Raw genomic sequence first — 53,717 nt, 5'->3', positions numbered from 1 at the left:
CGGGGCCCCGTCGGCCTGTCCAACTGCGGTAGCAAACGCGGCATATGACAGGGGCGAGGGTCCGCAGGACGTGCCCCGCGCCATTCCGCTGCGGCGCCGGCACCCGCTATGGTCCCCGTCGGTGGATCGAGGACCCTCGTTCTGCCTGCCCTCGGGGGGAGGGAAGGAACTCACGACAATGCCCGTACCCGTACCGCGGCAGAGAGCGATCCCGGCCGTGGAGACAGGTCAGGCGCAGGCCGCTTCCCCAGGCGGCGGCACCTTCACGGACGAGGCCCCGCGTAAGGAACAGACGGTCGAGAACGCCCCGCACACCAATCTGACGCTGCTGCTGATCGAGGACGATCCCGGCGGCTCGACGGTCGTGCCCGAGATGCTCGACTCGGCCGGCAAGCCCATCCGGGTGCGCACCGCCCGCAACCTCACCGAGGCCGCGCGGCTGCTCACCGACGACGTCCACTGCATCCTGCTGGACCTGGCGCTGCCCGCGCCCGCCCGGTCGGGCGAGGACGACGACGAGCTCGGCGTGCTCAAGCACGTCCTGGAGCTCGCGCCCCGGCACGCCGTGCTGGCCCTCACCGCCTCCGGTGACGCCGAGCGCGGCGCCGAGGCCGTGCGCGTCGGCGCGCAGGACTATCTGTTCCGGGACGAGCTGGACGGCCGGCTGCTGAGCCGGGCGATCCGCTACGCCGTGGAGAGGAAACGTTCCGACACGGCCGAGCGGCGGCTCGCCGAGGGACGGCTGCGGGCGCAGGAGAACCGGCGCCTGGAGCGCGGCCTGCTGCCGACCCCGCTGCTGGAGGGCTCCTCGCTGCGGTTCGCCGCCCGCTACCGCCCGGGACGCTCGCGCGCCCTGCTCGGCGGTGACTTCTACGACGTCGTGCGCACCGCGGACGGCACCGTGCACGCCATGATCGGCGATGTGTGCGGGCACGGGCCCGACGAGGCCGCGCTCGGCGTGGAGCTGCGCATCGCGTGGCGGGCGCTGACGCTGGCCGGGCTCTGCGGCGACCAGCTGCTGGACACGCTCCAGCAGGTGCTGGAGCACGAGCGGAGCGACGACGAGATCTTCGCGACGCTGTGCACCGTCGACATAGCGCCGGACGGGCGCCGCGCCGGGCTCTGCCTGGCCGGGCATCCGTCCCCGCTGCTGGCCCGCCCCGGCCGGGCAGCACGGCTGCTGCCGTACGACAACAACGGCCCGGCGCTCGGGCTGGTGCCCGGCGCGCGCTGGCCGCGGATGCAGGTGGAGCTCGGGGCCGAGTGGAGCATGATGCTCTACACCGACGGCCTGATCGAGGGCCGTGTCGGCGAGGGCCGCGAGCGGCTGGGCCAGGACGGCATGGTCGACATGGTCCGCCGGCAGCTCGGCGAGGGACTGCGCGGCGAGGAACTGCTGAGGGCGGCCGTCAACGAGGTCCGGGACCTCAACGGCGGTGAGCTGACGGACGACGTGGCGGTACTGCTGCTCGACCGGTCGGCGTAAGGGCGACCGGTCCGGGCCGGCGCCCTCCGCTCGTCGTCACCGGTCAGCGGCCCCCGTTGTACGGCCCGTAGGGGCCGTCGCTGCTGGAGCCGCCTCTGCGCGGACGGCCGCCGCCCGACAGGCCCCGCAGGGCGGGGCGGACGTCGACCATGTAGACGATCGTCGCGATGAGGCCGATGATCGGCAGGAACGACAGGATGTTGAAGATCAGGTTCACCACGAAGGCGAGCCCGAGGACGATCAGCCAGAAGGCCTTGCTCTGCTTGTCGACCGCCCGGTAGGCGTCCTCCCGGCGGACGGCCGCGTCGATCAGCGCGAAGCCGCTGAAGAGGATCAGGGCCACGCTCAGCAGCCACATGAACCCCGCGAAGCCCTGCATCAGCACAACGTCCACCACCTGAATCAGCTTGTGTCTACGCGGTCACCGTACCCGCATCCGCAGGACCGTTACCCGGAGAACGGGCCGCGCACTCGGTAAGTGCCCGGCCCGCTCTCCGTGCTCGTTCTTCACCCGCCCGGGTGACCCGGCGGGCGCGGTCGGCGCTACTTGGCCGGCGGGGTCGTCTTCTTGGCGGTGGCCTTGCGCACCGGTGCCTTCTTGGCCGGGGCCTTCTTCGCCTGCGCGGCGGCCGGCTCGGTCTTCACGGGCGCGGGCCTGGCCGGGGCGGCGGGCTTGGCCGCGGCGGGCGCGGGCTTGGCCTCCTTGACCTCGACCGGCTTGGCGTCCGGCTCGACGGCGATCGCGAACTCCTCGATCTCCTCGGCCGCCTCGCCACGCCAGGTCCGCACGGCCTGCTCGCCGTGCTCGGCGACCTTCTCGTAGGTCTCGCGGGCCCGCACGGCGTACTCGGCGGCGACGCCGATGGTGCGCAGCGCCAGGTCCTGAGCGCTCTCGCCGAACTTCTTCAGGTCGGCGTCGAGGTTGCTGCCGAACTTCTTGAAGTCGGCGTCCAGGCTGCTGCCCAGCTTCTTGAGGTCGGTGTCCAGGCCGCCGACGAACTCGGTGACCTTGGCCTGCAGGGCCTCCTGGGCCTCCTTGGCCTTGGCACCGGCCTCCTTGGCGCGGGCGGCGGCCTTCTCCTGGACGACCTTCGGGTCGGTGCTGCGCACGGCCTCGAACCGCGACGGCGCCTCGGTGCGCAGCTGCTCCACCAGTCCCGGCACCTTCTTGGCCTGCTGGAGGGCGAGGTCGGCGGTGCCGGCGGCGAAGTAGAGCGGGGTCGGGTCGCTGAGGGTCTTGCGCAGGTCGTCGGTGATGGCCATGGTGAGGGTCCTCCCGGGTCGCTATCAGATGAGGGTTCTGGGTACCCGCGGCCGGCCGGACGGCTGGCACCCGAGGAGCGGCCGACGCACGGGGCGCGTGCGGCGGTCCACGGTCAGCCGGCCGACCGCTGCGGGCCGGTCGGGTTCTCCGGGCCGGCGTCGCTGCCGTCGGACGTACGGGTCGTGCGGGGTGTGCGGGTGGCTCGGGGGCGGCGCGCGGTGTCCTCGCGGCCACCGTCATCGTCGGCCTCGGCGTCGGGGTCTTCGCCGCCGTCCTGCGAGCCGCCGGCCAGATCCTCCACGGCGTCGGCGATGCGCTCGGCCGCCGTCTCCGCGTCCGCCTCCGCTTCCGTGGTCTCGGGGGATATCCCGAAGCCGTTCTCCTTACGGAAGGACTCGTAGATCTGGAGCAGCACCTGCTTCTGGCGCTCGTTCAGGGTCGGGTCGGCCAGGATGACGGCGCGCGTCTCCACCTCGTCCCGGTCCCGCTCGGCGTCGAGGATGCCGGCGCGGACGTACAGCGTCTCCGCGGAGATCCGCAGGGCCTTGGCGACCTGCTGCAGCACCTCCGCGGACGGCTTGCGCAGCCCGCGCTCGATCTGGCTCAGGTACGGATTGGACACCCCGGCGGCATCGGCGAGCTGCCGCAGCGACAGCTGCGCGGTGCGCCGCTGCTCGCGCAGGTACTCGCCGAGATTGCCGACGTTGAGGGATGCCATGCCCCCACTGTGCCGCACCGTCGCTAACTTTTGCAAGCACCCGCTTGCAAAAGTGCGCCACACCACCCGTGCAGCGTCTCCACCCGAGTCCCCTGGAACCCATGCCCAGTTCGAGGCCGAACCCGCCGCAGACCGGTGGATCTTCCACCGCGAAGGCGACGACGTCCGGATCCGCGTGCTGGAACTGCGCCACGGCAGCGATCATGCTCGAAGCGCTCAGGCGCCTTCGAAGTGGAGGCCGGGGCGGGTCCAGAGGGTGAGGTCGCCGCTGGTCGCGACCGCCAGGGTGAGGCCCGACGGGGAGAACCCGGCCGCGCGGAGTTCCGAGTACTCGGAGTGGAAGAGTCGAGGATCTCTCGCGCAGTGGTCCACGTCGACCGACTTTCCTGGCGGGTGATCTCGGCGACCTCCGCCGGCGGCGCCGCGGTCAGCGGCCGGGATTCCCTGGCGTCGTGCCCCGGCTTCCACCGCCGCCCGCGATCCACTCCTCCAGCACCGTGAAGTCCCGGTCGGTGAGGCCCTGGCGGTGGTCGACGCGGTGGAGGAGGGCCGGGGAGGGGTGGTGGGCGGCGACATAGGCGCGGTCCACGTCGGTGATCTCGTCGTCGACCCAGACGAACGCCCGGCCCGCCGCCCAGGCCACCAGGGGCCGGGTCTTCCAGTGCGGGGTGCGGGTGCCGAGCCACGGTTCGGCGTCCTCGTCGGGCCAGTCGACCAGCCGCAGCGGAGGCAGGCCGAGCCAGGGCGCGAGGGCGGCGTTCGCGTCGTCCAGCCAGGTCGTCGCCCACACCAGCTCGCACCCGAGCCGCGCGAGCCGCCGCAGCCGGGCGCCGAGGGTGGGGTCCACCCGGGAGAGGAGAGGGTGGGCGGGAGGTCCGGGCGAGGTGTGGGGCGCTTCGAACAGGGGGTAGGGCCGCTGCGACCCGAAGGGGATGAGCGTGCCGTCGACGTCGAGGAACAGGAGCATCGAAAACAGCATCGCCCTTGGGCGGGCCCTGCGCTACCGTCGACCGCATGACTGCCGGGTCGGCCTTGTGCCGTGAGCGAGTTGGGTGTTGCCCGGCCTCTGAGTGAGGCCATGGGCGCGGGCCAGAGGCCCGCCTCTTTCTCTCCGCTTCCCTCCCAAAGGACACCGCGAAGAGAAAGAGACCAGACACCCCGACATGCCCCACGACTTCAATCAGCAGGTCATCGAGGAGTTCCGCGCCAACAAGGGCCGCGTCGGCGGCCCCTTCGAAGGCGGCCGGCTGCTCCTCCTCACCACCACCGGCGCCCGCACCGGGCGCCCCCACACCACCCCGGTGGCCTATCTGCCGGACGGCGGCGACCGCGTCCTGGTCATCGCCTCGGCCGCCGGCTCCCCGAGGCACCCGGCGTGGTACCACAACCTCGTCGCCCACCCCGAGGTCACCGTGGAGGCCGGGGCGTTCACCTACCCGGCGCGCGCGGTCGTCCTGGAGGGCGAGGAACGGGACCGGGCGTTCGCGCGGGCCGTCGAGGCCGATCCCGGCTGGGCCGCCTACCAGGAGCGGACGCGGCGGGTGATCCCGGTGATCGCCCTGTACGAGATCACACAGGGCCCGCCGCACATCAACGCCTCCTCCATGGGCGAGGCCATCAAGGTCGTGCACGACGCCTTCCGCCGCGAACTGGCCCTCATCCGGGATGAGATGGCGAAGGGCGGCTCCACCCTGGGCGCCCAGCTGCGCGTCAACTGCCTCACGTTCTGCCAGGGCCTGCACAACCATCACACCGGTGAGGACACCGCGCTGTTCCCGTTCCTCGCCGACCGCCACCCGGGCCACGCGCCCGTGCTGGCCCGCCTGCGCGAGGAGCACGAGCGCATCGCCGACCTCGTCGAGCGGCTGCGCCGGGCCGTCGGGGAGGACGGGGTGGCGGGCGAGCCGGACGCCGCGCGCGAGGAGGTGGCCCGGCTGACGGCGGAACTGGAGGCCCATCTGACGTACGAGGAGGAGCAGTTGATCCCCCTCCTGGACGCCGCCGGCTGACGGGCCACCCGCGGGGAGGCCGCCGCTCAGAAGGGCAGCGGCCTCCCGTGCACGACCTGCTCAGAAGGGCAGCGGCCTCCCGTGCACGACCTCCAGCCCCGCCACCGCCCGCGTCAGCACCACGTACAGCCGGTGCAGCCCGCGCTCCTCCGCCTCCGCGATCGCCGCCGGCTCCACGGCGACGACATGGTCGTACTCCAGTCCCTTCACCACACTCGCCGGCACGAGGACGACCCGCTCCCCGGGCTCGTCGGCCCGCCCCGCCGCGATCCCGGCGGCCGCCAGCGCCTCGCGCACCCGGGCCACGTCCGCGTCGGCCGTGATCACCCCCACGGACCCCTCACGCCCCAGCGTGTCCCGGACCGCCCCGACGACGGCACCCGGCAGGTCGTCCCCGGCCGCCCGGAACCGCACCTCCCCGTCCCCACGCAGCGAACGGGCCGGCGGCACCGCCACCGCCAGCCGCGCCAGCAGACCGTCGGCCAGCTCCAGGACCGCGCGCGGCACCCGGAACCCGGTGGTCAGCGCGACGACCGCCGCGTCCGGCTTGCCCAGGTGCGCCATCGCCGACGCCCAGTCCCGCGCGGCCCACGGCGTCGTCCCCTGCGCCAGGTCCCCCAGGACGGTCAGCGAGCCGAACGGGCAGCGGCGCGCGATCGCCCGGCACTCCATCGGCGACAGGTCCTGCGCCTCGTCGACGACGACATGGCCGTACCCCTGCGGGCGCTCGATCAGCCCGGCGACCTCGTCCAGGAGGACCAGGTCGGCGGCCGACCAGCGGGCCGACTTCCACGAGCGCGGCGGTCTCGCCCAGAGCAGCGCCTTCCGCTCGTCGTCGTCGAGCACCCCCGCGGAGGCGGCCGCCAGCACCTCCGGGTCCGTGAACAGTCCGGCGACGACCTCCTCCGGCCGCACCTTCGGCCAGACCGCCTCCACGTACGCGCCGACCGCCCGCCCCCGCGACACCCGCTGCACCCAGCCGGCGGTCTGCGGTCCGGCGCGCCGCTCGGCCTGCTCCCGCAGCAGCCGCACGGCCCGGGACCGCACCCGCTCCCGCCCCACCGCGTACGGCGGCTCCTCGGCCCGGACCTCCTCGACGATCCGCCGCAGCGCCTCCACCGGGACCCGCCACCGGTAGGAGCCGTCGGCCAGCACGAGCGGGGCCAGGCCCCCGGCGCGCGCCACGCGCGCGTACAGCGCCCGACGCAGCACCTCCGCCATCCGGACGTCGTGCTTCAGCCGGGCGGCCCGGTCGTCGTCGGTCCCGCGGACCGGATGCCGGGCGATCTCGCCGGCCAGCGTGGACTGGCGCACCCCGGTCTCGCCCAGCGCGGGCAGCACCTCGGAGATGTACGACAGGAAGGTCGGGTTCGGCCCGAGGATCAGCAGGCCGCCGCGCCGGATGCGCTGCGGGTGGGTGTAGAGCAGGTAGGCGGCGCGGTGCAGGCCGACGGCGGTCTTGCCGGTGCCCGGTGCGCCCTGCACGCACAGGGAGACGGCGAGGTCGCCGCGTACGAGGTCGTCCTGCTCGGGCTGGATGGTGGCGGCGATGTCCCGCATCGGCCCGACGCGCGGCCGCTCGATCTCCCGGGCGACGATCTCGCTGACCCGGCTCTCCCCACGGTCCAGGTGCTCGTCCTCCAGCCCGGTGAGGTCGCCGGAGTCGCCCCGGCTGCCCGGCGCCCACCCGAACCGGCGCCGTACGGCCACGCCCTGCGGGTCGCGGGCGGACGCCTGGTAGAAGGCGCGGGCCACGGGGGCACGCCAGTCGACCACGAGGGGCGGGTCGGCGGGGTGCTCGCTGATCCGCAGCCGGCCGATGTGCAGGGCGGCCTGCCGGTCGCCGCCCGTGAAGTCCAGCCGTCCGAAGAACAGCGGCCCCTCGGGCAGTTCGCGCAGCGCCTTGGCCTGGCTGCGCAGCCGGCGTCCCAGCACCTCGGCGTCGGCTCCGGAGGCGGAGGCGTTGACGCCGATGACCACCTGGTGGTCCGCGCCGTCCACCATGGCGGCGAGCGCGCGGCGGCAGCGGTCGTGATGGGCGCGCTCGTCCAGGAGCGCGGTGCGCAGGTCGGCGGAGGGGTCGGCAGGCGTCATGCCCGCAAGCCTAACCCGAAAAGGCAACTCGGTTAAATTATTTACCGTGACTCAGCGAGCCGCCTGCTCGGTGGCCAGTTCCGGCAACCCGGCCGCCAGCCGCCCGAACGCCCGCTCCGCCGCCGCGATCGCGTCCCTCCTGACCTCCGTCAGCGGCTCCCCGGCCTTGATCCGGCGCCAGTTCTCCTCCGCGAGGATCCGCCGGACGGCCACGATCTGCCCGGCCGCGAGCCGCGCGTCCAGCCCTCCGCCCAGCGCCTCGGCGAGCGCGGCCTCGGACCGCTCGAGATAGCCGTACATCCGAGCGACGAGGGCCGGAGTGCCGTAGACGAGCGAGTGGAAGGCGAGCACCTGGGGGTGGTCGTTGAGCCCGGTGATGGGGTCGCCGCGCTCGATCGCGTCGAGGAAGTCCCGCCGCAGCGCCTCGACGGGCGACCCCTCAGCCGCGGCCACGACGCGCGCGGCCTCCTCCTCGTGATCGGCGATCCGGTACAGCACGAGGTCCTCCTTGGCCGGGAAGTACCGGAAGAGGGTCGGCTTGGAGATCTCGGCGGCGGCGGCCACCTCGGCGACGGACACGGCGTCGAAGCCCTTCTCCAGGAAGAGCCGGATGGCCGTCTCGGAGACGGTCTCGTACATACGCCGCTTCTTGCGTTCCCGCAGGCCGGGGGCGGGGGTGCCGTCGTCGCTCATGGACGCGAGCCTACGCGCCGGGCGGGGGCGGGCCGCAGCCGTCCGGCGGGCGTCAGCCGCGGTGCCGCCGGTGCCAGTCGCGCAGCGAGCGGGCCACCGTCGTCAGGGTCGGCACGTCGTCCAGGCCCAGCGGGACGGCGGCCCGCTCCAGCACGCGCTGCACCCTGACCGACCCGGTGAGCCAGCGCCGCCAGTGGAAGGAGCCGCCCTCGCCGAGGACCTGGGTCGCCCGGATCACGTCGGTGAAGACGCTCTGCGCCCGCTTGAAGTCCCGCAGCCGGGGCAGGTCGTCCCGCCAGCCCTCGGTGCTGCCCGGGGCGGAGCGTTCCGCCACCGCGCTCCAGCGTTCGACCACCCGGGTCTCCTGCGCGGCCGGGTAGCCCATGAGGTGCAGGTGCGTGGCCAGGTCGTACAGCGGGTCGCCCAGCATGGCCAGTTCCCAGTCGATGGTCCACAGCCGGCCCGCGGGGTCGAGGACGAAGTTCTCCCGGTGCAGGTCGGCGTGGAGGAGGGTGAAGGGCCGCCGTGTCAGACCGGGGACGAGGACGTGCTTGCGCAGGGACCGGAACGAGTCGTCGTCCACCCCGAGCGCGGCGAAGAGCCCTTCGAAGGCGTCCCGGTTGGCCTGGTACACCCGCTCCTCCGCGAACCGGATCAGCCCGTCGAGGAACCCGGCGGAGTCCCGGTCCTCGGCCCGGTCCGCGGGCGAGCACCGGCGTCCGGCCCCGACCGTGCCGGGGGCGACGGCGGTCAACTCGCCGAACAGGTGCAGGATCTGGTCGAGAACGTGGTCCGGGACCGCCCGGCCGGGGCCGTGCACGGACCCGAGCGTGCGTCCCTCGATGAACTCCTGGAGCCGGATGCCCCCCGCGTCGACGAGGCGTGGGATCCGGGAGATACGTCCCTGCAACGTCTCCAGCAGCTGCTCCTCCGAGACGAAGCACCGCCGGTCGAACCACAGCAGCCGCTCACGCGGGGCGCGGCACTTGACCCGGCCTGGTTCGGCCTCCTCGTCGTCCTCGCTGTCACCGGCGGTCCCGGGCAGGGAGATCACATACGTCTCATGGTGGTAGCCCTTGAGCGGACCCTCGACCGCGCGCGCGTCACCGCCGCTCAACTCGACGACCTTCTCCCGCATCGGGGACACCTGCTCGGCTGACATCGCACACGCTCTCTCGACTGACCCCGCACCGGTGGCGGGAATGGCACGGCATCCCCCTGTGAGGGGGCATGGTGCCAGAAGAGAGAGGCGCGTTCGGGGAGAACCTTCGGAGAAAGGTGGACGGGTTCCGCCTCGGCTATCCCGGCGACCCGGCGGCGCGGACCGCCCGCAGCACCTCGTCGAGGTCCATGACGACGTGGTCCGCGCCCGCCCGGCGCAGCAGCTTCCCCTTGTGCTCGTCGCGCGCGTAGCCCAGGAACGGCACGCCCGCTTCCGCGGCCGCCTGCCAGTCGGTGGGTGTGTCGCCGATGAACAGGGCGCTGCCGGGTGCCGCGCCCATCGCGTTCAGGGCCCGGTTCAGATAGTGCGGGTGGGGCTTGAGGTACTGGAGGTCCTGGGTGCGGCCGTATATGTGCGGCTGGAACCGGTGGAGGAGTCTGCGGTCGGTGAGGTAGGAGCGGACGACGCGCGGGGCGTTGTTCGTCGCCACGGCGAGGCGGGCGCCGACCTCCGCCCAGGTGTGGATGAGTACGTCCGCGTACGCGGTGGGCATCGCCGAGGCGGCGGCGCGCAGTTCCTCCTGGGTGAGACGTTCCTCCAGCTCGGCGACCAGGTCGCTGCCCGGGTGGCGGCGGTTCACGGCGCGCAGGACGACGTGCGGATCGAGGGACTCCCGTTCGGCCTCGTCCAGCAGGCTGTGCAGTCCGCGTCCCTCGAGCCAGCTCACCAGGTCGCGTGCGACTCCCTCCGCCTTGTGCCCGGCGAAGAGCCGGCAGATCGGGCCGTCGAAGTCCCACACCACCACGCGTGCGCGCTCGACCAGGGCCGTCAGGTCGTCGGTCTCGCCGTCCGGGTGTGCTGCCACCGCTTCAGTGTGCGTCGTATCAGGAGTCACTAGGAGAGTGTCAGGTCAGTCGTGATGGTTTCCCAGAGGGCGTCGAACCACTTCTGCGATTCCTGCACGAACGCGGCGTCCCGCTGTCCGGCCTGCTCCACGAAGGAGAACAGCAGGGACGTCGAGCCGAGGGCGTCGTACATCTCCAGAGTGCGGCTCTCGTACTCCTCCTGCCGTTCGGTGAGGACGTAGTAGCCGATCAGCGCCTCCTGGCCGTTGAGGAGATACAGCTTCACCGGAGGGGTGAACGGCAGCGCCCGGAAGGTGACGCGGACGTCGACGCCGACCGTGGAGCGCAGGGCCCGGAGGTTGTGCATCAGCACGCGCGCCTGGGCGTTGCGCATCTCCAGCCACCGTTTGTGGACCGGGTCGTCGCCCTCGCCGCCGTTCACGGAGACCGGGAAGGCGAGGTGGATCGTGCGGGACGGCAGGAGGACGCGGACGTCGACGGACTCGGGGCGTATCGAGCCCTCGTGGATCAGGCGGAGTGGTTCGCCGAGGGCGAGCATCAGGGTCTCGGAGGTGTGGCAGACGACGTCCACGCGCACGTGGGGTGCGGAGAACGCCTCGGCCAGGCGGGGGGCGAGGCCGACCATCGTCGGCTGCGGCGCACCGCGCGTGGGCGACGGCAGGGCGATCCGCGGCGGGCTGCCCTTGCTGACGTTGGTGAGGAGTCCGTCCTCCTGGAGGGCGCGCAGGGCCTGCCGCACGGTGCCGCGCTCGACACCGAACTCCTCGGCGAGCTCGGCCTGGGTGGGCAGGCGGTCGCCGGCCTTGAGTTCTCCGACGCGGATGCGTTCCCGCAGGATGTCGGCGATCTCCTGCGGCGAGAGTCTCCTGCTGCCGTTCACGGCCACGTTCTCCTGAGTCACGACCAAACGCTACAACTTGTGCCCATCTGGCGGCAGTTGTTTGTAGCTTGTTTCAAACTAGGGACCAAGTGGGGACAACCTCTTCAGAGTTGGCACCAAGTTGGTTGAGTTGGCGGAAGTAATCCTTCCATCCCCGGAAGATCGAAGGGGGAAACACCGATGCCCGTCCTCGCACTCCTCTCCGCCGTCTTCGTCGTCGGCGTCGAGCAGCTCCTCCAGTGGAAGTACGGCGCCACCGGCCTCATCGGCCTGCTCCTCCTCACCATAGGCATCAAGGCCAGGAACCCGGCCGTCAGCTCCATCGGTGCCGCCGTCCTCGCCGTCCTCTTCTCGGGCCCGGCCCTGTGAGTCGTACGCGCGAGGGACCGTCGAATAGCGCAGGCCGAACGCCGTGGGAGACCGTCAGGTCGTGAGCGTCAGCTCCGAACTGATCGTCTCCCACAGTGCGTTGAACCACACGTGCGACTGTTCCACGAACGTCGTGTCCCGCAGTCCGGCCCCCTGCTCGAAGGCGAACAGCGTCGACTGGATGCCCGGGGCGTCGTACAGCTCCAGGCGCTGCTGCCCGATCTCCACCTCGCGGCGGGTCAGCGTGTAGTAGGCGAACAGCGCCTCCGTGCCGTTGAGCAGGTACAGCTTCACCGGCGGGGTGAACGGCAGCGCGCGGAAGGTGACCTGGACGTCGATGCCGTGCGTGGAGCGCAGCGCCAGCAGGTTGTGCCGGAGCACCTGGCCCTGGGCGTTGCGCTGGTCGAGCCAGCGCCGGCGCAGCTGGACGTCGAGGTCGTCGGACGCGTCCTCCACCGGTGTCGGGAAGGCGAGCGGGATGTCCCGGCTGGGCAGCAGCACCCGCACGACGACCTTGGCCGGTTTCATACGCCCCGCGTGGATCTGCCGGAGCGGTTCGCCGATGGCGAGGGTGAGGGAGACCGAGGTGAGGCACAGCGCGTCGATCTCGACGTGCGGGGCGGCGAAGGCGGCCGCGACGCGCGGGCCGAGGGTCACCATCGTGGGCTGCGGGACGGCTTCGGGGCCGGTGGCGGCCCTGCCGGGCTCGGGGGCGACGGTGGCCGGGGCGCCCTTGGAGGCGTTGGTGAGCAGGTGCTCGGACTGCAGGATGCGCAGGGCCTGGCGTACGGCCCCGCGCTCGACGCCGAACTCGTCGGCCAGCTTGGCCTGGGTGGGCATGCGCTGGCCCGGCTGCAGTGCTGCAGTTCGCCCGAGGCGATCCGGGCGCGCAGCGCGGCGGCCACCTCCCGGTGTGAAGTCTGTGGCCGCTGCGACCTCTTCCGCCCAGTGGCGGGGGCGTGTTTCGGCTCCACGACCGAACATTACAACTTCGCGCCATCTTTGGGCAGTTCACCGCATGGTGGTTATAGGACGCGTCCAGGCGGTCATAACTACCGTGAAGTTGGTCGCCAACTTCAACGACATGGTCAACCTTCAAGGAGTTGGCCACGAGTCGCCGCAGGTTCAGCCGACCGGGCTCCCTTCCGGAGGGGAGCCGGGAGCCCGGACGGCCGGCGCACAGCCACAACTCCACATCGACAACCGAACACCGACAGCACAGCCACAACCGCATACGGACGCACAGCCACAACTGAAGAAGGGCGCACTCCGCCCGCACAACTGAACAGCTCGCTACGGATGAGCGGACCCGTCACCTCGGAGCAAGGAGGTTCAGAAGACGTCCGGGCACCAGGGACGCCTGGACGTACGCAGCAGGGCGTCGGCCGTCAGGGCGGCGCCCGCTCGCTCTTCCCGCACCCGCCCCAGCGCGGCGAGCCGTACGACGGACTCGTCGCCGAGCCACAGCCGGCTCAGGTCGGACACGTCGAGGGTCAGGTCCGCGGTGGCCGTGGTCGGCACGCAGGTCGCGCCGTCCGCGGCCGCCTCCAGCCGGAACCGCCCGCCCGACAGCCCGGAGTCGTCCACGACCTCCAGCACCAGCGCGCCCTGCCCGGCGTAGGTGCGCGCCGTGAGGGCCCGTTCGACGTCGAGGACCCGCACCCACAGCCAGTCCGCCAGTGTCGTGACGCGGGCGGCGCGCGGATCGGGCAGATACAGCGGCAGCAGGTCGTCCGGGGCCCGCCAGCCGCTCTTCACCGTGGTGATCCAGTCGATGGAGCACAGGTAGAGCCACAGGGAGCGCTCGGCCTCGGGAGTCGCCGCGATCAGCCAGTTCACGGTCGCCGTGTTGAGGGGCTGCTTGCCGTCGCCCCACTTGTCGTCGGCCTTGTACGACACCAGCCCGTCGACCGTGCCGTCCGCCGAGCGGTACACGGCGAAGAACGGCTCGGTCCACGGGGACCCGTCCACCCGCAGCCCGCCGGTGCTCACCTGCCACCATCGCTCGTCGCGGTCGACGGCACCCGGTTGCGCGCGACGCACCCGCTCGAACAGCTCGGGGCCCACCTTGCGGACCTCGGACCCGTCCACCAGCTCGATGCGGCCGCCGTCCTCCGGGCCCGACCACCTCGGGTCGATCCCGGTGCGCGGCACGTCGACCGTCCACTCGGCCGTCCACGCGGCGGGCCCGAAGCCGTACCGGCCGTAGATCGGGTACTCGGCGGCGATCAGCGTCGCGACGACGTCGCCGCGCTCCCGGGCCGCCGTCAGGTCGCGGGCCATCATGCGGGTGAGCAGGCCGCGGCGGCGGTGGGTGGGGCTGACGGTGACGTTGGTGATCGCGTCGGCGGGGACGGCGGCACCGCCGACCGCCGTGATCTCCTGCGCGAACGACCGGAAGGTGGCCACACAGCGTCCCCCGTCGAAGGCACCGAGCGTGCGGGCCGGGTCGATGTACGACTCCCGGTCCGCGGCCTCCGCCTCGGTGACGTCGGGAGACCGCAGGAAGCCGGTCCTCAGGGCCCGGCTCCACTCCGGGATCTCGCCGGCGGCCAGGGGGCGGATGTCGATGTCGTGGGTGTCGATGGGGGCTGCGGAACGGCTCATGGGGCCACGGTAGGCGGGGGCGGGCGCGGAGTCCCGAGAATTTATGGGCGCCCCCGCGCCCCAGCGCCGCTCGCGCTCCCGCACCGCTCGCGTCCCCGCGTCCCGGCGCCCCCGGTCGAACGGCGTCCGCCGGATACGTCGTCAGCTCAGCAGGTCGTCCACCTGGGCCTCCCCGTCGCGGTAGCGCCGGGTGATCTCCGCACCGCACTCGTCGGCGGTGCGCTGCAGGCGCTGGCGGCGGCGGGAGACCTGCTGCTCGTAGCGGACGAGGCGGCCCATCGCGGCGGTCAGTTCCGCGTCGGTGCGGGCCTGGAGGTCGGACAGCTCGACCTCGGCCAGCATCTCGGACGCCAGCCGCCGGGACTCCTCGCTCTGCGGGGTCCCCAGCGTCACATGGCGGGCCGAGGAACGGTGCCGTGCGGGAGCGTCGGTGAGGATCTCCGGGAGGCGGTCCACGACGGCCGCGGCCCCCGCCGGGGACCGCCGCGCCAGCTCCGCCCGCAGGATGTCGATACGGCCCTGCAACAGGCGCCGCACATAGCTCAGGTCGGCCTCGTCGCTCTGCGCGTCCCGGCGCAGGGTGCGCAGTTCGGGCAGGCTGAGGACGGTCAGGTCCTCCTCGGGCGGCTCCGGGGGCAGCGGTGCGTGCGGGCCCGGGCCCGGATCGTCGGCGGTGCGCTGCGCGGGCGGCCGCAGAACGTCGAGCCGGCCCGTGTGGGCCAGCACGACAGCCCCGGGCGGCTGCCCGGTACTCGGTGTGCTCATGTGCCTCAACCGTCCCCTCGACCGGCGTGTGGGAGCATCGTGCCATCCCGACCGGCCCCTCCGTGACCGAGAGCCCACGAACAGCCCCAGATGGGGGGTTACCTGTTCAAAAAGAAGCACCCGAAGGGGGCTTCGGGACATCGGCCGTCCCCCACCGGGCGGTGCCGGACCGCCTCCGGACGCACGGCATGATGGCCGCATGCGAGCTGTGGTGCAGAGGGTGGACGGCGCGAGTGTCGTCGTGGACGGCGAGACAGTCGGCGAGATCACCGGCGAGGGGCTCTGCGTCCTCGTCGGCGTCACGCACGACGACACGAAGGAGAAGGCGGCGCAGCTCGCCCGCAAGCTCTGGTCGATCCGGATGCTGGACGACGAGAAGTCGTGCAGCGACATCGACGCCCCGCTGCTCGTCGTCAGCCAGTTCACCCTCTACGGCGACGCCCGCAAGGGCCGCCGCCCCACCTGGAACGCCGCCGCCCCCGGCGAGGTGGCCGAGCCGCTCGTCGACGAGGTCGTGGCCCGGCTGCGCGCCCTGGGCGCGACGGTGGCGACGGGCCGGTTCGGCGCGAAGATGCGGGTCTCGCTGACGAACGACGGCCCGTTCACCGTGCTGATCGAGATCTAGTGGGTGTCTTGCCGGTCAGGGCTCGACGACCACTTCCTGGGCGGCCGCCGTGTCGCCCGCGATCAGTCGGGCGTCCACCGGGACGTTGCGCTTGACCAGGGCGAGGGCGACCGGGCCCAGTTCGTGGTGGCGGGCCGACGTCGTGATGAAACCGATCTTGCGGCCGTCGGGCTCCTCGTCCGCGAGACGGATCTCGGTACCGGCGGCCGGCAGGTGCACCTCGCTGCCGTCCAGGTGCAGGAAGACCAGGCGGCGGGGCGGCTTGCCGAGGTTCTGGACCCGGGCGACCGTCTCCTGGCCCCGGTAGCAGCCCTTCTGCAGGTGCACGGCGGTGCCGATCCAGCCCAGCTCGTGCGGGATGGTGCGGTGGTCGGTCTCGAAGCCCAGGCGAGGGCGGTGACGCTCGATGCGCAGCGCCTCGTGGGCGAGGAGCCCGGCGGGCGGTCCGGCCTGCCCGGCGAAGGCCTCCAGCTCGTCCCGGGGCAGGAACAGGTCGCGGCCGTACGGCGTCTCGCGGACGACGACGCCCTCGGGGACCTCGGTGATCGACCCGGCGGGCAGGTGCACCACGGCGAACTCGCCGGTGCGGTCGGCCACTTCCACCTTGTAGAAGAACTTCATCGACTCCAGGTACGCGATCAGCGCGTCCTGGGTGCCGGGCTCGACGTGCGCCCAGACCGTCGTGCCGTCGTCGACGAGGTACAGGGCGTGCTCGATGTGGCCGTGCGCGGAGAGGATCAGCGCCTCGGTGGCCTCGCCCGTGGGCAGGTCGGTGACGTGCTGGGTGAGCAGCAGGTGCAGCCACGTCAGCCGGTCCTCGCCGGTGACGGTCACGACGCCGCGGTGGGAGAGGTCGACGAAGCCGGTGCCGTCGGCGAGGGCGCGCTGCTCGCGGAACAGATCGCCGTAGTGCGCGGCGACGCCTTCGTCCACGCCCTCGGCGGGCACGGCGCCGGGCAGGGTCAGCAGGGGGCTCTTCATGGGTCCAGCCTACGACCCGGTAGTTGAACTCTTCCCGGCCGCGCCCCCGGCCGCACAGTCCCTGCACCGCCCGAAGATCGCGAAGTGCTTCATGTCGGTCTCGAAGCCGAAGTCGCGGCGCAGCTTCGCGGTGAACTCGGCGGCCACCGACACGTCGGCCTCGATGACGTTGTCGCAGTCCCGGCAGACCAGGTGGATGTGGTGGTGGCGGTCGGCCAGGTGGTAGGTGGGCGCGCCGTGCCCGAGGTGGGCGTGGCTGATCAGGCCCAGCTCCTCCAGGAGCTCCAGGGTGCGGTAGACCGTGGAAATGTTGACCCCCGACGCCGTCTTCCTCACTTCCACGAGGATGGCGTCGGGGGTCGCGTGCTCCAGGGTGTCCACTGCTTCGAGGACAAGCTGGCGCTGCGGCGTCAGCCGGTAGCCGCGCTGCCTGAGGTCGCTCTTCCAGTCGGTGCTCACCACACTGGAAGTCTAGGGCGTCTCGCGAAACACGCCCTGGGACTACTTGAAGAACGCGATGCCGTCGTCCGGCATGTCGTCGGGCAGGGCCTTGGCCCAGCGCTCGACCTCCTCCGGGGTGACGACCTTCTTCAGGTGCGCCGACATGTAGGGGCGCAGCTCGACCTCGGGGGTCTGCTTCTCGCCGACCCACATCAGGTCGCTCTTGACGTAGCCGTACAGGCGCTTGCCGCCGGAGTACGGGCCGGAGGCGGCGGTGCGGGCCACCGCGTCGGTCACCAGGTCGATCTGGGGCTTCTTGTCGGCCATCTCGCCGTACCAGATCTCGACCACGCCGTCGTCGCGGACCATGGTCACCTCGACCTTGCGGTCGGCGTCGATGCGCCAGTAACCGTGCTCGGACTCCAGCGGGCGCACCTTGTTGCCCTCGTTGTCCAGCACCCAGGTGTGGGACTGGTACTCCAGGAAGTCCCGGCCGTCGTGCGTGAACGAGACCTCCTGACCGAAATTGCACTTCTCGGAACCGGGGAAGTCGTGCACGCCCGCGCCGGCCCAGTTGCCGAGCAGGAAGGCGAGGGGCACGAGGTCCTTGTGGAGGTCGGACGGGATCTCGATCATGAGCAGCTCAGAAGTCTCGTACGTCTGGGATGGGGGTCAGCGCTGGCCCTGGTACAGCTTCTTCACGGTCAGGCCGGCGAAGGCGAGCACGCCGACGCAGACCAGGACGAGCAGGGTTTCGAAGAAGATCTCCACGGGGTGCTCCTCGATTGAGCGGAGGTTGAGCGGAACGTACAAGGGCCGGTCCCCAGCTTAGTCGGCCTGGGACCGGCCCTTCGTGTGAGGTGCGCCCTCGCGGGGTCAGCCGAGCAGCTGGCTCTGCAGGGTCACCGTCTGGCGGAACGGCACGGAGGCGGCGGTGCCCTTCCGTGACTGCACGATCACGGCGAGGACGTCACCTGCGCCCAGGTACGCCTGGCGGACCTGCTCGGCGCCGTAGGGCTTGGACTCGGTGTACGCCCAGCGCGGGAAGTCGCCAGGCCAGGGCAGGTTGGCGAACCCCTCGTCGGCGACGGACGTCTCGGTGCCGCGCAGCCGGTAGCCCGGGGCGCCGAAGGGCGCCAATCGGCCGGCCAGGTCGTCCACGATCACCGAGGTGTCGAAGCGGAGCAGATAGATCCGGGTGTGGGTGCCGTCCTCGGTGGTCCAGCCCCGGGCCGCGATGTGCCGCAGACCGTCGTCCTTGAGCATCTGCCGCAGGTCGGCGCGCTCGTCGTCGTCGGCGAACTCCTTCAGGAAGCCCTCGGTCGGCAGCCAGCCGTCCTCGCCGCGCAGGGCGCGGTCGTCGGCGGCGCCCGCGGGAGCCGGCAGCAGGAGGGCACGCAGGTCGGCGTAGTGGGCCTCGGCGGCGTTCTCCTCGGCGAAGGGCCGCGGGCTGCCCGACGGCAGGGGCGGCCGGGTCAGCGTGGGGTAGTCCCAGCGGCCGTCCTGCTCGGTGGCGAGTCCGGGCACGTCGGTGCGTTCCATCCCGGCGATCCCGTACGCCGTCCCGGCCCCGACGGCCGCGAACACCACCACGGCCGCGGTCCAGCGCACAACGGCCCGCAGGACCCGGCGGTCCTTCGGCGGGGCGGGGGACGCGGACGCCTCCTGGGGTACGGGCGTCGGCTCCGCGGCGGGCGTCGGCTCCGGGGCGCTCGGTGCCGGCGCCTCGGTCGTCGCGAGGCCGCCCGCGGGCGTCGTCTCGGGGCCCGGCCCGACGGCCTGGGCCTGCTGCTCGGTCATACGGCCTTCCCGGGTTCGGCGATACGGTCGAGCTGGGTGCTCATGAGCTTCGCGACGGCCTTGGCGTCGAGAGGGCGGGCGCCCTGCGCCGAGACGGTCACCAGTACGTCCCCGACGTATCCGAAGCAGGTCATCTCGTCGGTGCCCTCGCTGATGTCCTTGGGGGCCAGGAAGCACTTGGAGTCCTTGTGGCCCTTGACCGCCGGGCCCTTGCGGAAAATGCCGTCGAGCGCGCCCAGGAGGCTGTTCTGGGTCCGGACGATGTCCCGGACGGCCGCGCGGTTCTCCAACTGGCTGAGCACGACATCCACGCTGTAGATGTCCGAGACGAACCCTCCGGCGCGGCCGCTGGCGAACTCGCTGAAGTAGCTGCGCATGGCCACGCCCTTGGGGCGCAGGCGGTCCAGGCGCTTCTCCATCTCGCGGCGCTGGGAGCGCGGCAGATCGCGCAGCGACTCCTTGCGCAGGGCCTCCGCCTGGGTGCCCGTGAGCTGCGCGTCCGCGCCGAACTCGCCCATGTCGGGACCGCGCACCCAGCTGTCGGTGCCGTACGGGACGAGCATCCCGGCGAGGCCGGTGGCCTTCTTCGCCTCGGCGGGACGGTCGGCGGCGGCCGACGGGAACTTCCACGTCGGCGCCCCGGCGTCGCGGTCGGCGTCGCGCACGGTGACCACGGTGTAGCCGGTGCCGGCCACGACCGCGGCGACGGTCAGGACGGCTGCGGCCACGGCGGCGATCCGGCCGCGCCGCCACCGCTTCCGGGCGGGCAGCTGCCCTTCGGCGGCCGTCTCGGCCGGGCTCTCGGCGACGGGGGCGCTGCCCTCGTCCAGGGGACGTTCCTCGCTCACAGCCGCTCCATCTGCCGCTTGGCCAGCCCGAGAAGGGTCTTCTTGCCGACCGTCTTGGTGGAGCTCACGAAGATCTCCATCACGATGTCACCGCGCCATGCGAAGGCCTTCGCCTCGTACTGCGGCAGGTAGCCCGGCTTGGTCTCCGGCCGGGTGTACGCGTACGCCATGCCGTCCTCCGTGCCGGGGATCGGCCAGGAGTGGTTGTCGTCGTCGTCCGCCCAGTAGTGGGCGCCCCGCGCTTCCTCGGCCGCCGCCATCGACTCCTCCTGCCGGTACTGCACGAGCCGGATCTCCACCGCCGTCTGGCCCTGCTCCCAGGCGACGACGGCCGCGCGCCGGAACTCGTTGCCGACGAGCTCGGGGAAGATGTCCTTGGGGTCCGAGAAGGTCTCCGCGTACGAGGGCAGGTCCATCCAGCCGTCGTCGGCGGACGACCAGTCGGCCTCCTTCGCCCCGCGCGGCTTCTTCAGCAGCAGCTTGCGCAGGTCGCCGTCGGTGCGCACGCGGCGGTCCCGCGCTGCGGACAGCGGCTCGGGCGCCTCGCCCTTGGACTGCTTCAGCTTCGGCTGGGACAGCGGCGGCAGCTTCGTGGGCTCGCGGTCGGCCTGCACCAGGTATCCGGTGCAGGTCCCGGCGACGAGCCCGAGCACGGCGGCCCCGGCGATCAGCAGGGCCGTCCGTCCACGGCGGCGCGTCCGGACCGGCGCCGCGGCGGCCTCCGGAGCGGTGGCCTCCTGGGCGGCGGACTCGGGTTCGGCGGCCTCAGGTGAGGCGGTCTCGGGCCCGGGCGCGGTGCCGGGCGGGGCCATACCCTCCGGCTCCCCCGGTCTTTCGGGTTGTTCCACGACGTCTCCCACAGTGCGTGACGTGCGCATTTCACATGCGGCGCACAGGAGACCGATGGCCCATGCCTCAGGTTGTAGCGGTCTTGATTACGATTCGGCCATGGCGAACAAGCTGGTGATCAAGGTGACGGCGGGGGCCGACGCTCCCGAACGCTGCTCGCAGGCGTTCACGGTCGCGGCGGTGGCCGTGGCCAGCGGTGTCGACGTGTCCCTGTGGCTGACCGGCGAGTCCGCGTGGTTCGCCCTGCCGGGCCGGGCCGCGGAGTTCGAGCTCCCGCACGCGGCCCCGCTGCCCGACCTGCTGGACGCGCTGCTCGCGGGCGGCCGGGTCACCCTGTGCACCCAATGCGCGGCCCGCCGGGACATCACGGAGAAGGACGTGCTCGAGGGGGTGCGCATCGCGGGCGCCCAGGTCTTCGTCCAGGAGGCGATGACGGACGGCACGCAGGCCCTCGTCTACTGACCGGCCTGCGACTCCTGAGCGGCCTCCGTCCACAGGCAGAACGGATGGCCCGCCGGGTCGAACAGGACGCGCACGTCGTCCTGCGGCTGGTGCCCGGCGAGGGTCGCGCCCGCCGCCACGGCCCGCGCGGTCTCGGCGGCCAGGTCGTCGACCTGGACGTCCAGGTGGAGCATCATCTGCTGGTCCCCCGGCCGGCGGCCGGGCCAGACCGGGCGTACGTAGTCCGGTTCGGTCTCGAAGGCCAGGGCGACGCCCTCGGCGCCGGGAGGCGGGCCGATCAGTACCCAGTGCGGCTCCTCGGCGCGCACCGCGTACCCCAGCAGCAGCCGGTAGAAGGCGGCGAGTTCATGGGCGTCGGGTGCGTCCAGCACCACGGTGGACAGCCTGGTGGGCGACATGCGGCCTGTTCTACTGCGGCTTCTTCTTGCCGTCCAGTTCGTCCCACCACTCGTCGGACTGGGGGTCGCCGGAGGGCTCGTCCCACCAGCGGTCCTCCGGTCCGCGCCGGTTGGCCACCATCGCCGCGAGGGGCGGGATGACCATGGCGACCACGCACATGCCCACCGCGACGGGGACCGACCACAGGCGCACGACGCTCCACGCCAGGACGAAGAGCGTGACGCAGAGCCCCATCAAGGCGAAGTACCGGTGACGCCGCCGTGCGTACATACGTCCAGAGTAGGTCGGCTCGCCGGGCTCGCATGCCGAAGGGCCGCACCCCTGTACAGCCGGGGTGCGGCCCTTGCGCTCGGCTCGCCTCAGACCGCGATCGCGACCTCGGCCAGGCCGCCCTGCTGGGCGACGACCGTGCGGTCGGCGGTCCCGCCGGGCACCAGCGCGCGGACGGTCCAGGTGCCCTCGGCCGCGTAGAAGCGGAACTGGCCCGTCGCGGAGGTGGGGACCTCGGCGGTGAACTCGCCGGTCGAGTCCAGCAGACGGACGTAGCCCGTCACCGGCTCGCCGTCGCGGGTCACATGACCCTGGATCGTGGTCTCACCGGGCTTGATCGTCGAGGCGTCCGGGCCGCCGGCCTTCGCTCCACACATGTCTTTCTCCAGGTTGGGGTCTGACCGGAAGGAAGGCCGGTCGGGGTCGCTGAGGTGGGTTACTTGCCGGTGCCGAGCTCGATCGGCACGCCGACCAGGGAGCCGTACTCGGTCCAGGAGCCGTCGTAGTTCTTGACGTTCTCCACGCCGAGCAGCTCGTGCAGCACGAACCAGGTCAGCGCGGAGCGCTCACCGATGCGGCAGTAGGCGATGGTGTCCTTCGCCAGGTCGACGTTCTCGTCGGCGTAGAGCGCCTTGAGCTCGTCGTCCGACTTGAACGTGCCGTCGTCGTTGGCGTTCTTCGACCACGGGATGTTGGCGGCCGTCGGGACGTGGCCCGGACGCTGCGACTGCTCCTGCGGCAGGTGGGCCGGGGCGAGCAGCTTGCCGGAGAACTCGTCGGGCGACCGGACGTCGACCAGGTTCTGCGCGCCGATGGCCGCCACGACGTCGTCGCGGAAGGCACGGATCGCGGTGTTCTGCGGCTTGGCCTTGTAGTCGGTCGCCGCGCGCTCGGGGACGTCGTCACCGGCGACGAGCTCGCGGGCGTCCAGCTCCCACTTCTTGCGGCCGCCGTCGAGAAGCTTGACGTTCTCGTGGCCGTAGAGCTTGAAGTACCAGTAGGCGTAGGACGCGAACCAGTTGTTGTTGCCGCCGTAGAGGATCACCAGCGTGTCGTTGGCGATGCCCTTCTTCGACAGGAGCTTCTCGAAGCCCTCCTGGTCGACGAAGTCACGGCGGACCGGGTCCTGCAGGTCCTTGGTCCAGTCGATCCGGATCGCGTTGCGGATGTGGTTCTTCTCGTAGGCGGACGTGTCTTCGTCCACCTCCACGATCGCGATGTTCGCGTCGTCGAGGTGCTGCTCCAGCCAGTCGGCGTCGACCAGGACGTCGCTGCGGCTCATGTTTCTCCTCCGGGGCAGTTGCGGCGGGGCGTGCGAAGGTGCGGACGTGCGGTTCGCCGCCGGCTCGGGCGGCCGGGGCGCGCACGGGTGCCCGGTCAGGGCTGCGGGGATGCGGGAGGTGGACCGGCGCGGAGCCGGCCTGTCCGCTCAGAAGGGGCGACAGAGCATGGCGGCGACGCGGCACAGGTCTACTGCCCGCCGCTTCGTGAGGTCCGCCTGTCGCTTCATGACCTCGATCGTAGGGACGGACAGGCGGGCGTGTCACCGGTGTGTCGCATGCTGAGACAAGATTGTCCGGGATATGAAACAAGAAGACCGCCGACCCCACGCCGGAAGGGGTTCCGGGCGCGTGTATCGGCGGTCACAGCGGTAGGGCGGACGAGGGCGTCTCGCCCCTCGGGACCGGGGCGTCCATCAGGGGTCGTCCGGGATCCGGCGGGGGCCGTCCGCTTCGTCCAGACCCGTCCTACCCGGCGAGGCGGACGTTCGAACCCCGCACCGTGATCTCCACACCGTCCTTCGCGGCCTGGACGGTGTCGAGCTTGATGCCGCCGGGCAGGCCGTCGATCTTCTGCTCGAAGTCGGTGATCGTCCGCACCCGGTTCTCGGCGACGTCGGCGCCGCCGAAGGCGGGCAGCTTGTCCGCGTGCACCCGCACGGTGTCGCCCTCGGCGGTCACCGTGCTGAGGACGGAGACCGGCTGGGGCAGCTTGGCGCCGAGGACGGTCGCCTCGACGGAGACCTTGATCTTGCCGTTGCCGCCGTCGGAGAGGCCGACGACCCGGGCGGTGACGCCCGGCGCGACCTGCGTGGACTCGGACTTGGCGGTCTTCAGCAGCTCGGCGTAGGAGACGGACGCGGTGCCGGTGGCGGTGGCCGCCGTGGCGGAGCTGTAGTCGCCGGAGAACTCGACGCCCTTCATGTTCGCCTGGAGGTCGTCGATGCGTATGGTCCCGCCCTCGGCGGTGGCCTCGTAGTTCTTGATGCCGACCTCGACGTCGTCCAGCGTGCCGCCGACGACCTGGGTGAGGAACGGGAAGCCCTTGATGGACACGTCCGGGGTGGCCGCGAGGTTCTCGGTGGCCTGGAGCTTCCCGGCGGCCTCGTCCTCGGCGAACCCGACGGCGAGCCGGTCGGCCAGCACGAACAGGCCGCCCAGGATCACCACGACGATGAGCAGTATGCGCAGGGCTCGCATGGTCCGGTCTTCCCCCACCTCGACGGTCGTCCACGACGACGTTTCCCGACGACCGGGTGGCCGTCCACGCCGTGAGACTAACCCCGCCGCGGGACCGGACCGCCGGATTGTCGATCACCTGTGACAGGCGCGACCTCCGGCGGCCCGGACCCGGGCGTCAGACCAGGGCCCGCCCGAGCAGGTACACCGCGGGGGCCGCGGCGGCCAGCGGCAGGGCGACGCCCGCCGTGAAGTGGACGAAGCGCGAGGGGTAGTCGTAGCTCGCCACCCGGTGCCCGATCAGCGCGCACACGGCGGCTCCGGCGCCGAGCAGCGCGCCCGATGCCCCCATGCCGGTCAGTGCCCCGGCCAGGGCTCCCGCCCCGGCGGCGGCGAGCAGGGAGGCGGCCACGGACGCCGGCGTGGGCAGCGGCAGCGCCCGCACCAGGACCGCGACGGCCACGGCGGCCGCGCCGACGGACACCGCGTCGCCGTGCGCGGAGAGGTACCCGGACGCGACGATCGCCAGGGCGGCCGAGGCCACCGTCGCCATCAGGCCGTACATCCGCTCGTCCGGGTCGGCGTGCGAGCGGAGCTGGAGGACGAGCGCAAGCAGCACCCAGACGCCCAGCGTGCCGAGGATGGCCGCCGGGGTGCGGCCCGAGACGAGGAGCGCCACGTCCGCCGTGAGCCCGCCCGCGAAGGCCAGCGCGATGCCCTGCCGGGCGGGCCACATGCCGTTCAGCCGGAACCAGCCGGCGGCCGTCACCGCCTGCAGCGCGACGAGCGGGACGACGAGGGCGTACGGCCCGATCGCCGCGGCGCCCGCGAGCAGCAGCCCGAGCAGCGCGGTCAGCCCGGCCGGCTGCAGGCCCGGCTCGATGATCGGGGAGCGGCCCTCGAGCCGCGCCCGCTGCGCGTCCGTGACACGGGCGTTGCCCGCGACGGTAGCCGGTCCGTACCCGGGTTCGGCGGCACCGGCGGGCGGCGTCTGCGCGGCAGCCTGCGCGGGGGCGGGGGTCCGCGCGTGGACGGGCGCCTGCGGGTGGGCGGGGGCCTGCGGCTGGGCGGGGGCCTGCGGGTGGCCCGTGCCGCCCCAGCCCGCCTCCTGGTAGCCCGCGGCCGGGGCCTGGTGTCCGCCGTAGACCGCGCCGGCGCCCTGCGACGGCATGTACGCCGTCTCCTCGGCGGCCGGGGCCACCGGGGGCTGCACCTGCGTCTCCCAGGTCTGCCCCTGCCACTGCTGCGTGTACTGCTGAGCCGCCTGCGGGTCGTCGTACGGCTGCTGCTGCGGCCACCCATGGGGCGGCTGCTCCTGCCGGTACCGGTCGTACCCGTCGTATCCCTGATACGGCTGGTCGCTCATCGTCACCCTCCTGCGAACGGCGGGAGCACCTCGACCGTGCCGCCGTCGGCCAGCCGTACCGTCTCATGCCCGCGGGTGCCCACGGGATCACCGTCGACGAGGAACGAGCATCGCCGCAGGACGCGCTCCAGCTCACCGGGGTGTCGCTCGCGTACGGCGTCCAGCGCCTCGGCGAGCGTGGCCGCGTCGAACGCGTCCTCCGCCACCCCGGCCGCGGCCTTCGCGGCGGCCCAGTAGCGCACCGTGACCTTTGCCATCCCGTCCCTCGATCGGTCGTCTGTGTACACGGTCAGGCTAGCCGCACCGGGTGACGGCCCAGTCCCCGATCCGGGCGAGGAGGTCGTCACCGGCCGCGTTCTCAGCGTGCCCCATGCCGGGCTCCAGCCAGAGATCGGCGTGGTCACCGGCCGCGGCGGCCAGCATCCGGGGGTGGTCGAGAGGGAAATAGGCGTCCCGGTCGCCGTGCACGATCAGCAGCGGGGTCGGCGCGATCCGGGGGGCCGCCTCGACCGGGGACATCGGGACCGGGTCCCAGTCGCGGTGGTGGATGCGGACGCGGAAGCCGTAGCGGCCCACCAGCCGGCCCTCGGGGCGGGTGACCATCCAGTGCAGCCGGCGCATCAGCGGCGTGCCCCGGTAGTACCAGCGGGCGGGCGCGCTCACCGACACGACCGCGTCCGTGCGGGCGTCGTCGTCGCGGTGGAGCGCCGCGTGCCGCAGCACCACCGAGCCGCCCATGGAGAAGCCGACGGTCACCACGCGCGCGTGCCCGAGTCCGCGCGCCCACCGCACGGCGGCCGCGAGGTCCAGCACCTCCCGGTCGCCGACCGTCGACCGGCCGCCCGAGGCGCCGTGACCGCGGAAGGAGAAGGTGACGACCGCGCCGTACCGCCGGAGGACGCCCGCCACCCGTCGAACATGCGGCCGGTCCGCGTCACCCGTGAAGCCGTGCGCGACGACGAACACCGGGGCACCGCCGGACGGCCGGGAGGCGTCGTATACGACCTGACCCGGGTCGTATACGGAATCGACGGCCACACCGTCCGCCGTGCGCAGGAACGTCCGGATAGGTACCCGTCCGGCCGTCTCGGAATTCGGACGAACCGTGGAACGTGCCACATGACCTGCCGGACCGTTGCTCATGTGGGCTATTCTGCTGGGCAGAGGACTCGGGCAGCGTTGCCCCCGGGTCCTTTTGTGCTTTCGGAAGCGTTGTATACGACGCGGGAGACCGCGGGTGTACGGGGCCTTCGGGAACGCAGAGCAGTTCCGTACCGCACACGTCCTCGCAGGGACCGAGGAGGAACCAGACGTATGAGTTCTCTGCTGCTCCTGACCAACGCCCTCCAGCCGTCGACGGAGGTGCTCCCCGCACTCGGCCTGCTGCTGCACAACGTGCGCGTGGCCCCCGCCGAGGGCCCCGCCCTCGTCGACACCCCCGGCGCCGACGTCATCCTCGTCGACGGCCGGCGCGACCTGCCGCAGGTGCGCAGCCTGTGCCAGCTGCTGCGCTCCACCGGCCCCGGCTGCCCGCTCGTCCTGGTCGTCACCGAGGGCGGCCTCGCCGCCGTCACCGCCGACTGGGGCATCGACGACGTCCTGCTCGACACGGCGGGCCCCGCCGAGGTCGAGGCCCGGCTGCGGCTCGCCATGGGCCGCCAGCAGATCGTCAACGACGACTCCCCCATGGAGATCCGCAACGGCGACCTGTCCGTGGACGAGGCCACCTACAGCGCGAAACTGAAGGGCCGGGTCCTGGACCTGACCTTCAAGGAGTTCGAGCTGCTGAAGTACCTCGCCCAGCACCCGGGCCGCGTCTTCACCCGCGCCCAGCTCCTCCAGGAGGTCTGGGGCTACGACTACTTCGGCGGCACCCGGACGGTGGACGTGCACGTACGGCGGCTGCGCGCGAAGCTCGGCCCCGAGCACGAGTCGCTGATCGGCACCGTCCGCAACGTCGGTTATCGATTCGTTACCCCGGAGAAGCCCGAGCGGTCCGCCGAGGAGCCGAAGGCCCCGGCGGGGCGGGCAAAGCCGGTGGATGCGGACACAGCGGCCGCCCTGGACGCCGCCGAGGTCCGGGCCGACGCGTAGCGGCACCCCGGGCGGGGCGCACCGGCGCGGCCGGGCCCCGTCCGGCATACGGGACGCTTCCGCACGCCCTGCCCAGAGCGGGTCCATCCGCGTAGACTCCGCGCGTGGCCAAGGTGACTCGCGATGACGTCGCACGACTGGCGGGGACATCCACCGCCGTCGTCAGCTATGTCATCAACAACGGACCCCGGCCGGTCGCCCCGGCCACCCGCGAGCGCGTGCTCGCCGCGATCAAGGAGCTGGGCTACCGGCCCGACCGGGTCGCCCAGGCGATGGCCTCGCGGCGCACGGACCTCATAGGCCTGATCGTGCCGGACGCCCGCCAGCCCTTCTTCGGGGAGATGGCGCACGCGGTCGAGTGGGCCGCCGCCGAGCGCGGGAAGATGGTCCTCGTCGGCAACTCCGACTACGTCGGCGAGCGCGAGGTGCACTATCTGCGGGCGTTCCTCGGGATGCGGGTCTCCGGGCTCATCCTCGTCTCGCACGCCCTGAACGACCTGGCCGCCGCCGAGATCGAGGCGTGGGACGCCCGGGTCGTCCTGCTGCACGAGCGGCCCGAGGCCATCGACGACGTCGCCGTCGTCACCGACGACCTGGGCGGCGCCCAGCTCGCCGTACGCCATCTGCTGGAGCACGGGTACCCGTACGTCGCCTGTATGGGCGGCACCGCGGAGACCCCGGCGGTCGGCGACCCGGTCTCCGACCACGTCGAGGGCTGGAAGCGGGCCATGGCCGAGGCCGGGCTGCCCACCGAGGGACGGCTCTTCGAGGCGCCGTACAACCGCTACGACGCCTACCGCATAGCGCTCGACATCCTGTCCGGCCCGCGGCGGCCCCCCGCGATCTTCTGCTCCACCGACGACCAGGCCATCGGTGTGCTGCGCGCGGCGCGCGAGCTGCGCATCGACGTCCCCGGCGAGCTGGCCGTCACCGGCTTCGACGACATCAAGGAGGCGGCGCTCGCGGACCCGCCGCTGACGACGGTCGCCTCCGACCGCTCGGCCATGGCGCGCGCCGCGGTCGACCTCGTCCTCGACGACGGGGTGCGGGTCGCGGGCTCGCGCCGGGAGCGGCTGAAGGTGTTCCCGTCCCGGCTCGTGCAGCGCCAGTCCTGCGGCTGCGCCTGACCGTCCGGCCGGCCTTTATATCGGGCATACGGTCTTCTGCCGGGCTTCTCAGCCCGCCCTCAGGAAGCTCTCATCCTCGGGCGCCACGCTCGGTCGTATGACCGAGAGCTACCGCCGCAGCGGCGACGACGACCCGTACCAGGGCGCCCAGCAGCACGCCTCCTCCCCCGTGAACCCGGAGTGGCCGCCCCCGCCGGCCTACCCGGCCGGTCACCCCGCGGGCGGGACGGCGCCCACCGCTCTCCTCTCCGAGCCGGCCGCGCAGCCGCCGGCCGGGCGGCGCCGCAGGCGCGGCCGCCCCGTAGCCCTCCTCGCCGCGGTGGCGATCGTCGCCGCGGCGATCGGCGGCGGCACCGCCTACGGCATCCAGGAGCTGACCCGCGACGACACCGCCGCCACCGCGGCGCCCGCCGGGACCACCGTCGTCCCCTCCAGCCAGAAGGGCACGGTCGCCGGGGTCGCCAAGGCGGTCAGCCCGAGCATCGTGGAGATCAAGGCGCAGTCCAACGCCGGCACCTCCACCGGTTCCGGCGTGATCATCACGAGCGACGGCGAGATCGTCACCAACAACCACGTCGTCTCCGGCGCCTCCCAGGTCACCGTCCGGACCGACGACGGCAAGCGGTACACCGCCGACGTCGTCGGCACCGACAGCGGCAAGGACCTCGCGCTGATCAAGCTCAAGGGCGCGTCCGGGCTGCCGGCGGCCACCCTCGGCGACTCCGGGCGGGTCCAGGTCGGCGACCAGGTCGTGGCGATCGGCTCGCCCGAGGGCCTGACCGGCACGGTCACCAGCGGCATCGTCTCCGCGCTCGACCGCGACGTCACGGTCTCCACGGAAGAGGGGCAGCAGCAGCAACAGCAGCCGGACGGCGGCTGGCCGTTCGAGTTCGGCGGCCGCCAGTTCAACGGCGACACCGGGTCCTCGACGACGACGTACAAGGCGATCCAGACGGACGCGTCCCTGAATCCCGGCAACTCCGGTGGCGCGCTCATCGACATGAACGGGAACATCATCGGCATCAACTCGGCGATGTACTCGGCCGCCGGGTCGTCGGGCTCCTCCGACGCCGGCAGCGTCGGCCTGGGCTTCGCCATCCCCGTGAACACGGTCAAGGCGGACCTGGCCAAGCTGCGGGCGGGAGCACAGAGCTGAGAAGGCCGTGAACCGTGCGAGGCTGAAGAGGTCCAGACCCTGGACGCCCGCACACCCGTCCCCGTCCCGTCGCACCCGAGGAACCCGAGCCGATGAGCCCCGCCGACGCCGACCGTGACCCGCAGCGCATCCTGATCGTCGACGACGAGCCGGCGGTGCGCGAGGCCCTCCAGCGCAGCCTCGCCTTCGAGGGCTACGGCACCGAGGTCGCGGTCGACGGCGCGGACGCCCTGGAGAAGGCGGCCGCCTACCGGCCCGACCTGGTCGTCCTCGACATCCAGATGCCCCGGATGGACGGCCTGACCGCCGCCCGCCGGATCCGTGCCGGCGGTGACACCACGCCGATCCTGATGCTCACCGCCCGCGACACCGTCGGCGACCGCGTCACCGGGCTGGACGCCGGAGCCGACGACTACCTCGTCAAGCCGTTCGAACTGGACGAGCTGTTCGCCCGGGTCCGCGCGCTGCTGCGGCGCAGCTCCTACGCGGCGGCCGGCGCGGGCCGGGCGGACGACGACGAGGTGCTGACCTTCGCCGACCTGCGGATGAACCTCGCGACCCGGGAGGTCTTCCGGGGCGGGCGGCCCGTGGAGCTGACCCGCACCGAGTTCACGCTGCTGGAGATGTTCCTGACGCACCCCCGGCAGGTCCTGACCCGCGAGCAGATCCTGAAAGCCGTCTGGGGCTTCGACTTCGAGCCGTCCTCCAACTCCCTCGACGTCTACGTCATGTACCTGCGCCGCAAGACGGAGGCGGGCGGCGAGCCGCGGCTCGTGCACACCGTCCGGGGCGTGGGGTACGTGCTGCGCCAGGGCGGCGCCGAGTGAGCAGGGCGCTGCGCCGCCTCCGCACGCTGCCGATCCGCACACGGCTGTCGCTGCTGGTCGCGGCGGCGGTGGCGTTCGCGGTGGCGGCGGTGTCGGTGACGTGCTGGTTCCTGGTGCAGGGCAAGCTGTACGAGCAGCTGAACGACGACCTGCGCCAGGCGGTGCGCACCAAGCCGGGACAGTGGGTCGAGCTGCAGCGCGCGCTCACCGACTGCACCACGTCCCCGCAGGACCCGGGGCCCTTCCGGAACCTGTACACCCAGATCGTCAAGGCCGACGGGACGCCCTGCGTCACGGCCGACTCGATCGGCGCGATCAAGGTCACCCAGTCCGACAAGGACGTGATCAGGGACGGGTCGGCCAGCGAGGGCGTCATCCACAACAGCACGGCCGAGGACGGGACCCCGGTCCGGGTCATCACCGTGCCGCAGTTGGCCCAGAACGCCGGCACCGGGCAGCAGTCCTACGTGGCCATCACCATCGGCGTGTCGCTGGAGGGCACCCACGCCACTCTCAGCGACCTCGCCCTCATCCTCCTCCTCGTCTCCGGCGTCGGGGTGGTGGGCGCGGGGGCGGCCGGGCTCGCGGTCGCGCGGGCCGGGCTGCGGCCCGTCGACAAGCTCACCGAGGCCGTCGAACACGTGGCCCGCACCGAGGACCTGGGCATCCGCATCCCCGTGGAGGACGACGCCGAGGACGAGATCGCCCGGCTCTCCCGGTCCTTCAACTCCATGACGTCCTCGCTGGCCAGCTCGCACGAGCTGCAGCAGCAGCTGATCGCCGACGCCGGCCACGAACTGCGCACGCCCCTCACCTCGCTGCGCACCAACATCGAGCTGCTCACCCGCAGCGAGGAGACCGGCCGGCCCCTGCCGGAGGCCGACCGCAAGGCGCTGCTGGCCTCGGTGAAGGCGCAGATGACCGAACTGGCCGCCCTGATCGGCGACCTGCAGGAGCTGTCCCGGCCGCAGGGCCAGCGCGGCGAGCGGGTCCAGGTGGTCTCCCTGACGGACACCGTGGAGGCCGCCCTGCGCCGGGTACGGCTGCGCGGCCCGGAGCTGACCATCGGCGCCGACCTGCGGCCCTGGTACGTCCGCGCGGAACCGGCGGCGCTGGAGCGGGCGGTCGTCAACATCCTCGACAACGCCGTGAAGTTCAGCCCCGCCGACGGCACCATCGAGGTGTCCCTGGCCGACGGCGTCCTCACGGTCCGCGACCACGGCCCGGGCATCGCGGCCGACGAACTGCCGTACGTCTTCGACCGCTTCTGGCGCTCCCCGAGCGCGCGGGCGCTGCCCGGTTCGGGGCTCGGCCTGTCCATCGTGGCCCGCACGGTCGAGCAGGCCGGCGGCCAGGTCGCGCTGACCCGCGCCGAGGACGGCGGCACGGTGGCGACCGTACGCCTGCCGGGCGCGCCCACTCCGCCGCCCGAGACGCCGTAGCCGCGAGCGAGGTCAGCGGGGGCCGGCCGCGCGGCGCATGACCTCGGCGGCCAGGCGGACCGCCGCGTCGCGGGTGGCGGTGGCGAGCATGTCGGTGCGGATGGGGCCGCCCTGCGCGAGGTGCCGGTCGTAGGGGAGCAGGACGACAGGGACGCCCGGCTCCCTCAGGTGGGCGACGGCCGTCCGCTCGTCGAGGGTGGCGTCCGGGGTGGCGGCGCTGAGGGCCACGACGGTGGTGTGCAGCGCGGAGTGCGGCAGCTGGGCGAGCCAGTCCAGCACCTGGCGCGTGCCGTGGATGCCCTCGGCGGTCATCGGGGCGACCACGACCCGGGCGTGCGCGGTGTCCATCGCCGTCCGCGCGACCTCGCCGGGCAGCGTCTCGCTGTCCACGACGGTGACCGCGAAGTAGCGGCGCAGCGCGAGGGTCACGGTCCGGTAGGTCCGTACGTCCAGCGGGGCCCCGACCCGGCCCTGGCTCGCGGGCAGCAGCCAGCCGCCGTCCTGGACGGGCACCAGATAGCCGGTGAGGTCGGTGAGCCCCATCGACGGGGTCAGGATCGAGGCGAGGTCGGCGCAGGTCCAGCGCACGGTCCTGGCGCCCATCCGCATCGGGAGCGTGCCGAGGGCGGCGTCGGCCTCCAGGGTGAGGACGGGGTCGTGCCGGTAGTGGTTGAAGGTGCGTCCGAGGAGCGCGGCGACCGTGGACTTGCCGACGCCGCCGCGGATCGAGGTGACGGCGACGACCCGTCCGGTGGTGACGGGCTGCTGCACCTCGCGGGCGAGCCGCGTCTGCTCGGTGACCTCCTGCGCGGCCGAGGCGGTCAGCCTGCGCAGCGAGGCACCGGCCCGGCGGGCGGCCGTGTCGCCGTGCTGCGGGCGGCCGAGGGCGACGGCGAGGCGGGGGTCGACGGTCGGCACCGACTCGGGCGTGCCGCGGCCCTGGTCGGGCACGAACGTCTGCCGGGGCACCGGGGGCGGGGGTGCCTGCCGGTCCCGGCCGGCGTCCGGCGTGGGCCCGAGCGGGCCGCGGTGCGCGTCCTGAGTCCCCGTCACGATGTCACCCTGCCCTACGCGAAGCCGCCGGACACCACGACCGCCGCCGGGACCAGGGCGAGCACGGCCCACGGCTCCAGCAGGTCGCAGGCCCGGCGCAGCCGTGCGCGCTGCGTCCCGGACGGGTGCACGGTCAGCTGCACCACCGCGAGCAGGGCGAGGACGACGATCCCCGCTTCCCCCCACAGGGCGGCGAGCCGCACCACGACGGCCGCGGCGGCGAGCAGCAGCGCCCCGACCTCGACGGTGAGGGGGAACGCGCGGGCGCGCAGCAGCAGGACCACGACCAGCAGGGCGGCGAGCGTCACCGTCCCCGCGGTGGCGGTGCGCAGCAGGAGGACGCCCGAGGCGCCGGCGGCCAGGGCGAGCACCACGGTCGCCGGGGCCAGCGCGCGATGGGTGACCGCGAGGGCGGTGCCGGCGTCGTGGCGGCTGACGGAGACGCCGACGGTGCGCCGGTCGTCGAGGGCGGTGAGGCCGGAGGCCGTCAGGGCGAGCCGCGGGAGCACGCCGAGGGCGAGTCCGGCGGCCACGGCCGGCAGGGCGGCGGCCCGGCTCTGCCGCACGGCCGTGTGCGCCCCGCCCTGGAAGAGGACGGCCGCCTCGCCGAGCAGGAGGCAGCCGAGCACGGCGGCGGCGCCGGCGAGCGCGGGGCGCCCGAGGGGGGTGCACCAGCCGGCGAGGGCGAGCGCGGCCGCCACGGCCCCGGCGAGGCCCGCGGCCCGCAGCGGGCCCGCCCAGTCGTGGGCGCCGGCCGAGGCCCAGACGCCGACGACGGCCAGGGCGGCGGCCAGCGCGAGAAGGGCGACGGCGGTCGTGGAACGCCGGGCCCGCCCGGCGACGACACCTGCCGCGGCGGCGGCCGGGGCGATGACGAGCAGGACGGCCCCGACGGCGGCCGGGTCGAGGCGGTGGAGGGCGAGGACGGCGGCGGCCGATGCCCAGAGCACGGCCGCGGCCGCGCCGGTGGCGCGTCGTGTGGCGGGCCGCCATCGCCAGGCCCGCGTCCCGAGGTCGTCGGTGGACGCGTCGACGGCGTCGTGCCCGGCGGGGCCGTGGGGAAGGACCTCCGGCGCCGGCGTGCGCGCGGACCCCGTGGTTGTCACGCGCCCGAACCTACCACCGGCCGACGCGGGTGGATGGAGAGGGAGTGAGGGAAGCGGGCCGGTCCTCGGAAGGTCCGGCCCGCACCCGTGACCTGGGGTGATCCCGGGCCGTCAACTCCGGCCGACCGCCAGGTCCGTGCCCTCCAGGCGGACCCGGATGCCGTCCTTCTCCACGCGGACGTCCCGCAGCCGTATCCGCCCGTCGGGCGGCTCGGGCAGCCGGAAGCCGAGGGACAGCCGGTCGGTGAGGACGGGGCGGGTGAGGCGGGGCAGCGCGTCCAGGAGGGCCGGGTCGAAGCCGAGCAGGCCGAGCAGCTTCGGGTGGTCCAGCGCCAAGTCGATGAGATTCAGGCGCATGGCCTGCCGGACGAACCGGGGGCTGCCGGTGAGTTCGGTCAGCTTCGCCTCGTCGCGCAGGGCCGCGCGGACGACGGAGTCGGGGACGCCGAGGCGCCGGACGACGGCCGGGACGGACAGGAGCGCCTTCGCCTTGCGGGTCTCGCGGGCCAGCCGGGCCGCCGACGCCCGGCTCAGGTGCAGGCCGTCGGAGGTGCGGGCGCCGGGGCGGTAGGTCGCGAGGTCGCCGATCTCCAGGCGCATCCCGCCGATGTGCGTGGCGATGCCGCGCTCGCCCTCGCGCCGGACCTCGGCCTCGGCGTGCAGCCTCAGGTCGTGCCCGGCGACGGGCAGGGTGCCGCGGGCGCGCACCCGGTCACGGCCCTCGCCTGTGAACGTCACCTGGGAGGCGCCGAGTTCGCGCCGCAGGTCGGCGAAGGAGAGCAGGACGTCCCCCTCCAGCGCGGGCACGTCGGCGCCGCGCACCGACAGGGGGCCGTCGGTGTCGAGGCGTACGTCGTGCGCGGTGGCGGTCACCTGCGCGAGCGAGACGCGGTCGGCGGCTACGTCGGGGACGGTCACCTTGACCGAGTCCAGCCGTTCGCCGGCGAGCTGGGTGAGGAAGGGGAAGCCGTCGATCTCGACCTCGGGGGCCGCCGCCAGCTGCAGACGGTCCTGGAGGGCGTCCGCGGACCGGCGTTCGGCGTACAGCAGCGCCCAGCGGTCGGCCAGCGTGAGGAAGGCGGCGAGGACGAGGAGGCCGACGACGGCCTTGAGGGCGAGCGGGGCTCCGGCGAAGCGTCCGCGCCGCCTGCGCCGGCCGTTTCTGCGGTGGTCCGGCGGGGCCCAGGGGTCGTCCTGGGCCTCCGCCTGTCCGGGCCGGGACCCGGTGTCCTCGACGAGGAAGGAGGCGAGCGGACCGTCGTCCAGTCTGCCGAGCTCCTCGTACGGGTTCGGGGGGTGATGCGCCGTTATGTGGTGGGGGGAACGCATCGGTCCATCCGACCATGCGCACTCCCCCCACCCGCAACCGCTACCGGAGGTTTGCGATCCAGTTCACGCTTCTCCTCCGGTGCGGCGGTGACGTCCTACTGGACGACGGTGATGCGGTCGGCCGCCGGGGGAGCGATCGGGCTCGTGGGCGTGGAGTTGGCCGTCAGGTACTTCTGCAGCACCGTCAGGTCGTCCGTGCCGACGAGCGGGTTCGTGCCCTGGCCGAGGGTGGCGAAGCCGTCGCCGCCGCCCGCGAGGAAGTTGTTCATCGCGACGCGGTAGGTGGCGGCCGGGTCGATGGCGGCGCCGTTCAGCTTGATCGAGTCCGTCACCACACGGTCCGCACCCGACTTGGTCAGGTCCAGCGTGTAGGTGAGGCCCGCGGAGATCTGAAGGATCTTCGGCGAGGCCGCGTTGGTGCCGCTGACCTGCTCCTTGAGCACCTGGATGAGCTGCGCGCCGGTGAGGTCCTGCAGGTTCACCGTGTTGGAGAACGGCTGCACCGTGAAGCCCTCGGCGTAGGTGACCACGCCGTCGCCCTCGTCGCCCTTGGCCGCGTAGGTCAGGGGCGCCCGGATGCCGCCGGGGTTCATCAGCGCCAGGTCCGTCTCCGGGTCCAGCTCCTTGCCGTACGCGAGCTGGGCGTCGGCGATCAGGTCGCCGAGCGGGGACTCGGTGCCCGCGGTGACGACGTCGGCGGAGATGTAGCCGATCGGGCGGTTGCCGATGGGCGCCGCGAGGGTGTTCCACTTCGAGATGAGCGCGGTCATGTCGGGCGCCTTGGCGACGTCCCGGCTGACCACGTGGTTCGCGGACTTCACGGACGTACGGGCGATGTCGCCGGTGCGGCGGTCGTACGTCAGCGTGGTGTCCGTGTAGAGACGGCCGAAGGACGAGGCCGAGGTGACCATGCGGGGCTTGCCCGACGGGTCGGGGATCGTGCACACGTACGCGTTGTGCGTGTGGCCGGTGACCAGCGCGTCCACCGACGGCGACACGTTCTTGGCGATGTCCACGATCGGGCCGGAGACGCCGGAGCCGGCGCTCCCGGAGTCACAGTCGTAGTTGTACGAGGTGGAGGCCGGGAAGCCGCCCTCGTGGATGAGGGCCACGATCGACTTCACGCCCTGGCGCCGCAGCTCCTTGGCGTACTTGTTGATCGTCTCGACCTCGTCCTTGAACGTGAGGCCCTTGACGCCCTCGGCGGAGACGACGCCCGGGGTGCCCTCCAGGGTCACCCCGATGAAGCCGATCTTGACGTCCTTCTTCTTCCAGACCCAGTACGGCTTGAGGATCGGCTTGCCGCTCTTCTCGTTCAGGACGTTCGCGGCGAGGTAGGGGAAGTCGGCGCCCTTGAACTCCTTGTCCGTGTAGCAGCCTTCGGTGGGGTGGCAGCCGCCGTTCTGCAGGCGGGCCAGCTCCTTGGAGCCCTCGTCGAACTCGTGGTTGCCGACGGAGGTGACGTCCAGTTCGAGCTTGTTCAGCGCCTCGATGGTGGGCTCGTCGTGGAACAGGCCCGAGATCAGCGGCGAGGCGCCGACCATGTCGCCGCCGGCCGCGGTGACGGAGTACTTCTTGCCCGCGCGCGCCTGGCGCAGGTGAGTGGCCAGGTACTCCACGCCGCCCGCGTCGATGGTCTTCGTCGTGCCGTCGGCCTGGAGTTCGGTGACCCGGCCGGAGGAGCCGGACGGCGGCTCCAGGTTGCCGTGCAGGTCGTTGAAGGACAGCAGCTGCACGTCCTGGTAGCGGCCGGTGTGGTGGCCGTGCCCGTGGCCGCCCTTGCCGGAGCCGGCCGGCGAGGCGGTCGCGGGGAGCGCCGCGGCGAGCGCGCCGACGGTGGCGAGCCCGGCGGCCGTCGCGACCAGTGCGTATGTACGGCGTCTGCGGTGCTGCTGGTGGGATGTGGCTGACATCCGCCCCCCTGTGGGTCGTGAGTGGCATGGGCCCGTCGGGCCGCAGCCTAGAGTCAACGCGCGTAGCGCGACAGGGGGTTCCGGGTTACACCTTGGTTGCTTCTGTGCCGCGACTTTGACCGGGGCGCCCCTTACCCTCGTACGCATGACCAGCGACGACATCGCCCGATCCGTCCCGTCCCGTTCCGTCGAGACCTACTCCGTCCTGTCCCCGGAGCAGACCGAGGCCGTCCTCGAACTGCTCGCGGAGGCCGCCCGGGTCGACGGCCAGCAGGCGGTGTCCGAACAGGGCCGGCTCCAGCTGCGCCACGGCGTGTCGGCCGGTGACGGCGGTGGCCGCGAGGGCGTCTCGCACCTGCTGCTGACCGCGGGCGGCCAACTCGTCGGGTACGCCCAGCTGGAGGACACCGACCCGGTCGAGGCACCGGCCGCCGAGCTGGTCGTGCACCCCTCGCACCGGGGCCACGGCCACGGGCGCGCCCTCGGTGCCGCCCTGCTGGCCGCCTCCGGCAAGCGGCTGCGGGTGTGGGCGCACGGCGGCCACTCCGCGGCCCGGCATCTCGCCCAGGTGCTGGGGCTGACCCTGTTCCGCGAACTACGTCAGATGCGGATGCCGTTGACCGGCCTGGAGCTGCCGGAGCCGGCGCTCCCGGAGGGCGTCACGATCCGCACGTTCGTGCCCGGCCAGGACGACGCGGCCTGGCTGGCGGTGAACGCCGCCGCCTTCGCCCACCACCCCGAGCAGGGCTCGCTCACCCAGCGCGACCTCGACGACCGCATGGGCGAGCCGTGGTTCGACCCGGCGGGCTTCTTCCTGGCCGAGCGCGGCGGCGAACTGGTCGGCTTCCACTGGACGAAGGTGCACGCGGAGGAGCGGCTCGGCGAGGTGTACGTCGTCGGGGTGCGCCCGGGCGCCCAGGGCGGGGGCCTCGGCAAGGCCCTGACGACGGTCGGGCTGCGCCATCTGGCCGCGCAGGGCATGCCGACGGCGATGCTGTACGTCGACGCGGACAACAAGGCGGCGGTGTCCGTCTACGAGCGGCTCGGGTTCACGACGTACGAGACGGACCTGATGTACCGCACGGAGACCTGAGCCGTCCTCACCCGCCAGGCCGGGCGCGGACCACGAGGACGTCGAGCGTGTGCTCGTCGCCCCCGACGGTCAGCCCGGCCCAGCGGGCCTGTGCGGCGAGCAGGTTGAGGGCGCGCTGCGGCGCACAGGTCACGTCGGTGCCGCCACCCTCGCCGGTCAGCCGCCGGGCCACCGCGCGGGCGGCCGCCTCGGCGTCGGCGGCGTGCGGACCCAGCGCCGTGGGCACCGGCTTGCCCTTCCCCGACACGAACGCCTCCACGAGCAGCAGCGGGGCGCCGCCGTCCGCCGTGCCGCGCCAGCGCGGTACCTGAGTGGTGGCCGCTAGTGCTGGCAGCGCGCGGGCGAGTTCCGCCAGCAGCCACGCCCCCTGCGCCAGCCCGGTCGCCAGCGCCCCGGCCCCCGCGCTCGCCGACCAGGCCCGGTTCCCCTCCCCGGCGCGGCTCTTCCCCAGCAGCCTCCCGTCCTCGGGCACGGGCACGGACATCGGCGCCTCCAGCGCCAGCACCGCGTCGCTCCCGTCCGCCAGGGCCGCGGCGAGCGCCTCCACCGCGCCCGCGGGATCGTCGCCGTGCGCGGTGAGCCTGTGCCCCGGCACGTCGACGGCCGCCCAGGCGAAGGAACCGGTGCGGACGGAACCGACGTCGACGGCGACCACACGTGCTGCGGACCGGTCCACGCGCCCCTCCCCCCATGCCGTCGAGTCCGGTCACCGTACCGGTCCGGCTTGACACCACGAGCCCCCTTGCACCACCCTTTCACTACTCAATTAGTGAAAGGGTGGTGGAACGCGATGATCGAGTACCGCATCGACCGGCGCTCCGGCGTCGCCACCTACGTGCAGATCGTGCAGCAGACCAAACAGGCCCTGCGGCTCGGGCTGCTGGAGCCCGGGGACAAGCTGCCCACCGCCCGGGAGGTCGTCGAGGCGACCGCCATCAATCCGAACACCGTCCTCAAGGCGTACCGCGAACTGGAGCGCGAGGGGCTGGTCGAGGCGCGGCGGGGGCTCGGCACCTTCGTGCGGCGGGGGCTGAACACCGCGCCGGCGGACTCACCGCTGCGCGCCGAGCTGGACGCCTGGGCCGTCCGGGCCCGCGAGGCCGGGCTGGACCGCGACGACGTGGACGCGCTCTTCACTTCCGTACTGGACACACACTTCAAGGGGGACCCGTCATGACCGAGACCGCCATCGAGGCGGCCGGGCTGGGCATGCGGTTCGGGCGGCGGGGAAAGCCGGCGCTGGACGGCTGCGCGTTCCGGATACCGGCGGGCGGCGTGTGCGCCGTCGTCGGCCCGAACGGCGCCGGCAAGTCGACCCTGTTGTCCCTGGCCGCCGGACTGACCCGGCCCACCGCCGGCGCGCTCACCGTCCTCGGCCGGTCCCCCGCCGAGGTCCGCGCCCGGGTCGGGTACGTCGCCCAGGACAAGCCCCTGTACCCCCAGCTGACCGTCGCCGAGACGCTGCGCTGGGGCCGTGAGCTGAACCCCGGACGCTGGGACGACAAGGTGGCCGAGCGGACCGTCGCCGAGGGCGACCTGGACCCGGAAGGGAAGATCCGCACCCTGTCCGGCGGCCAGCGCACCCGCGTGGCGCTCGCCCTCGCCCTCGGCAAGCGGCCCGAACTGCTCCTCCTGGACGAGCCGATGGCCGACCTCGACCCGCTCGCCCGGCACCAGCTGACGGGGACACTCATGGCCGACGCGGCCGAGCACGGCACCACGGTCGTGATGTCCTCGCACGTCGTCGCCGAGCTGGAGGGCTCCTGCGACCACCTCCTGCTGCTCGGCGCCGGGCGGGTGCGCCTGGCGGGTCCGCTGGACGACCTGCTGGCCGCGCATCGCCTGGTCACCGGCCGCGCCGACGCCTCCCTCGATCCGCACACGGTGGTCGAGGCGCGCACCACCGGCCGCGGCCTCACCGCCCTGATCCGGCCCGAGGGTCCCCGCGACCCCGCGTGGCAGGAGACCGTCCCCACCCTGGAGGAGCTGGTCCTCGCCCACCTCCGTGCCCCGCAGGCGCCTGTCCTGCGCCTCGACGACGTCCAGGAGGCCGCCGTATGACCGCTGTGACCCTGGAGACCACGGCCGCCGCCGACCGGCGCCGGGGACCGCGCGGCCTGCTCTGGGCGACGCTGCGGGTGCACCGCTCGGCCCTGTGGTTCTGGGTGATGCTGATGGCCGTCGGCGCCGGCGTCCTGCTGTGGGCGTACGGTCCCGGCGCGGACGCCGCCTGGGCCGAGTACCGGTCCCGTGGCTGCCTCGACGGGCGGCCGAGCCTCGGCTGCGACATGGGGGGCCCGGCCGCGGAGCGCTACCAGAGCGCCACGGCGCTGGCCGGCGGACTCATCGGGCTCGTCCCCTTCCTCGCCGCCGCCTGGGCCGGCGCCGCGCTCGTCGGGCGGGAACTGGAGAGCGGCACGGCCCGGCTGGCCTGGACGCAGTCGGTCTCCCCGGCCCGCTGGCTCGCCGCCAAGCTCGCCGTCCCCGCCGCGCTGCTGGTGGCGGGCATGGCCGTCCTCACCCTGCTGCACCGCCTGGTGTGGACCTCCGACAGCTCGCTGCGCACCACGATCGGCGCGGCGGACTGGCACCAGAGCCCGGCCTACGAGGCCAACGGCACCCTCGCCACCGCGTACGCCCTGCTGGGCCTGGCCGTCGGCGCCCTCGCGGGCCTGCTCGCGCGCCGCGCCCTGCCCGCGCTCGGCACCGCCGTCCTCGCCCTCGGCGCCCTGATGATCGTCGTCGGCGATCTGCGCCCGCACCTGTGGCCGGTCCGGACGCTGACCGGCGACGAGTACCCCGAGTGGACCGGCATGGTCGTCGACGACGGCGCCCTCACCTCCACCGGCGCCCGCGTCAGCGACCCGATCTGCGTGGACGACGCCCGCTGCCTGGCCGAACACGACATCGTGGGCTACTACCGCGACTTCCACCCGGCCTCGCACTTCTGGCCCCTGCAACTGGTCGAGACGGGCATCGTGCTGGCCCTGGCCGCCCTCGCGGTCCTGGTCTCCTTCCGTCTGCTGAACCGCCGCACCGCGCGAGCCGTATGACGGGAGCGGGCCGCATCGCGCGTGTCCGCACGTCTCTCCACGGGGGGAGGGACGTGCGGACGCGCGCGGGCCGCGTCCCGCTTCACCGCACGCCATGTCCTGGTAACCAGCGGTTAAGGAAGCCTTGCGACGCTCGGGCAATGACTCCCGCCGTGCCAGAGCCCGCGCCGCCTCCGCACGCGCGCGCGGGGAACGGGGACGTACGACGCCTCCCGGCGACGCTCCCGCCCGCCCGTTCCGACGCGCCTGTACGCCTCGATGCGCGGAAGAATGAGGGTATGAGCCAGTCCTCGAACGCCCAGGCACAGGTCCAGCCCGCGCAGCCCTCCGTGGGCTCCATCGCGGCGCACCGTCCGCACACCGTCACATCGGCGGTCGTCTCCGACCTGGAACCCGACATCGACGCCGATCTCGACGCCTACGACGTCGACGAGGTCGAGGGCGTCCAGCTGCCCCAGGGCCGCTTCCTCGACCGGGAGCGCAGCTGGCTGGCGTTCAACGAGCGGGTGCTCGAACTCGCCGAGGACCCGGCCACGCCGCTGCTGGAGCGGGCCAACTTCCTGGCCATCTTCGCCAGCAACCTGGACGAGTTCTTCATGGTCCGGGTGGCCGGTCTGAAGCGCCGCATAGCCACCGGCGTGGCCACCCGCTCCGCGTCCGGGCTCCAGCCGCGCGAGGTGCTGGAGATGATCTGGGCCCGCTCCCGCGAGCTCATGGCCCGGCACGCCGCCTGCTACCACGAGGACGTCGCCCCCGCCCTGGCGGAGGAGGGCATCCACCTGGTCCGCTGGAACGAGCTCACGGAGAAGGAGCAGGCCCGCCTGTTCACCCTGTTCCGGCACCAGATCTTCCCGGTGCTGACCCCGCTGGCGGTCGACCCGGCGCACCCCTTCCCGTACATCTCCGGGCTCTCCCTGAACCTGGCCGTGCGGGTCCGCAACCCCGTCACCGGCACCCCGCACTTCGCCCGCGTCAAGGTGCCCCCGCTGCTGTCCCGCTTCCTGGAGGCCTCCCCCGGCCGGTACGTCCCGCTGGAGGACGTCATCGCCGCGCATCTGGAGGAGCTGTTCCCGGGCATGGAGGTGCTGGAGCACCACGCGTTCCGGGTCACCCGAAACGAGGACCTGGAGGTCGAGGAGGACGACGCCGAGAACCTCCTGCAGGCCCTGGAGAAGGAGCTCATGCGGCGCCGCTTCGGTCCGCCGGTGCGCCTGGAGGTCGAGGAGAACATCAACCAGGAGGTCCTGGACCTGCTGGTGCGCGAGCTGAAGATCAGCGAGGCCGAGGTGTACCCGCTCACCGGCCCCCTGGACCTCACCGGCCTCTTCCGGATCGCCTCCATCGACCGGCCCGAGCTGAAGTACCAGAAGTTCATCGCCGGCACCCACCGCGACCTCGCCGAGGTGGAGTCGGCGTCCGCGCCGGACATCTTCGCCGCGCTGCGCAGCCGGGACGTCCTGCTGCACCACCCGTACGACTCCTTCTCCACCTCCGTGCAGGCGTTCCTGGAGCAGGCGGCGGACGACCCGGACGTCCTCGCGATCAAGCAGACCCTGTACCGGACCTCCGGCGACTCCCCCATCGTCAACGCGCTCATCGACGCGGCCGAGGCCGGCAAGCAGGTCCTGGTGCTGGTCGAGATCAAGGCGCGCTTCGACGAGCACGCCAACATCAAGTGGGCGCGCAAGCTGGAGGAGGCCGGCTGCCACGTCGTGTACGGCCTGGTGGGCCTGAAGACCCACTGCAAGCTGTCGCTGGTGGTCCGTCAGGAGGGCGAGACGCTCCGGCGCTACAGCCACGTCGGCACCGGCAACTACCACCCGAAGACGGCCCGGCTCTACGAGGACCTGGGCCTGCTCACCGCCGACCCGCAGGTCGGCGCGGACCTGTCCGACCTGTTCAACCGGCTGTCGGGCTACTCGCGCCGCGAGACCTACCGGCGTCTGCTGGTCGCCCCCAAGTCGCTGCGGGACGGCCTGATCGCCCGGATCAACAAGGAGGTCCAGCACCACCGTGCCGGACGTCCCGCCTACGTCCGCATCAAGGTCAACTCGATCGTCGACGAGGCCCTGATCGACGCCTGCTACAGCGCGTCCCAGGCGGGCGTGCCGGTCGACATCTGGGTGCGCGGGATCTGCGCTGTCCGCCCTGGCGTGACCGGCCTGTCGGAGAACGTCCGCGTCCGCTCGGTCCTCGGCCGCTTCCTGGAGCACTCCCGGGTCTTCGCCTTCGGCAACGGCGGGGAGCCCGAGGTGTGGATCGGCAGCGCCGACATGATGCACCGCAACCTCGACCGCCGTATCGAAGCCCTGGTGAGGGTCACCGACCCGGCCCACCGCGCGGCGCTGAACCGGCTCCTGGAGACCGGGATGTCCGACACCACCGCGTCCTGGCACCTCGGCCCGGACGGCGAGTGGACCCGGCACGCGACGGACACGGAGGGCCAGCCCCTGCGCAACGTCCAGGAGATGCTCATAGACGCCCGGAGGCGCCGGCGTGGCACAGCGACACCCTGATCCCACGCCCGGCGCCGTGACCGGGGAGGCCCTCGCGGAGCATCTGCGCGCCCAGGCCACGGAGTTCCTCCGGGCCCTGCGGCTGCACCGGGAGGGCGGCCCGGGCGCGGACCTCGACGGCGCGGTCCGGGCGCTGCGGCGCTCGGCCCGCCGGATCAGCGGCAGCCTGCACACGTTCCGCCCGCTGCTGGACGCCGGCTGGGCGGAGTCCGTCCGGCCCGAGCTGGCCTGGGTGTCGGGCACCCTGGCCCAGGAGCAGGCGTACGCGGCCCGGCTGGAACGCCTGCTGCTGGCCCTGCACCGGCTGTCGGGCACCCCGGTCCTCCCGGCGCAGGCGCCGGGCCTGGGAGGACCGGCCTCGGAGCGCGGCAAGGTGGCCGTGGGCGCGGCCAAGGCGGGCGCCCTGCTGGAACGGCAGCTCACGCTGGCCCGGACCCGTGCCCACTCCGCCGCCCTCCGGGCCCTCGCCGGCGGCCGCTTCCACGCGGTGGCCGACACCGTCGCCCTGCTGGCCGGCGAGGTCCCGCTCACCCCGGCGGCGGCCGGCGCCGACCTGCGTCCCCTGGCGGCCGCCGCCGAGGAGCGGCTCGCCGCCGCGGTGACCGCGCTGCCGCTGGTGCGGGCCGGACACCCCTACAACGCGGAGGCGCTGGTCCACGGCCTGTCCCCGGACCCGTCCCCGCACCCGCAGGACGCCCCCTGGCACCAGGTCCGGCTGCTGCTGCGCCTGCACCGCTACGCCCGCGAGGTCCTGCACGGCGACGACCTCACGGACGTACGGCTGACGGCGGCCGGGCAGGCCCTGGACCGGCACCGGGACGCCTCCGAGGCGGCGACCGCCGCCGCCCAGGCGGCCCGCACCCCCCGGATCGCGCCCGCGACGGCCTACGCCCTCGGTGTCCTGCACGCCGACCAGCGGCACGAGGTGGAGGCGGCCCGGTACGCGTTCCAGCGGTCGTGGGGGAAGCAGACCGTCGGCACGTCCTGACCCACACCCGCCCCGAGGAGGAGCATCCGGTGACAGACGCGGACGACCGTACGGTGCACGCCGCGGGCTGCGTCCTGTGGCGCCGCTCGCCGGACGGGGGCGGCCTGGAGATCTGCCTGGTCCACCGGCCCAGGTACGACGACTGGTCGCACCCCAAGGGCAAGCTGAAGCGCGACGAGGACCCGCTCGCCGGCGCGCTGCGCGAGGTCGCCGAGGAGACCGGGCACACGGCCCGGCCGGGGGATGCGCTGCCGACCGTCCGCTATCTCGTGGACGGCCGCCCCAAGGAGGTGCGCTACTGGGCCGCCGAGGCGGGCACCGGCACCTTCACGCCGAACTCCGAGGTGGACCAGGTGCTGTGGCTGCCTCCCGAGCAGGCCCGGGACCGGCTGACCCAGCCGAGGGACCGCATGCTCGTCGACGCGCTGCTGGCCTCGCTGCACCGGGCGTAGACGGGGCGCGGGGGCGCGCGGCCGCACCGCGCCGTCCTCAGGGGTTCACCCCCCGTTCACGCTCGCCCTTCGGTGCCTTCACCTGTTCTGTCTAATTTCGGCCGTGCACGATGAGAGACCGCGCCCCGGGGGACGTGTCCTCATCGCACCACTCTTCGCACGCCGCCGAATTCAGGACGGCGGCTCCCGGAAGGAAATCCCTCACAGTGAAGCTTCAGCGCAAGACCCGGCGGACTCTCGCACTCGGCGCGATCGCCGTCTCCGGCGCCCTGGCCCTCACGGCGTGCGGCTCCGACGACACCGGCAACGCGGGCGGCGGCGACTCGGCGGCGACGGCCAAGGCCGGCGCCATCGACTGCGGCGACGCCAAGGGCCAGCTCCAGGCGTCCGGCTCGTCCGCGCAGAAGAACGCGATCGACGCGTGGGTCAGGCAGTACACGACCGCCTGCAAGGGCGTGCAGCTCAACTACAACCCGACCGGCTCGGGTGCCGGTGTCACCGCCTTCCTCCAGGGCCAGACCGCGTTCGCAGGCTCCGACTCGGCCCTGGACGCGGAGGAGATCGCCGAGTCCAAGAAGACCGCCTGCGCCGACGGCGGCCAGGCCATCGACCTGCCGATGGTCGTCGGCCCGATCGGCGTCGGCTACAACGTGCCGGGCGTCGACAGCCTCGTCCTGGACGCGCCGACCCTCGCCAAGATCTTCGACAGCAAGATCACCAACTGGAACGACAAGGCCATCGCGGCGCTCAACCCCGACGCGAAGCTGCCCGACCTGAAGATCCAGGCGTTCCACCGCTCGGACGAGTCCGGCACCACGGACAACTTCACGAAGTACCTGTCCGCCGCCGCGCCCGACGACTGGAAGTACGAGCACGGCAAGTCCTGGGAGGCCAAGGGCGGCCAGTCCGCGTCCGGCTCCTCCGGCGTGGCGCAGCAGGTGAGCCAGACCTCGGGCGCGATCTCCTACATGGAGCTGTCCTACGTCAAGGACGGCATGAAGTCCGTCAAGATCAAGACGGGTGCCGCACAGCCGGTCGAGGCGACCACCGAGAACGCCACCAAGTCCATCTCCGAGGCCAAGGTCGTCGGCACCGGCAAGGACCTGGCGCTGGAGCTGAACTACACGCCGTCCGCCGAGGGCGCCTACCCGATCACCCTCGTCACGTACGAGATCGTCTGCGACAAGGGCAACAAGGCGGAGTCCCTGCCCGCCGTGAAGTCCTTCCTCTCCTACATCGCCTCCGAGGACGGCCAGGGCCTGCTGGCCGACGCCGGCTACGCCCCCGTCCCGGCCGAGATCATCACCAAGGTCCGCTCCACGGTCTCGAGCCTGAGCTGACCTGAGCCGCGGCCGGACCCCCCGCCGGGTCCGGCCGCACATCCGGTGCACCGCCGCCAGGAGCGCCCCGCCGCCGGGAGCGCTCCGCCGTGAGCCGCCCCGCGAAGGCGGCTCCGCAGACCGGAGACCTCTTATGGACATATCAGTCAAGAACGACACAGCTCCGCCCACCCCCCTCCCGGCCCCGGCCCGGCGCGGGAGCAGCGCCCGCGGCGCCACCCGCCCCGGCGACCGGATCTTCCTCGCCCTCTCCCGCGGCTCCGGCATCTTCCTGCTGGTGCTCATGGCCGCCATCGCCGTCTTCCTGAGCCTCCGGGCCGCGAGCGCGATCGGCAAGGACGAGGCCAACTTCTTCACCACCTTCGAGTGGAACCCCACCGGCGACCCGCCCGCCTTCGGCATCGCGGTGCTCGCCTTCGGCACGGTCGTGTCGTCGGTCATCGCGCTGGCGATCGCCGTCCCGGTCTCCGTCGGCATCGCGCTGTTCCTCACGCACTACGCCCCGCGCCGCCTCCGCGGCCCCATCGCGTACGTGATCGACCTGCTCGCCGCGGTCCCGTCGATCGTCTACGGCCTGTGGGGCGCCCTCGTCCTGGTGCCGCACCTCGGTGGCCTGTACGCCTGGCTGGACGACTACCTCGGCTGGACCGGCGTCTTCGAGTGGAACGGCGGCGCCCCGCGCGCACTGTTCACCGTCGGCATCCTGCTCGCCATCATGATCCTGCCGATCATCACCAACGTCAGCCGGGAGATCTTCCGGCAGGTCCCGCGGACGCACGAGGAGGCCGCCCTGGCCCTCGGCGCCACCCGCTGGGAGGTCGTGCGGATGGCCGTCCTGCCCTACGGGCGCTCCGGCGTCATCTCCGCCTCGATGCTGGGCCTCGGCCGCGCGCTCGGCGAGACGATGGCCGTCGCGATGGTCCTGTCGCCGACCTTCGACATCGAGGCCAGCCTGCTCGACCCGGGCGGCGGCACCTTCGCCCAGAACATCGCCAGCAAGTTCAACGAGGCCACCACGGACGGCCGGGACGCGCTGATCGCCTCCGGTCTGGTGCTGTTCGTCATCACCCTGCTGGTCAACGGCACCGCCCGCCTCATCATCGAGCGGCGCAAGGAGTTCTCGGGGGCCAACGCATGAGCCACGCATCCGTTTCCGCCAAGCGGCCGGGCAGCCTGAAGGGCGCCACCCTGCCGAAGTGGTTCTCCTGGGCGGTCGCCGCCGGATCGGTCGCCCTGGGCCTCGGCATCAGCGCGGCCGCCGGACTGGACAGCAGCATCCAGTGGGCGCTGATCGCCGCACTGCTGTTCGTCGCCGGCTCGTACGGGATCTCCGCGCGGGTCGAAGGGCGCCGGCAGGCCAAGGACCGCGTCGTCACCAGCCTGATCTGGGTCGCGTTCCTGCTCGCCGTCATCCCGCTGGCCTCCCTCGTCTACGAGACGGTCCGGCGCGGGGTGAAGGTCCTGGACGGCTACTTCCTCACCCACTCGATGGGCGTGGTCGCCGACACCGAGACCGGCGGCGGCATCTACCACGCCCTCCTCGGCACCCTGGAGCAGGTCGGCATCGCCACCGCCATCGCCGTGCCGATCGGCGTGCTCACCGCGATCTACCTGGTCGAGTACGGACGCGGCAGGCTCGCCAAGGCGATCACGTTCTTCGTCGACGTCATGACGGGCATCCCGTCGATCGTCGCCGGCCTGTTCGTCCTCAGCCTGTGGATCGTCATCCTCGGCATGGGCTACTCCGGCTTCGCCGGCTCCATGGCGCTCGCCATCCTGATGCTGCCGGTCGTCGTCCGCTCCACCGAGGAGATGCTCAAGCTCGTCCCGAACGAGCTGCGCGAGGCGTCGCTCGCCCTCGGCGTGCCGAAGTGGCGGACCATCCTCAAGGTGGTGCTGCCGACCTCCGTCGGCGGGATCACCACGGGCGTGATGCTCGCCGTCGCGCGCATCACCGGCGAGACCGCCCCGCTGCTGCTCCTGGTGTGGGTGACGAACTTCATCAACGCCAACCCCTTCCAGGACCCGCAGGCCTCCCTGCCCGTGTACATCTACCTCCAGTACGCGAACAGCGGCGGCTCGGGCGCCGCCTACGACCGCGCCTGGGCGGGTGCCCTGGTGCTCATCGCCTTCATCATGATCCTCAACCTGGTGGCCCGCGGCATCGCCCGCTGGAAGGCCCCCAAGGCCGGTCGCTGACGCGACCCCCGTGGAACCAGTCAGCGACTCGGATTCGAAAGAAGCAGTGATCGACATGGCCAAGCGCATCGATGTCAGCGGCCTCAACGCCTACTACGGCTCCTTCCTCGCGGTCGAGGACATCTCGATGACCGTCGAGCCCCGCTCCGTGACGGCCTTCATCGGCCCGTCCGGCTGCGGCAAGTCCACCTTCCTGCGCACCCTCAACCGGATGCACGAGGTCACCCCGGGCGGCCGCGTCGAGGGCAAGGTCCTCCTGGACGACGAGAACCTGTACGGGGCCGGCATCGACCCGGTCGCCGTGCGCCGCGAGGTCGGCATGGTCTTCCAGCGGCCCAACCCGTTCCCCACCATGTCGGTGTACGACAACGTGGCGGCGGGCCTGAAGCTCAACGGCTCGTACAAGAAGTCCGAGCTGGACGACATCGTCGAGAAGTCCCTGCGGGGCGCGAACCTGTGGAACGAGGTCAAGGACCGGCTGGCCAAGCCGGGCTCGGGCCTGTCCGGCGGGCAGCAGCAGCGCCTGTGCATCGCCCGCGCCATCGCGGTCGAGCCGGACGTCCTGCTGATGGACGAGCCCTGCTCGGCGCTCGACCCGATCTCCACCCTCGCCATCGAGGACCTGATCGGGGAGCTGAAGGAACGGTTCACGATCGTCATCGTGACCCACAACATGCAGCAGGCGGCGCGGGTCTCCGACCGCACGGCGTTCTTCAACCTGGCGGCCGTCGGCAAGCCCGGCAAGCTGATCGAGCTCGACGACACCGAGCGGATCTTCTCCAACCCGTCCGTCCAGGCCACCGAGGACTACATCTCGGGCCGCTTCGGCTGACCGGGCCGCCCGCCGGACCCCTCGCGGTGCTGCATGGCGGTGCCACCGCGAGGCACGGGAAGGGCCCGCCCCCAGGAACCGGGGGCGGGCCCTTCCGCGTACCGCGTCACGGGGACGCGCGCCTCACAGGAACGCGAGGTCCACGATCCAGAAGGACAGGGCGGCGACGACGGCCGCCGCGGGCATCGTGATGAACCAGCCCAGGACGATGTTCTTGGCCACGCCCCAGCGCACGGCGTTGACGCGCTTCGTGGCGCCCACACCCATGATCGCGGAGGTGATCACATGGGTGGTGGAGATCGGCGCGTGGAAGATGAACGCCGAGCCGAACATGATCGAGGCGCCGGTGGTCTCGGCGGCGAAGCCCTGCGGCGGGTCCAGCTCGATGATCTTCCGGCCCAGGGTGCGCATGATGCGCCAGCCGCCCGCGTAGGTGCCGAGGGACAGCATCAGCGCGCAGGCGATCTTCACCCACACCGGGATCGGGTCGCCGTAGTCCTCGACGTCCGCGATGACCAGTGCCATCACGACGATGCCCATCGTCTTCTGCGCGTCCTGGAGGCCGTGCCCGAGCGCCATACCGGCCGCCGACACCGTCTGCGCGATACGGAAGCCCCGCTTGGCCTTGTGCGGGTTCGACCGCCGGAACATCCACAGGATGCCCGTCATCACCAGGTAACCGACGACCAGACCGATGACCGGCGACACGAACATCGGGATGACGACCTTGTCGACCACGCCGTCCCAGTACACCTTCGTCCCGCCGGCGAGCGCCGCGCCCACCATGCCGCCGAAGAGGGCGTGTGAGGAGGACGAGGGCAGACCGAAGTACCAGGTGATCAGATTCCAGACGATCGCGCCGATCAGGGCGGCGAAGAGGATGCCCATCCCCGTCGAGCCCTGGGGCGTCTCGATCAGCCCCTCGCTGACCGTCTTGGCCACACCGGAGCCCAGGAAGGCACCGGCGAGGTTCATCACGGCGGCCATGGCCAGCGCGGCCCGGGGGGTCAGCGCACGCGTCGACACGGAGGTGGCGATCGCGTTCGCCGAGTCGTGGAAGCCGTTGGTGTACGTGAAGAAGAGCGCGACCCCGATGGTCGCGACCAGAGCGAAGGTGTCCATGAAGGGGTCAGGACTCCTTGACGGCGATGGTCTCCACCGTGTTCGCCACGTGCTCGAAGGCGTCCGCCGCCTCTTCCAGCACGTCCACGATCTGCTTGAGCTTCAGCACCTCGATCGCGTCGTACTTGCCGTTGAAGAGGTGGGCGAGCAGCTTGCGGTGTATCTGGTCGGCCTGGTTCTCGAGGCGGTTGACCTCGATCCAGTACTCGGTCAGGTTGTCCATCGTGCGCAGGTTCGGCATGGCCTCGGCCGTCAGCTCGGCCGCCCGCGCCAGGACCTCGATCTGCTGGTCGACGCCCTTGGGCAGTTCCTCGACGTTGTAGAGGACGACCAGGTCGACGGCCTCCTCCATGAAGTCCATGATGTCGTCGAGGGACGACGCGAGGGAGTAGATGTCCTCGCGGTCGAACGGCGTGATGAACGAGGAGTTCAGCTGGTGGAAGATCGCGTGCGTCGCGTCGTCACCCGCGTGTTCCGCGGCCCGCATCCGTTCGGCGATCTCGGCCCGGCCGGCGGTGTCCGCCCCGAGCAGTTCCATCAGGAGCTTCGAGCCCGTGACGATGTTGTCCGCGGATGCGGCGAACATGTCGTAGAAGCTCGTCTCCCGGGGGGTCAGACGAAATCGCACGTGTGGTCCTCAGGATGCATCGGTTTCGGTCAGGCTGATGCTAGGCGCATCATCCGGCCACGGCTAATGGGCCGCCTCCCAGTGTCGCCCATCAGGCACAGTGGTCGTCACGGGGGCCGTCCGTAAGCCCCGGTGGGGCGGGCGCACGGGTGGCGGCCATCACGCCCCTACCCGGCAAAGTTCGGTACGATATACCCGGTAGGGGTATAGAAGCGGTTTACGTCGGGAGGACGCGATGACGACCACAGAGGCCGGCGCGGGTGCGCCCTCCGCCGCCGACGACGCCCTGGAGACGACGCCCGGCGCGGACATCGTGACGGATCACGACCGCGGCGTCCACGGTTACCACCACCAGAAGACGGAACACCTGAAGCGCCTGCGCCGGATCGAGGGCCAGATCCGCGGTCTGCAGCGCATGGTCGACGAGGACGTCTACTGCATCGACATACTCACGCAGGTCTCCGCGTCGACGAAGGCGCTCCAGTCCTTCGCGCTGCAACTGCTGGAGGAGCACCTCCGCCACTGCGTCGCCGACGCGGCCCTCAAGGGCGGTGCGGAGATCGACGCGAAGGTGGAGGAGGCCACGAAGGCCATCGGCCGCCTGCTGCGGACCTGAGCGCCCGCCCGGTCACCGGCCGCGCGCGTCCCGCTCCTCCGCGACCCGCAGCACCTGGTCGATGCTCTCCAGGCTGAGCCGCTCCTCACGGGCGGCCGACGCCGCGATGATCAGCTCTCCGCACAGCTCGATCTCGGCGAGGGCCACGTGGTCCTGAACCGCCGTACCGCCGACCGGAGCCACGCGCATCACCTCTTCTCTGCCGTTACCGACTTCCTAGAGTAGGGAGCGGCATACGGACCGCGCATGGCACGGAAGGGCTAGTCCTCGGCGATCTGCCCGGCGTAGATGTCGTCGTCGTCCGGCAGCCGGACGTGGGCGGGAGCCCCGAAGTCGTACAGCGCGGTGGTGGAGGTCACGTCGACGGCGTCGCGGTGCTGCCCGTTGACGAAGCTGAAGCGGTGCCTGACCTTCCGGACCAGCCCGTCGTCGTCCAGGTAGACGTCGAACGGCACCTGGTCCGTGGCGAACCCTTTCGCCGCCGCGGCGAGCGCCCGGGCGTTCCCGTCGGACGCCTTCCGGGCCGCGGCCCCCAGATCGGCGGTCCCCCGGTAGTGCCGCACCCGGGTCCCGGAGACCTCCGCCCGCCCCACATACGTGGCGCTCCGCGCCCCCCGCAGCACCTCGGCGGCGGCGAACGGATCGGTGGCGCCGCCGGTGACGAGATTGCCGTCGGTCAGGGACCGCGTCTCCACACGCACCCATTTGTCGGCGGGCACCCCGGCCCCGCGGTTCTTCATGAACAGCGCGCCGGGCGCCAGCAGCTCGGTGATCGGCCGCTGCCCGGCCGTCCCCGCCGGGTCCTGCGGCAGCCGCACCTTCAGCCGCCCGAGCTGCCGTCCGAAGTCGTACACGCCTTCACCCCGGATGGTGACCCGGGTGCCGCCGGTGGCCATCTCCATCGACGTGCGCGCCCGGGAGCTGCGGGCACCCACCAGCGCGTCGGCGGCCGCGCGCACCACGTCGACCGGATCGCCCCCGCGGGCGTCCTCGGCGGCGGCCCCGCTCTGCGCGCACCCGCTGCCGGCGAGGCAGAGACCCAGGAGCCCCACCGCGACGCCGGCTCCCCGCATGCGCCTGTGCTGCTGCCTCTCCGCCATCGCCTGCCTACCCCCGGTACGTCCGTCACGGGCTCCTTGTCGTACCGGTTAACGACCGGTAGGGATCGCCGTCACGCCTGGGTACCGTGGGGGCGATGACAGACCAGGACGAGCACCGGACGACGACGGTGGAGAAGGGCCCCTTCTGCACGGCCCACTGCACCTGCGGCTGGCGCGGCCCGGCCCGCCGAGCCCGAAGCCAGGCCCGCACGGACGCCCAGACCCACACCTACAACGCCCCGCCGCCCCCCACCCCGAGCCCGTCCGGCGCCTGAGGCCGACCACCGGCCCCCACCCAGCCCGCGCGCGCGACACCTG

At 72.6% G+C, this 53,717-nt stretch carries 58 protein-coding genes and 1 pseudogene; 23 read left to right on the top strand and 36 right to left on the bottom strand.

Going from position 1 to position 53,717, the window contains the following annotated elements:
- The first annotated feature begins 178 nt into the window (after positions 1-178).
- Complete coding sequence (locus ADL34_RS25995) at positions 179-1,486, top strand: PP2C family protein-serine/threonine phosphatase (RefSeq protein WP_062670531.1); 1,308 nt, start codon at positions 179-181, stop codon at positions 1,484-1,486.
- Between the two features lie 43 nt (positions 1,487-1,529).
- On the opposite strand, the gene ADL34_RS25990 is transcribed toward ADL34_RS25995, so the two are convergent.
- From ADL34_RS25990 to ADL34_RS25975, 4 genes are all read right to left on the bottom strand, one after another.
- Entirely contained in the window at positions 1,530-1,865 is a 336-nt protein-coding gene (locus ADL34_RS25990) for a DUF2516 family protein (RefSeq protein ID WP_079034315.1), read from the bottom strand.
- A gap of 164 nt (positions 1,866-2,029) precedes the next feature.
- A complete protein-coding gene (locus tag ADL34_RS25985; protein ID WP_062670535.1) occupies positions 2,030-2,749 on the bottom strand; it encodes a hypothetical protein in 720 nt (239 codons plus the stop codon).
- A gap of 113 nt (positions 2,750-2,862) precedes the next feature.
- Positions 2,863-3,468 carry a helix-turn-helix domain-containing protein gene (locus ADL34_RS25980; protein ID WP_062670537.1) on the bottom strand — a complete coding sequence of 202 codons (606 nt, stop codon included), beginning with the start codon at positions 3,466-3,468 and terminating at the stop codon, positions 2,863-2,865.
- 427 nt (positions 3,469-3,895) lie between these two features.
- Positions 3,896-4,435, bottom strand: a complete 540-nt coding sequence (locus tag ADL34_RS25975) for an HAD domain-containing protein (protein WP_062670539.1) — start codon at positions 4,433-4,435, stop codon at positions 3,896-3,898.
- Between the two features lie 196 nt (positions 4,436-4,631).
- Here ADL34_RS25975 and ADL34_RS25970 point away from each other — a divergent pair, with 196 nt between their 5' ends.
- Positions 4,632-5,477 (top strand): nitroreductase/quinone reductase family protein, encoded by an 846-nt coding sequence (locus ADL34_RS25970; RefSeq protein WP_062670541.1) that lies wholly within the window; start codon positions 4,632-4,634, stop codon positions 5,475-5,477.
- A gap of 60 nt (positions 5,478-5,537) precedes the next feature.
- On the opposite strand, the gene ADL34_RS25965 is transcribed toward ADL34_RS25970, so the two are convergent.
- The 5 genes from ADL34_RS25965 to ADL34_RS25945 form a co-directional block, all read right to left on the bottom strand.
- Positions 5,538-7,571, bottom strand: a complete 2,034-nt coding sequence (locus tag ADL34_RS25965; RefSeq protein WP_062670543.1) for a HelD family protein — start codon at positions 7,569-7,571, stop codon at positions 5,538-5,540.
- Between the two features lie 51 nt (positions 7,572-7,622).
- Positions 7,623-8,264 (bottom strand): TetR/AcrR family transcriptional regulator, encoded by a 642-nt coding sequence (locus ADL34_RS25960; RefSeq protein WP_062670544.1) that lies wholly within the window; start codon positions 8,262-8,264, stop codon positions 7,623-7,625.
- A 52-nt stretch (positions 8,265-8,316) separates the two neighbouring features.
- A complete protein-coding gene (locus ADL34_RS25955; protein ID WP_062670546.1) occupies positions 8,317-9,426 on the bottom strand; it encodes a phosphotransferase in 1,110 nt (369 codons plus the stop codon).
- Positions 9,427-9,562: 136 nt separating this feature from the next.
- A complete protein-coding gene (locus ADL34_RS25950) occupies positions 9,563-10,291 on the bottom strand; it encodes an HAD family hydrolase (RefSeq protein WP_107115689.1) in 729 nt (242 codons plus the stop codon).
- A gap of 29 nt (positions 10,292-10,320) precedes the next feature.
- Complete coding sequence (locus ADL34_RS25945; protein ID WP_079034312.1) at positions 10,321-11,199, bottom strand: winged helix-turn-helix domain-containing protein; 879 nt, start codon at positions 11,197-11,199, stop codon at positions 10,321-10,323.
- A gap of 153 nt (positions 11,200-11,352) precedes the next feature.
- Here ADL34_RS25945 and ADL34_RS25940 point away from each other — a divergent pair, with 153 nt between their 5' ends.
- Positions 11,353-11,541 carry a hypothetical protein gene (locus tag ADL34_RS25940; protein ID WP_055624770.1) on the top strand — a complete coding sequence of 63 codons (189 nt, stop codon included), beginning with the start codon at positions 11,353-11,355 and terminating at the stop codon, positions 11,539-11,541.
- Positions 11,542-11,595: 54 nt separating this feature from the next.
- Here ADL34_RS25940 and ADL34_RS25935 read toward each other — a convergent pair.
- The 3 genes and pseudogenes from ADL34_RS25935 to ADL34_RS25925 form a co-directional block, all read right to left on the bottom strand.
- Positions 11,596-12,515: pseudogene (locus ADL34_RS25935) on the bottom strand (winged helix-turn-helix domain-containing protein).
- A 358-nt stretch (positions 12,516-12,873) separates the two neighbouring features.
- Positions 12,874-14,148: a GNAT family N-acetyltransferase gene (locus ADL34_RS25930; RefSeq protein WP_062670550.1), complete on the bottom strand. Its 1,275-nt coding sequence runs from the start codon at positions 14,146-14,148 to the stop codon at positions 12,874-12,876.
- Between the two features lie 141 nt (positions 14,149-14,289).
- Positions 14,290-14,913 carry a hypothetical protein gene (locus tag ADL34_RS25925; protein WP_062670552.1) on the bottom strand — a complete coding sequence of 208 codons (624 nt, stop codon included), beginning with the start codon at positions 14,911-14,913 and terminating at the stop codon, positions 14,290-14,292.
- A gap of 199 nt (positions 14,914-15,112) precedes the next feature.
- Here ADL34_RS25925 and dtd point away from each other — a divergent pair, with 199 nt between their 5' ends.
- A complete protein-coding gene (gene dtd, locus ADL34_RS25920; protein ID WP_062670554.1) occupies positions 15,113-15,538 on the top strand; it encodes a D-aminoacyl-tRNA deacylase in 426 nt (141 codons plus the stop codon).
- Positions 15,539-15,553: 15 nt separating this feature from the next.
- Here the strand turns inward: dtd and ADL34_RS25915 are convergent, their stop codons facing one another.
- From ADL34_RS25915 to ADL34_RS25890, 6 genes are all read right to left on the bottom strand, one after another.
- Positions 15,554-16,519: a YgfZ/GcvT domain-containing protein gene (locus ADL34_RS25915; protein ID WP_062670556.1), complete on the bottom strand. Its 966-nt coding sequence runs from the start codon at positions 16,517-16,519 to the stop codon at positions 15,554-15,556.
- A 9-nt stretch (positions 16,520-16,528) separates the two neighbouring features.
- Complete coding sequence (locus ADL34_RS25910) at positions 16,529-16,981, bottom strand: Fur family transcriptional regulator (RefSeq protein ID WP_062670558.1); 453 nt, start codon at positions 16,979-16,981, stop codon at positions 16,529-16,531.
- A gap of 39 nt (positions 16,982-17,020) precedes the next feature.
- Positions 17,021-17,596 carry an FABP family protein gene (locus ADL34_RS25905; RefSeq protein WP_062670560.1) on the bottom strand — a complete coding sequence of 192 codons (576 nt, stop codon included), beginning with the start codon at positions 17,594-17,596 and terminating at the stop codon, positions 17,021-17,023.
- A 240-nt stretch (positions 17,597-17,836) separates the two neighbouring features.
- Positions 17,837-18,760, bottom strand: a complete 924-nt coding sequence (locus ADL34_RS25900; protein ID WP_062670562.1) for a hypothetical protein — start codon at positions 18,758-18,760, stop codon at positions 17,837-17,839.
- Entirely contained in the window at positions 18,757-19,608 is an 852-nt protein-coding gene (locus tag ADL34_RS25895; RefSeq protein WP_107115690.1) for a hypothetical protein, read from the bottom strand. The genes ADL34_RS25900 and ADL34_RS25895 overlap by 4 nt, the downstream gene beginning before the upstream one ends.
- Positions 19,605-20,420: a hypothetical protein gene (locus ADL34_RS25890; protein ID WP_234375111.1), complete on the bottom strand. Its 816-nt coding sequence runs from the start codon at positions 20,418-20,420 to the stop codon at positions 19,605-19,607. Before ADL34_RS25890 ends, ADL34_RS25895 begins: the two co-directional genes overlap by 4 nt.
- Before the next feature lie 136 nt (positions 20,421-20,556).
- Here ADL34_RS25890 and ADL34_RS25885 point away from each other — a divergent pair, with 136 nt between their 5' ends.
- Positions 20,557-20,919 (top strand): DsrE family protein, encoded by a 363-nt coding sequence (locus ADL34_RS25885; RefSeq protein ID WP_062670566.1) that lies wholly within the window; start codon positions 20,557-20,559, stop codon positions 20,917-20,919.
- On the opposite strand, the gene ADL34_RS25880 is transcribed toward ADL34_RS25885, so the two are convergent.
- From ADL34_RS25880 to ADL34_RS25840, 9 genes are all read right to left on the bottom strand, one after another.
- Positions 20,913-21,317: a VOC family protein gene (locus tag ADL34_RS25880; RefSeq protein WP_062670567.1), complete on the bottom strand. Its 405-nt coding sequence runs from the start codon at positions 21,315-21,317 to the stop codon at positions 20,913-20,915. The genes ADL34_RS25885 and ADL34_RS25880 overlap by 7 nt on opposite strands.
- A 10-nt stretch (positions 21,318-21,327) precedes the next feature.
- Positions 21,328-21,588 carry a DUF3099 domain-containing protein gene (locus tag ADL34_RS25875; RefSeq protein WP_062670569.1) on the bottom strand — a complete coding sequence of 87 codons (261 nt, stop codon included), beginning with the start codon at positions 21,586-21,588 and terminating at the stop codon, positions 21,328-21,330.
- A gap of 89 nt (positions 21,589-21,677) precedes the next feature.
- Positions 21,678-21,965: a DUF1416 domain-containing protein gene (locus ADL34_RS25870; RefSeq protein ID WP_042174833.1), complete on the bottom strand. Its 288-nt coding sequence runs from the start codon at positions 21,963-21,965 to the stop codon at positions 21,678-21,680.
- A gap of 59 nt (positions 21,966-22,024) precedes the next feature.
- A complete protein-coding gene (locus ADL34_RS25865) occupies positions 22,025-22,870 on the bottom strand; it encodes a sulfurtransferase (protein ID WP_062670570.1) in 846 nt (281 codons plus the stop codon).
- 147 nt (positions 22,871-23,017) lie between these two features.
- Positions 23,018-23,098: an Ms5788A family Cys-rich leader peptide gene (locus ADL34_RS37275; RefSeq protein ID WP_350751515.1), complete on the bottom strand. Its 81-nt coding sequence runs from the start codon at positions 23,096-23,098 to the stop codon at positions 23,018-23,020.
- 238 nt (positions 23,099-23,336) lie between these two features.
- Entirely contained in the window at positions 23,337-24,068 is a 732-nt protein-coding gene (locus ADL34_RS25855) for a DUF2993 domain-containing protein (protein ID WP_062670572.1), read from the bottom strand.
- A gap of 157 nt (positions 24,069-24,225) precedes the next feature.
- Positions 24,226-25,413 carry a hypothetical protein gene (locus ADL34_RS25850; protein WP_062670574.1) on the bottom strand — a complete coding sequence of 396 codons (1,188 nt, stop codon included), beginning with the start codon at positions 25,411-25,413 and terminating at the stop codon, positions 24,226-24,228.
- A gap of 2 nt (positions 25,414-25,415) precedes the next feature.
- Positions 25,416-25,670, bottom strand: a complete 255-nt coding sequence (locus ADL34_RS25845) for a MoaD/ThiS family protein (protein ID WP_062670576.1) — start codon at positions 25,668-25,670, stop codon at positions 25,416-25,418.
- Positions 25,671-25,707: 37 nt separating this feature from the next.
- A complete protein-coding gene (locus ADL34_RS25840) occupies positions 25,708-26,556 on the bottom strand; it encodes an alpha/beta hydrolase (RefSeq protein ID WP_107115691.1) in 849 nt (282 codons plus the stop codon).
- Between the two features lie 171 nt (positions 26,557-26,727).
- Here ADL34_RS25840 and ADL34_RS25835 point away from each other — a divergent pair, with 171 nt between their 5' ends.
- The 5 genes from ADL34_RS25835 to ADL34_RS25815 all read left to right on the top strand — a co-directional run bounded on the left by ADL34_RS25835 (position 26,728) and on the right by ADL34_RS25815 (position 32,059).
- Positions 26,728-27,507, top strand: a complete 780-nt coding sequence (locus ADL34_RS25835; RefSeq protein ID WP_062670579.1) for a response regulator transcription factor — start codon at positions 26,728-26,730, stop codon at positions 27,505-27,507.
- Positions 27,508-27,611: 104 nt separating this feature from the next.
- Complete coding sequence (locus ADL34_RS25830; RefSeq protein ID WP_062670581.1) at positions 27,612-28,634, top strand: LacI family DNA-binding transcriptional regulator; 1,023 nt, start codon at positions 27,612-27,614, stop codon at positions 28,632-28,634.
- Positions 28,635-28,731: 97 nt separating this feature from the next.
- Positions 28,732-29,790 (top strand): S1C family serine protease, encoded by a 1,059-nt coding sequence (locus ADL34_RS25825; protein ID WP_062670583.1) that lies wholly within the window; start codon positions 28,732-28,734, stop codon positions 29,788-29,790.
- Positions 29,791-29,882: 92 nt separating this feature from the next.
- On the top strand, positions 29,883-30,617 hold the full coding sequence (locus ADL34_RS25820) for a response regulator transcription factor (protein ID WP_062670584.1): 735 nt from the start codon (positions 29,883-29,885) through the stop codon (positions 30,615-30,617).
- Entirely contained in the window at positions 30,614-32,059 is a 1,446-nt protein-coding gene (locus tag ADL34_RS25815; protein ID WP_062670586.1) for a HAMP domain-containing sensor histidine kinase, read from the top strand. Before ADL34_RS25820 ends, ADL34_RS25815 begins: the two co-directional genes overlap by 4 nt.
- Before the next feature lie 12 nt (positions 32,060-32,071).
- On the opposite strand, the gene ADL34_RS25810 is transcribed toward ADL34_RS25815, so the two are convergent.
- The 4 genes from ADL34_RS25810 to ADL34_RS25795 form a co-directional block, all read right to left on the bottom strand.
- The gene (locus ADL34_RS25810; RefSeq protein WP_234375110.1) at positions 32,072-33,112 is read right to left on the bottom strand and encodes a type VII secretion protein; all 1,041 of its coding nucleotides are present in this window, start codon (positions 33,110-33,112) and stop codon (positions 32,072-32,074) included.
- 14 nt (positions 33,113-33,126) lie between these two features.
- A complete protein-coding gene (locus tag ADL34_RS25805; protein WP_062670588.1) occupies positions 33,127-34,218 on the bottom strand; it encodes a hypothetical protein in 1,092 nt (363 codons plus the stop codon).
- 111 nt (positions 34,219-34,329) lie between these two features.
- Positions 34,330-35,547 carry a DUF2993 domain-containing protein gene (locus tag ADL34_RS25800; protein ID WP_062670590.1) on the bottom strand — a complete coding sequence of 406 codons (1,218 nt, stop codon included), beginning with the start codon at positions 35,545-35,547 and terminating at the stop codon, positions 34,330-34,332.
- A 95-nt stretch (positions 35,548-35,642) separates the two neighbouring features.
- Entirely contained in the window at positions 35,643-37,460 is a 1,818-nt protein-coding gene (locus ADL34_RS25795) for a bifunctional metallophosphatase/5'-nucleotidase (RefSeq protein WP_062670592.1), read from the bottom strand.
- A 145-nt stretch (positions 37,461-37,605) separates the two neighbouring features.
- Here ADL34_RS25795 and mshD point away from each other — a divergent pair, with 145 nt between their 5' ends.
- Entirely contained in the window at positions 37,606-38,553 is a 948-nt protein-coding gene (gene mshD / locus ADL34_RS25790) for a mycothiol synthase (protein ID WP_062670594.1), read from the top strand.
- 7 nt (positions 38,554-38,560) lie between these two features.
- On the opposite strand, the gene ADL34_RS25785 is transcribed toward mshD, so the two are convergent.
- Complete coding sequence (locus ADL34_RS25785; RefSeq protein WP_159038982.1) at positions 38,561-39,229, bottom strand: hypothetical protein; 669 nt, start codon at positions 39,227-39,229, stop codon at positions 38,561-38,563.
- 114 nt (positions 39,230-39,343) lie between these two features.
- Here ADL34_RS25785 and ADL34_RS25780 point away from each other — a divergent pair, with 114 nt between their 5' ends.
- The 10 genes from ADL34_RS25780 (at position 39,344) to pstB (ending at position 49,933) form a co-directional block, all read left to right on the top strand.
- Positions 39,344-39,730: a GntR family transcriptional regulator gene (locus ADL34_RS25780; protein ID WP_062670598.1), complete on the top strand. Its 387-nt coding sequence runs from the start codon at positions 39,344-39,346 to the stop codon at positions 39,728-39,730.
- Positions 39,727-40,614: an ABC transporter ATP-binding protein gene (locus ADL34_RS25775; protein WP_062670600.1), complete on the top strand. Its 888-nt coding sequence runs from the start codon at positions 39,727-39,729 to the stop codon at positions 40,612-40,614. Before ADL34_RS25780 ends, ADL34_RS25775 begins: the two co-directional genes overlap by 4 nt.
- A complete protein-coding gene (locus tag ADL34_RS25770) occupies positions 40,611-41,606 on the top strand; it encodes an ABC transporter (RefSeq protein ID WP_062670602.1) in 996 nt (331 codons plus the stop codon). Before ADL34_RS25775 ends, ADL34_RS25770 begins: the two co-directional genes overlap by 4 nt.
- Before the next feature lie 140 nt (positions 41,607-41,746).
- Positions 41,747-44,122 (top strand): RNA degradosome polyphosphate kinase, encoded by a 2,376-nt coding sequence (locus ADL34_RS25765; RefSeq protein ID WP_420714273.1) that lies wholly within the window; start codon positions 41,747-41,749, stop codon positions 44,120-44,122.
- Positions 44,103-45,110, top strand: coding sequence for a CHAD domain-containing protein (locus ADL34_RS25760; RefSeq protein ID WP_062670606.1), 1,008 nt, complete (start codon positions 44,103-44,105; stop codon positions 45,108-45,110). The genes ADL34_RS25765 and ADL34_RS25760 overlap by 20 nt, the downstream gene beginning before the upstream one ends.
- Before the next feature lie 29 nt (positions 45,111-45,139).
- On the top strand, positions 45,140-45,562 hold the full coding sequence (locus tag ADL34_RS25755; protein ID WP_062670608.1) for an NUDIX hydrolase: 423 nt from the start codon (positions 45,140-45,142) through the stop codon (positions 45,560-45,562).
- Between the two features lie 206 nt (positions 45,563-45,768).
- Positions 45,769-46,902: a phosphate ABC transporter substrate-binding protein PstS gene (pstS, locus tag ADL34_RS25750; protein ID WP_062670610.1), complete on the top strand. Its 1,134-nt coding sequence runs from the start codon at positions 45,769-45,771 to the stop codon at positions 46,900-46,902.
- 133 nt (positions 46,903-47,035) lie between these two features.
- The gene (pstC, locus tag ADL34_RS25745) at positions 47,036-48,040 is read left to right on the top strand and encodes a phosphate ABC transporter permease subunit PstC (protein ID WP_062670612.1); all 1,005 of its coding nucleotides are present in this window, start codon (positions 47,036-47,038) and stop codon (positions 48,038-48,040) included.
- Positions 48,037-49,101, top strand: a complete 1,065-nt coding sequence (pstA, locus tag ADL34_RS25740; protein ID WP_062670613.1) for a phosphate ABC transporter permease PstA — start codon at positions 48,037-48,039, stop codon at positions 49,099-49,101. Before pstC ends, pstA begins: the two co-directional genes overlap by 4 nt.
- Positions 49,102-49,156: 55 nt before the next feature.
- Positions 49,157-49,933: a phosphate ABC transporter ATP-binding protein PstB gene (pstB, locus tag ADL34_RS25735; protein WP_062670629.1), complete on the top strand. Its 777-nt coding sequence runs from the start codon at positions 49,157-49,159 to the stop codon at positions 49,931-49,933.
- Between the two features lie 123 nt (positions 49,934-50,056).
- Here pstB and ADL34_RS25730 read toward each other — a convergent pair whose 3' ends face one another.
- Positions 50,057-51,055 carry an inorganic phosphate transporter gene (locus ADL34_RS25730; RefSeq protein ID WP_062670614.1) on the bottom strand — a complete coding sequence of 333 codons (999 nt, stop codon included), beginning with the start codon at positions 51,053-51,055 and terminating at the stop codon, positions 50,057-50,059.
- Between the two features lie 7 nt (positions 51,056-51,062).
- Positions 51,063-51,683 carry a DUF47 domain-containing protein gene (locus ADL34_RS25725; RefSeq protein ID WP_055624809.1) on the bottom strand — a complete coding sequence of 207 codons (621 nt, stop codon included), beginning with the start codon at positions 51,681-51,683 and terminating at the stop codon, positions 51,063-51,065.
- A 235-nt stretch (positions 51,684-51,918) separates the two neighbouring features.
- Here ADL34_RS25725 and ADL34_RS25720 point away from each other — a divergent pair, with 235 nt between their 5' ends.
- A complete protein-coding gene (locus tag ADL34_RS25720; RefSeq protein WP_062670615.1) occupies positions 51,919-52,299 on the top strand; it encodes a metal-sensitive transcriptional regulator in 381 nt (126 codons plus the stop codon).
- A gap of 12 nt (positions 52,300-52,311) precedes the next feature.
- Here the strand turns inward: ADL34_RS25720 and ADL34_RS36440 are convergent, their stop codons facing one another.
- On the bottom strand, positions 52,312-52,488 hold the full coding sequence (locus tag ADL34_RS36440) for a hypothetical protein (protein ID WP_199835635.1): 177 nt from the start codon (positions 52,486-52,488) through the stop codon (positions 52,312-52,314).
- Between the two features lie 71 nt (positions 52,489-52,559).
- Complete coding sequence (locus ADL34_RS25715; RefSeq protein WP_062670616.1) at positions 52,560-53,399, bottom strand: hypothetical protein; 840 nt, start codon at positions 53,397-53,399, stop codon at positions 52,560-52,562.
- Between the two features lie 95 nt (positions 53,400-53,494).
- Between ADL34_RS25715 and ADL34_RS25710 the strand changes: the two genes are divergently transcribed.
- Entirely contained in the window at positions 53,495-53,674 is a 180-nt protein-coding gene (locus ADL34_RS25710) for a hypothetical protein (RefSeq protein WP_062670617.1), read from the top strand.
- The last annotated feature ends 43 nt before the right edge of the window (positions 53,675-53,717 follow it).

It is taken from the genome of Streptomyces sp. NRRL WC-3605 (assembly GCF_001509795.1).
GTDB classification, from domain to species: domain Bacteria; phylum Actinomycetota; class Actinomycetes; order Streptomycetales; family Streptomycetaceae; genus Streptomyces; species Streptomyces viridochromogenes.
The sequence above is the reverse complement of the archived record's forward strand: the minus strand, read 5'-3'. Positions and strand labels throughout refer to the sequence as shown.

What these genes read in the sequence shown, in the direction of transcription:
- ADL34_RS25960 (WP_062670544.1), bottom strand. Translation starts at nt 8,264, where the DNA reads ATGAGCGACGACGGCACCCCCGCCCCCGGCCTGCGGGAACGCAAGAAG.
- ADL34_RS25730 (WP_062670614.1), bottom strand. Translation starts at nt 51,055, where the DNA reads ATGGACACCTTCGCTCTGGTCGCGACCATCGGGGTCGCGCTCTTCTTC.
- ADL34_RS25835 (WP_062670579.1), top strand. Translation starts at nt 26,728, where the DNA reads ATGAGTTCTCTGCTGCTCCTGACCAACGCCCTCCAGCCGTCGACGGAG.
- ADL34_RS25795 (WP_062670592.1), bottom strand. Translation starts at nt 37,460, where the DNA reads ATGTCAGCCACATCCCACCAGCAGCACCGCAGACGCCGTACATACGCA.
- ADL34_RS25925 (WP_062670552.1), bottom strand. Translation starts at nt 14,913, where the DNA reads ATGAGCACACCGAGTACCGGGCAGCCGCCCGGGGCTGTCGTGCTGGCC.
- pstA (WP_062670613.1), top strand. Translation starts at nt 48,037, where the DNA reads ATGAGCCACGCATCCGTTTCCGCCAAGCGGCCGGGCAGCCTGAAGGGC.
- ADL34_RS25710 (WP_062670617.1), top strand. Translation starts at nt 53,495, where the DNA reads ATGACAGACCAGGACGAGCACCGGACGACGACGGTGGAGAAGGGCCCC.
- ADL34_RS25840 (WP_107115691.1), bottom strand. Translation starts at nt 26,556, where the DNA reads ATGAGCAACGGTCCGGCAGGTCATGTGGCACGTTCCACGGTTCGTCCG.
- ADL34_RS25915 (WP_062670556.1), bottom strand. Translation starts at nt 16,519, where the DNA reads ATGAAGAGCCCCCTGCTGACCCTGCCCGGCGCCGTGCCCGCCGAGGGC.
- ADL34_RS25965 (WP_062670543.1), bottom strand. Translation starts at nt 7,571, where the DNA reads ATGACGCCTGCCGACCCCTCCGCCGACCTGCGCACCGCGCTCCTGGAC.
- ADL34_RS36440 (WP_199835635.1), bottom strand. Translation starts at nt 52,488, where the DNA reads ATGCGCGTGGCTCCGGTCGGCGGTACGGCGGTTCAGGACCACGTGGCC.
- pstC (WP_062670612.1), top strand. Translation starts at nt 47,036, where the DNA reads ATGGACATATCAGTCAAGAACGACACAGCTCCGCCCACCCCCCTCCCG.
- ADL34_RS25975 (WP_062670539.1), bottom strand. Translation starts at nt 4,435, where the DNA reads ATGCTCCTGTTCCTCGACGTCGACGGCACGCTCATCCCCTTCGGGTCG.
- mshD (WP_062670594.1), top strand. Translation starts at nt 37,606, where the DNA reads ATGACCAGCGACGACATCGCCCGATCCGTCCCGTCCCGTTCCGTCGAG.
- ADL34_RS37275 (WP_350751515.1), bottom strand. Translation starts at nt 23,098, where the DNA reads ATGAAGCGACAGGCGGACCTCACGAAGCGGCGGGCAGTAGACCTGTGC.
- ADL34_RS25930 (WP_062670550.1), bottom strand. Translation starts at nt 14,148, where the DNA reads ATGAGCCGTTCCGCAGCCCCCATCGACACCCACGACATCGACATCCGC.
- ADL34_RS25870 (WP_042174833.1), bottom strand. Translation starts at nt 21,965, where the DNA reads ATGTGTGGAGCGAAGGCCGGCGGCCCGGACGCCTCGACGATCAAGCCC.
- ADL34_RS25780 (WP_062670598.1), top strand. Translation starts at nt 39,344, where the DNA reads ATGATCGAGTACCGCATCGACCGGCGCTCCGGCGTCGCCACCTACGTG.
- pstB (WP_062670629.1), top strand. Translation starts at nt 49,157, where the DNA reads ATGGCCAAGCGCATCGATGTCAGCGGCCTCAACGCCTACTACGGCTCC.
- ADL34_RS25845 (WP_062670576.1), bottom strand. Translation starts at nt 25,670, where the DNA reads ATGGCAAAGGTCACGGTGCGCTACTGGGCCGCCGCGAAGGCCGCGGCC.
- ADL34_RS25970 (WP_062670541.1), top strand. Translation starts at nt 4,632, where the DNA reads ATGCCCCACGACTTCAATCAGCAGGTCATCGAGGAGTTCCGCGCCAAC.
- ADL34_RS25770 (WP_062670602.1), top strand. Translation starts at nt 40,611, where the DNA reads ATGACCGCTGTGACCCTGGAGACCACGGCCGCCGCCGACCGGCGCCGG.
- ADL34_RS25800 (WP_062670590.1), bottom strand. Translation starts at nt 35,547, where the DNA reads ATGCGTTCCCCCCACCACATAACGGCGCATCACCCCCCGAACCCGTAC.
- ADL34_RS25995 (WP_062670531.1), top strand. Translation starts at nt 179, where the DNA reads ATGCCCGTACCCGTACCGCGGCAGAGAGCGATCCCGGCCGTGGAGACA.
- ADL34_RS25850 (WP_062670574.1), bottom strand. Translation starts at nt 25,413, where the DNA reads ATGAGCGACCAGCCGTATCAGGGATACGACGGGTACGACCGGTACCGG.
- ADL34_RS25825 (WP_062670583.1), top strand. Translation starts at nt 28,732, where the DNA reads ATGACCGAGAGCTACCGCCGCAGCGGCGACGACGACCCGTACCAGGGC.
- ADL34_RS25885 (WP_062670566.1), top strand. Translation starts at nt 20,557, where the DNA reads ATGGCGAACAAGCTGGTGATCAAGGTGACGGCGGGGGCCGACGCTCCC.
- ADL34_RS25985 (WP_062670535.1), bottom strand. Translation starts at nt 2,749, where the DNA reads ATGGCCATCACCGACGACCTGCGCAAGACCCTCAGCGACCCGACCCCG.
- dtd (WP_062670554.1), top strand. Translation starts at nt 15,113, where the DNA reads ATGCGAGCTGTGGTGCAGAGGGTGGACGGCGCGAGTGTCGTCGTGGAC.
- ADL34_RS25820 (WP_062670584.1), top strand. Translation starts at nt 29,883, where the DNA reads ATGAGCCCCGCCGACGCCGACCGTGACCCGCAGCGCATCCTGATCGTC.
- ADL34_RS25955 (WP_062670546.1), bottom strand. Translation starts at nt 9,426, where the DNA reads ATGTCAGCCGAGCAGGTGTCCCCGATGCGGGAGAAGGTCGTCGAGTTG.
- ADL34_RS25775 (WP_062670600.1), top strand. Translation starts at nt 39,727, where the DNA reads ATGACCGAGACCGCCATCGAGGCGGCCGGGCTGGGCATGCGGTTCGGG.
- ADL34_RS25875 (WP_062670569.1), bottom strand. Translation starts at nt 21,588, where the DNA reads ATGTACGCACGGCGGCGTCACCGGTACTTCGCCTTGATGGGGCTCTGC.
- ADL34_RS25990 (WP_079034315.1), bottom strand. Translation starts at nt 1,865, where the DNA reads ATGCAGGGCTTCGCGGGGTTCATGTGGCTGCTGAGCGTGGCCCTGATC.
- ADL34_RS25905 (WP_062670560.1), bottom strand. Translation starts at nt 17,596, where the DNA reads ATGATCGAGATCCCGTCCGACCTCCACAAGGACCTCGTGCCCCTCGCC.
- ADL34_RS25940 (WP_055624770.1), top strand. Translation starts at nt 11,353, where the DNA reads ATGCCCGTCCTCGCACTCCTCTCCGCCGTCTTCGTCGTCGGCGTCGAG.
- ADL34_RS25900 (WP_062670562.1), bottom strand. Translation starts at nt 18,760, where the DNA reads ATGACCGAGCAGCAGGCCCAGGCCGTCGGGCCGGGCCCCGAGACGACG.
- ADL34_RS25720 (WP_062670615.1), top strand. Translation starts at nt 51,919, where the DNA reads ATGACGACCACAGAGGCCGGCGCGGGTGCGCCCTCCGCCGCCGACGAC.
- ADL34_RS25715 (WP_062670616.1), bottom strand. Translation starts at nt 53,399, where the DNA reads ATGGCGGAGAGGCAGCAGCACAGGCGCATGCGGGGAGCCGGCGTCGCG.
- ADL34_RS25865 (WP_062670570.1), bottom strand. Translation starts at nt 22,870, where the DNA reads ATGAGCCGCAGCGACGTCCTGGTCGACGCCGACTGGCTGGAGCAGCAC.
- ADL34_RS25980 (WP_062670537.1), bottom strand. Translation starts at nt 3,468, where the DNA reads ATGGCATCCCTCAACGTCGGCAATCTCGGCGAGTACCTGCGCGAGCAG.
- ADL34_RS25890 (WP_234375111.1), bottom strand. Translation starts at nt 20,420, where the DNA reads ATGGCCCCGCCCGGCACCGCGCCCGGGCCCGAGACCGCCTCACCTGAG.
- ADL34_RS25765 (WP_420714273.1), top strand. Translation starts at nt 41,747, where the DNA reads ATGACTCCCGCCGTGCCAGAGCCCGCGCCGCCTCCGCACGCGCGCGCG.
- ADL34_RS25880 (WP_062670567.1), bottom strand. Translation starts at nt 21,317, where the DNA reads ATGTCGCCCACCAGGCTGTCCACCGTGGTGCTGGACGCACCCGACGCC.
- ADL34_RS25855 (WP_062670572.1), bottom strand. Translation starts at nt 24,068, where the DNA reads ATGCGAGCCCTGCGCATACTGCTCATCGTCGTGGTGATCCTGGGCGGC.